This is a genomic window from Azospirillum melinis (assembly GCF_013340935.1).
GTDB classification, from domain to species: Bacteria; Pseudomonadota; Alphaproteobacteria; order Azospirillales; family Azospirillaceae; genus Azospirillum; species Azospirillum melinis.
In genome coordinates this window covers 1-47510 of record NZ_WHOS01000055.1, presented here as the reverse complement: position 1 = coordinate 47510, position 47510 = coordinate 1, and the positions used below count along the sequence as shown (strand labels likewise).

32 protein-coding genes, 1 tRNA gene and 2 pseudogenes are annotated in these 47510 nt (G+C 66.9%); 8 read left to right on the top strand and 27 right to left on the bottom strand.

Annotation, left to right across the window (positions count from 1 at the left end; all coding sequences use genetic code 11):
• The first annotated feature begins 359 nt into the window (after nucleotides 1-359).
• Nucleotides 360-854, top strand: coding sequence for a hypothetical protein (locus tag GBZ48_RS28265; protein ID WP_174474084.1), 495 nt, complete (start codon nucleotides 360-362; stop codon nucleotides 852-854).
• A 40-nt stretch (nucleotides 855-894) separates the two neighbouring features.
• Here GBZ48_RS28265 and GBZ48_RS28260 read toward each other — a convergent pair whose 3' ends face one another.
• The 4 genes from GBZ48_RS28260 to GBZ48_RS28245 all read right to left on the bottom strand — a co-directional run bounded on the left by GBZ48_RS28260 (nucleotide 895) and on the right by GBZ48_RS28245 (nucleotide 2865).
• Nucleotides 895-1329 carry a hypothetical protein gene (locus tag GBZ48_RS28260; RefSeq protein WP_174474083.1) on the bottom strand — a complete coding sequence of 145 codons (435 nt, stop codon included), beginning with the start codon at nucleotides 1327-1329 and terminating at the stop codon, nucleotides 895-897.
• Nucleotides 1330-1509 carry a hypothetical protein gene (locus tag GBZ48_RS28255; RefSeq protein WP_174474082.1) on the bottom strand — a complete coding sequence of 60 codons (180 nt, stop codon included), beginning with the start codon at nucleotides 1507-1509 and terminating at the stop codon, nucleotides 1330-1332. It abuts the gene before it with no gap.
• A 3-nt stretch (nucleotides 1510-1512) separates the two neighbouring features.
• Complete coding sequence (locus GBZ48_RS28250; protein WP_174474081.1) at nucleotides 1513-2133, bottom strand: hypothetical protein; 621 nt, start codon at nucleotides 2131-2133, stop codon at nucleotides 1513-1515.
• A 69-nt stretch (nucleotides 2134-2202) separates the two neighbouring features.
• Nucleotides 2203-2865, bottom strand: a complete 663-nt coding sequence (locus GBZ48_RS28245) for a hypothetical protein (RefSeq protein ID WP_174474080.1) — start codon at nucleotides 2863-2865, stop codon at nucleotides 2203-2205.
• A gap of 407 nt (nucleotides 2866-3272) precedes the next feature.
• On the opposite strand from GBZ48_RS28245, the gene GBZ48_RS28240 reads away from it, so the two are divergent.
• On the top strand, nucleotides 3273-7295 hold the full coding sequence (locus GBZ48_RS28240) for an AAA domain-containing protein (protein WP_174474079.1): 4023 nt from the start codon (nucleotides 3273-3275) through the stop codon (nucleotides 7293-7295).
• 109 nt (nucleotides 7296-7404) lie between these two features.
• Entirely contained in the window at nucleotides 7405-8007 is a 603-nt protein-coding gene (locus GBZ48_RS28235) for a dual specificity protein phosphatase family protein (protein WP_174474078.1), read from the top strand.
• A 275-nt stretch (nucleotides 8008-8282) separates the two neighbouring features.
• On the opposite strand, the gene pdxR (GBZ48_RS28230) is transcribed toward GBZ48_RS28235, so the two are convergent.
• A complete protein-coding gene (gene pdxR / locus GBZ48_RS28230; protein WP_343049704.1) occupies nucleotides 8283-9848 on the bottom strand; it encodes a MocR-like pyridoxine biosynthesis transcription factor PdxR in 1566 nt (521 codons plus the stop codon).
• A gap of 4 nt (nucleotides 9849-9852) precedes the next feature.
• Here pdxR (GBZ48_RS28230) and GBZ48_RS28225 point away from each other — a divergent pair, with 4 nt between their 5' ends.
• The gene (locus tag GBZ48_RS28225) at nucleotides 9853-10476 is read left to right on the top strand and encodes an FMN-binding negative transcriptional regulator (protein WP_174474077.1); all 624 of its coding nucleotides are present in this window, start codon (nucleotides 9853-9855) and stop codon (nucleotides 10474-10476) included.
• Between the two features lie 135 nt (nucleotides 10477-10611).
• On the opposite strand, the gene GBZ48_RS28220 is transcribed toward GBZ48_RS28225, so the two are convergent.
• Nucleotides 10612-11613, bottom strand: coding sequence for an MYG1 family protein (locus tag GBZ48_RS28220; RefSeq protein ID WP_174474076.1), 1002 nt, complete (start codon nucleotides 11611-11613; stop codon nucleotides 10612-10614).
• Between the two features lie 74 nt (nucleotides 11614-11687).
• On the opposite strand from GBZ48_RS28220, the pseudogene GBZ48_RS36500 reads away from it, so the two are divergent.
• Nucleotides 11688-12185, top strand: a pseudogene (locus GBZ48_RS36500) (isocitrate lyase/phosphoenolpyruvate mutase family protein).
• A gap of 1 nt (nucleotide 12186) precedes the next feature.
• Here GBZ48_RS36500 and GBZ48_RS36825 read toward each other — a convergent pair.
• Nucleotides 12187-12312, bottom strand: a complete 126-nt coding sequence (locus GBZ48_RS36825) for a hypothetical protein (RefSeq protein ID WP_281362506.1) — start codon at nucleotides 12310-12312, stop codon at nucleotides 12187-12189.
• Between the two features lie 2056 nt (nucleotides 12313-14368).
• On the opposite strand from GBZ48_RS36825, the gene GBZ48_RS28210 reads away from it, so the two are divergent.
• Complete coding sequence (locus GBZ48_RS28210; protein WP_174474075.1) at nucleotides 14369-16615, top strand: hypothetical protein; 2247 nt, start codon at nucleotides 14369-14371, stop codon at nucleotides 16613-16615.
• A 105-nt stretch (nucleotides 16616-16720) separates the two neighbouring features.
• On the opposite strand, the gene GBZ48_RS28205 is transcribed toward GBZ48_RS28210, so the two are convergent.
• The 13 genes and pseudogenes from GBZ48_RS28205 to treS all read right to left on the bottom strand — a co-directional run bounded on the left by GBZ48_RS28205 (nucleotide 16721) and on the right by treS (nucleotide 39216).
• Nucleotides 16721-19825 (bottom strand): molybdopterin dinucleotide binding domain-containing protein, encoded by a 3105-nt coding sequence (locus GBZ48_RS28205; RefSeq protein ID WP_174474074.1) that lies wholly within the window; start codon nucleotides 19823-19825, stop codon nucleotides 16721-16723.
• A gap of 45 nt (nucleotides 19826-19870) precedes the next feature.
• Entirely contained in the window at nucleotides 19871-20983 is a 1113-nt protein-coding gene (gene nrfD / locus GBZ48_RS28200) for an NrfD/PsrC family molybdoenzyme membrane anchor subunit (protein ID WP_209798473.1), read from the bottom strand.
• Nucleotides 20980-21732, bottom strand: coding sequence for a sulfate reduction electron transfer complex DsrMKJOP subunit DsrO (dsrO, locus tag GBZ48_RS28195; protein WP_174474073.1), 753 nt, complete (start codon nucleotides 21730-21732; stop codon nucleotides 20980-20982). Before dsrO ends, nrfD begins: the two co-directional genes overlap by 4 nt.
• A 171-nt stretch (nucleotides 21733-21903) precedes the next feature.
• Nucleotides 21904-22530: a response regulator transcription factor gene (locus GBZ48_RS28190; protein WP_174474072.1), complete on the bottom strand. Its 627-nt coding sequence runs from the start codon at nucleotides 22528-22530 to the stop codon at nucleotides 21904-21906.
• Nucleotides 22520-24448 (bottom strand): sensor histidine kinase, encoded by a 1929-nt coding sequence (locus GBZ48_RS28185; RefSeq protein ID WP_246307521.1) that lies wholly within the window; start codon nucleotides 24446-24448, stop codon nucleotides 22520-22522. The genes GBZ48_RS28190 and GBZ48_RS28185 overlap by 11 nt, the downstream gene beginning before the upstream one ends.
• A 901-nt stretch (nucleotides 24449-25349) precedes the next feature.
• The gene (locus tag GBZ48_RS28180) at nucleotides 25350-26756 is read right to left on the bottom strand and encodes a site-specific integrase (RefSeq protein ID WP_174474070.1); all 1407 of its coding nucleotides are present in this window, start codon (nucleotides 26754-26756) and stop codon (nucleotides 25350-25352) included.
• 27 nt (nucleotides 26757-26783) lie between these two features.
• Nucleotides 26784-26954: pseudogene (locus tag GBZ48_RS37090) on the bottom strand (DUF6538 domain-containing protein); the annotation flags it as partial.
• A 91-nt stretch (nucleotides 26955-27045) separates the two neighbouring features.
• Nucleotides 27046-27119: transfer RNA gene (locus GBZ48_RS28175), tRNA-Gln, on the bottom strand.
• Between the two features lie 156 nt (nucleotides 27120-27275).
• A complete protein-coding gene (gene malQ, locus GBZ48_RS28170; protein WP_174474069.1) occupies nucleotides 27276-29465 on the bottom strand; it encodes a 4-alpha-glucanotransferase in 2190 nt (729 codons plus the stop codon).
• Between the two features lie 121 nt (nucleotides 29466-29586).
• Nucleotides 29587-30669 carry a response regulator gene (locus tag GBZ48_RS28165; protein WP_246307520.1) on the bottom strand — a complete coding sequence of 361 codons (1083 nt, stop codon included), beginning with the start codon at nucleotides 30667-30669 and terminating at the stop codon, nucleotides 29587-29589.
• A gap of 181 nt (nucleotides 30670-30850) precedes the next feature.
• Nucleotides 30851-32989 carry a glycogen debranching protein GlgX gene (gene glgX, locus GBZ48_RS28160; RefSeq protein ID WP_174474068.1) on the bottom strand — a complete coding sequence of 713 codons (2139 nt, stop codon included), beginning with the start codon at nucleotides 32987-32989 and terminating at the stop codon, nucleotides 30851-30853.
• A gap of 405 nt (nucleotides 32990-33394) precedes the next feature.
• A complete protein-coding gene (gene glgB, locus GBZ48_RS28155) occupies nucleotides 33395-35683 on the bottom strand; it encodes a 1,4-alpha-glucan branching protein GlgB (RefSeq protein ID WP_246307519.1) in 2289 nt (762 codons plus the stop codon).
• 182 nt (nucleotides 35684-35865) lie between these two features.
• Complete coding sequence (gene treS / locus GBZ48_RS28150) at nucleotides 35866-39216, bottom strand: maltose alpha-D-glucosyltransferase (RefSeq protein WP_174474066.1); 3351 nt, start codon at nucleotides 39214-39216, stop codon at nucleotides 35866-35868.
• A 282-nt stretch (nucleotides 39217-39498) separates the two neighbouring features.
• On the opposite strand from treS, the gene GBZ48_RS28145 reads away from it, so the two are divergent.
• Nucleotides 39499-40428: a glycosyltransferase gene (locus tag GBZ48_RS28145; protein WP_174474065.1), complete on the top strand. Its 930-nt coding sequence runs from the start codon at nucleotides 39499-39501 to the stop codon at nucleotides 40426-40428.
• Here GBZ48_RS28145 and pdxR (GBZ48_RS28140) read toward each other — a convergent pair.
• The gene (gene pdxR / locus GBZ48_RS28140; protein ID WP_174474064.1) at nucleotides 40425-41942 is read right to left on the bottom strand and encodes a MocR-like pyridoxine biosynthesis transcription factor PdxR; all 1518 of its coding nucleotides are present in this window, start codon (nucleotides 41940-41942) and stop codon (nucleotides 40425-40427) included. The two genes, GBZ48_RS28145 and pdxR (GBZ48_RS28140), sit on opposite strands and share 4 nt — an antisense overlap.
• A 133-nt stretch (nucleotides 41943-42075) precedes the next feature.
• On the opposite strand from pdxR (GBZ48_RS28140), the gene GBZ48_RS28135 reads away from it, so the two are divergent.
• Complete coding sequence (locus GBZ48_RS28135; RefSeq protein WP_174474063.1) at nucleotides 42076-42750, top strand: pyridoxamine 5'-phosphate oxidase family protein; 675 nt, start codon at nucleotides 42076-42078, stop codon at nucleotides 42748-42750.
• 136 nt (nucleotides 42751-42886) lie between these two features.
• Here GBZ48_RS28135 and GBZ48_RS28130 read toward each other — a convergent pair whose 3' ends face one another.
• The 6 genes from GBZ48_RS28130 to GBZ48_RS28105 form a co-directional block, all read right to left on the bottom strand.
• Nucleotides 42887-43498, bottom strand: coding sequence for an OmpA family protein (locus GBZ48_RS28130; RefSeq protein ID WP_174474062.1), 612 nt, complete (start codon nucleotides 43496-43498; stop codon nucleotides 42887-42889).
• Between the two features lie 170 nt (nucleotides 43499-43668).
• Complete coding sequence (locus GBZ48_RS28125) at nucleotides 43669-44205, bottom strand: gamma carbonic anhydrase family protein (RefSeq protein ID WP_174474061.1); 537 nt, start codon at nucleotides 44203-44205, stop codon at nucleotides 43669-43671.
• 177 nt (nucleotides 44206-44382) lie between these two features.
• Complete coding sequence (argC, locus tag GBZ48_RS28120) at nucleotides 44383-45459, bottom strand: N-acetyl-gamma-glutamyl-phosphate reductase (RefSeq protein ID WP_174474060.1); 1077 nt, start codon at nucleotides 45457-45459, stop codon at nucleotides 44383-44385.
• A 150-nt stretch (nucleotides 45460-45609) separates the two neighbouring features.
• On the bottom strand, nucleotides 45610-46098 hold the full coding sequence (gene rpsI / locus GBZ48_RS28115; RefSeq protein ID WP_098737139.1) for a 30S ribosomal protein S9: 489 nt from the start codon (nucleotides 46096-46098) through the stop codon (nucleotides 45610-45612).
• Nucleotides 46099-46100: 2 nt separating this feature from the next.
• Entirely contained in the window at nucleotides 46101-46565 is a 465-nt protein-coding gene (gene rplM, locus GBZ48_RS28110) for a 50S ribosomal protein L13 (protein ID WP_109075170.1), read from the bottom strand.
• A gap of 182 nt (nucleotides 46566-46747) precedes the next feature.
• A complete protein-coding gene (locus GBZ48_RS28105) occupies nucleotides 46748-47245 on the bottom strand; it encodes a PaaI family thioesterase (protein WP_246307518.1) in 498 nt (165 codons plus the stop codon).
• Nucleotides 47246-47510 lie beyond the last annotated feature (265 nt).

The window sequence follows — 47510 nt, the reverse complement described above, 5'->3', positions numbered from 1 at the left end:
GGGGCGACGTGCCCCCGAACGAACCTGTCCCCGCAACCCTCCAGCCCCGTCATGCCGCGCCGTTGGCGCCACCCATCGACGCGCCTTCGGGCAGCCGTTCCAAAGCGCTGATGAATGATCCGGGCTAGACGTCGAGCGCCGTCGCGTGCTTGCGGTCCTCCATTCGGCCGTTCCTCTTTGAGGCCGAGATCTCCTCCACAACCCGATCAGGCAACGATGGTGCTGATCTCGGCCGTTCCAGAGAGGCTGCAATCTTCCCCGCCGATGGGCGATCCATCCTGGCGGGCACGTTGGGCCAAGCCCCTTGCTCCTGCGCAGCGGGCCGGGCAAGAGAGCTTGGCAACCAAGGCGGAGCGTTTATGTCCAACTTCCTCGAGACCCTTGTCGCCGAGTGGTACGAGTTCTCCGGCTACTTCGTCCGCCGGAACGTGCTCGTGGGCCGCCGCCCGAACGGTGGTCACGACTGCGAGCTCGACGTCGTCGCGTACCACCCCAGCGAGCGGAGGCTGGTCCACATCGAGCCGTCCATGGACACCGACAGTTGGGCCAAGCGGGAAGAGCGGTACGCGAAGAAGTTCGCGGGAGGGCGCCGCCACATCCCCCAGCTATTCGCCAGGATCGACCTGCCGGACGACATCGAGCAGGTGGCGCTCCTCGTCTACGGCTCGACGGCCAACCGGAAGACGCTGAGTGGTGGCCGCATCATGCCGATGGCGGAGTTCATGGCCGAGGTCCGCGCCGCGCTCGCGGGCCGGGCCATTGAGCGCGCCGCCATACCTGAGGGGTTCCCGACGCTCCGGGCGCTTCAGTTCGCGGCCCACTACTGGAACGTGGCGCCGTTGCCTGTGTCCTGAACGGCATCCATGCTCTGCTCAGAGACTTTGAAACAATACATTAGTTAACTTTCATGTTCTCTATACCGCCAAAACCCCGTATAATTTCTTGTTCCTTACCGCTCAAGCGCACGGTCAGAAGTGCCATTAACGCATCAGCTTGCTGCGCTTGTTCGAGCCAGACCGACTCCGCCGGATATGCTTTGTCAGTTGTGTAAAACGTTATTTTGCGCCAATTGCCATCTCTTTCCATTTTGAACTTAGTAATGGATTTGAATGGCATCACTCTAATATTATTACTTCGAAGAAGTACGATTTCTTGCGAACCATCATCGAGAATGACGCTTGGTCGTCTGTGATAGTTTGTTGATGGCCAAACATAGGGATCGCTGCGCCCTTTCAGGGCGGTTTTTAACTGCTTCTGCATCCCGAACATTCGAAGTAGGAAGCGAATGAACATGAAAATGAATGGAGCAGCGCATATCAGATAAAACATTCATTTTCCCATTTCTAAATGAAGCAAGGAGTGAGAAGGATCCAGAACAAGCTCAACGAAGGGGCCGAGGCTGTAGGGCTCAAGCGATTGGTCGTCGAGCAGCACCTCGGTGTCGAGGATAGGCTCCCGGCAGTCGCGAACCCGTTCGCGGATCAGGGTCAGGGGGGCGGATGTCACCATGTCTCACTCCGTCGCAGGAACGGCACCGAGGGCCTTGCCCGCCGTCAGGCGAACTCGTTCATCCGTTGGGTCCGGTCGGACCTCCACGAGTTCCGCAGGCCCGTGATAGCCATCGAGAAGCATGACCGCCCCGTCCGCGGTGCGATACCGCACATCCCGGAGGTCGAGGGTAGAGGGGTCGATCACCACGGCCACCGTGGCGTGCTTGCCCACGTTCCGGACCCAATCGCCCCGCGTCGGGAACCCCGCGAAGGCGTATGCCGCCTTTCTTCCCTTGAGACCGACCGAGTCCTTCCGACCCGACGACGGCCGGACGTGAACCCAGCCCGGCATGCGGCCCTCCTTGCTGGAGCCGCCGCGGGCCATCTCCATCGCCCGCTCGGGGGTCGTGAAATGGACGACCGGCCCCCGCAGTACCTCATCCCACTTCTCGGCGGTCATCCGTCGCGGCCAGTTTCCCGGAAGCTGGAACACGACCGGAACCACGATCAACAGGATCGCGGCAACCAGAAGGTATGGCCATGGCAGGTCAAGCTGATACCAACCCCCGAGCAGGAAAGCGGCGAAGACCAGATCCCGTGCGTACGATCCACGCAAGATGGCCTGCCATTTGGATACTCGCATCCTTGCTCACCTCGGCATCATCGAAGGTTCATTGGTTGCCATGCCCCGGCAGCTCCCGCTCGCGGTCGCCTATGCGGGGACCGGCCGCCGGGCCTGCCTCAGGGCGCCGTGGAGAAGCTCGAAGATCGCGTCGGCCTGGGCGTGCGCGTTCTCTGGCAGAAGCCTCTCGACGTGCCCGGCGAAGGCGGAGGCGTCGAACTTCGCCTTCGGCGACGAGGCCGCGTTCGCCCGGATGGCCCCGACGATCCTGTCGAGGAGCTTGCTCTCGCCGTCGTCCGACGGAACGTCGTCGAAGGCGGGGTTCACGGTGATCCAGTCCCAGTCCACGCGGGCATGCTGGCGGCCGGTCGTCACGTAGACATAGGGGATGCCTCGCCGTTGGCACTCCCCGTGCCAAGCGTTGAGGGCCGGGCGGTCGCCGTCCTTGAACACCGCCCAGATCCGGTCCGGGAGAGCGGGCGAGCGGGCGAGAGCATCGAGCGCCGGGAGCGCCGCGACCCGATGGCCGAGGTCGGCCAGCCGCGCGGCGAAGGCGCCCTGATCGATAGTGGCGAGGGACGGCATCTCGGCTCCGTCCTCCCGCATGCGGGTCGCGAGCGCGATGCCGGTGCGGCTGCCAAGGGCAGCGGCCAGCGCCTCGAAGAGGTGCGAGGAACCCACGTCGGGAAGGTCCGCCCGCAGGGAGCGCTTGAAAAAGGCGAGGTTGTCGTTCGTGAGGGCAAGCAGAGCCATCTCAGATCCTAACGCTCGGTCGATGTCCGCCGATTACGCATCGACCGCGTGGGGATCGCGGCGACTCACGAACCGTCCTCTTTAACCCGGCGGCAGGTCTGGTGGGACAACCGCGGGTATGCTAGCCGAGCGTCAGGGCTTCAGCAACCATGACAATACCCCGTTGCTCCCGTAGACCGCGTTTGGCCGCACCGAATCAATATCGGTACGGCGGTGCCGTGTGGGAAGCGACTTTTGGATCAACACCCGACGCAACCCAGAGAATGATAAACTTCCAAGTGGTGCTCACGAAATTGCAGCCCCTTCGGAAATCCGATAGAGGTAAGTGGTCGGCAATTCGTAAGTGAGTATCAGTTTTGGCTGCCTCCCATAACGCTGCTTCCGCCCAAGCCACGCTGAACTATTGGATGGATGTTGAGGCACTCACGCCATCGCTGATCGAGAAGGAGGACGGCCAGGACCGCGGCGTCAGGACCCACAGCGTTGCCGACAGGTCGGCCCCGGTCGACTGGACGATGGGGCAGCAGGATCCCCGCAAACTCCAGAAGGTTTCCAGCGTGGCGCGGGTCTGCCAGTTCAAGTCGGGCGTGGCCGCCGCGGCCATCGCAGATGCTTTAGGCGTGCAGCCGGACGAGATCCCCGATGGCAACGGTCAGGGACGTGACGCCTTCCTCGCCGCCTTCGCCGTCGGGACGGACGGCAGACCGCTCAAGGGCAGCCTGAAGGTCACGCTTTTCGCCATGCGCTTTGAGGCGTTGGACCGCGGCCCGTTGCCGGAGAGCCACTACACCCAGCGGCAGGCCGAGCTCGGCGAGGCCTTCGACGCAGCCTGGGCCTCGGAAGAAAGCGCGCCTCTCGACAACGCCGGGCTGCGCGCGGTCGGTGAGTGGGTAGCCGGGATGCTCAAGAGGACGCCGCCGCTCTCCATGGCCAGGGCGGCGGCGACCCACACCTCGGTGACCCAGCGGCTGCGCCGCGACGGGGACGATCCGGTCGGCGTCATCGACAGCTTCGTCTACCCCGACCTGCACCGCGTCTCCGAGGCCGTGCGCGGCGGGCGCTGGTCTGCCGCGCTGGCCGAGTACCTCGAGCCCCGCGACCTCGACGAGGCCGACCGGCGCGACGCCGATCGCCACGAGACCATCGCCGCCGTCACCGGCGTCGACGCCCTGCCAGTCGGCAAGTGGCCGTCGCGCGGCCGCGGCGGCCACCCGCTGGTGCTGCGCCAGCAGATGGCCGTGAACGGCGCGCTCGCCATGGCCGACGGCGGCCTGTTCAGCGTGAACGGCCCGCCGGGGACCGGCAAGAGCACTCTGCTGCGCGACGTTATCGGCGCTGTGTTCGTCGACCGCGCGGCCGCCATGTGCGGCTTCGCCAAGCCCGCCGATGCCTTCCGCAAGATGCAGCCCATCGTCGTCGGGCGCCGGGCCGCTCCGGTCTGGGAACTGGACACCAGGCTGTGCGACCACGGCATCCTGGTCTGCTCCAGCAACAACACGGCCGTCGAAAATATCACCAAGGAACTCCCCGACATCGCCTCGATAGCCGAATCTCATCGGAGCGATCCGCAGGCGCTGGCCCGCCTCGCGTTCTTCAAGGAGGTGGCGCAGGACTTGGCCCCCAAGGGCCAGGAGGTCTGGGGCCTTGCCTCGGCTGCGCTGGGCAACGCCTCCAATCGCTCCGCCTTCGTCGGCCGGTACTGGCCCTCCGACGACACCTCGCGCACCGAGACCATGAAGGACGCCCGCATCACCTGGATGTCAGAGCCCAAGCCGATGAGGAATGGCGGCAGGTGGGTGTTCGCCTACGCGATGGCCGAGGGCGAGAAGCACTCCGTGAAGGCGTTCGGCAGGACCGCCGAGGAGCTCGCCGCCCTGTGGGCCGACCGCGGCGAGAACCGGAGCATCACCGTGACGCTGGTCGGGACGCGCGTGGAGTCCGAGTTCATCCGCAAGGGCTCCGACGAGGTGGAGACCGAGCGCTTCCTCCAGGTGGCCGCGGTCAACCCGCCGCCCGAGGTTAGGGCCAACGTGCGCGACACCATCCAGGGGCCGTGCGCCCGCATGGACTGGGACCGCACGGTCGCGGCCTTCCGGGCGGCGGAGGAACAGGTCGCTCGCCTGGTAGAGGCGACCCGCGACCTGGCCGAGGCCCCCGCCGGGATCGAGCGGGCCATCCGCGACGGCGAGGCGGCCGCAGCTGACTTGGAGCGCGCCGGGGCAGCCGCGGCGGCGGCCGGGAGCGCGGCGGAGGAGTCGGGCCAGCGGCGCGAGCGGGCGGATCGGGATCGGCAGGCGGCCCTCCAACGCTCCACGCTCGCCCTGGCCGACAAGCCCGGCTTCCTCGCCCGCCTGTTCGGAACCTCGGCGGCCAAGGAGTGGAAGGCGCGGATCGCGGCGCTGCGCCTCGAGGTCGAGGCGGCGGAGCGGACCTGCCGGGAGGCCGAGGCCGAGTTCCGGCGGCTGTCCGACGAGGGCAAGGCGGCCGAGGCCACGCGGGCGCGGGCCGGGAGCAGGCGCAACGAGGCGGCGGCCGCGCTGACGGTGGCGCGCGAGCGGCTGCGCGCCGCCAAGGCACGCTTTGCCCGCGAGCCGCTGTCGCTCGCCGCCGCGTTCGGGATGGAGCGCCAGGACCGCGAGCAGGCAGCGGTGTGGGTGAGCGAGGAGCTCGACCTCGCCCGCGAGGAGCTCTTCGCGGCGGCGGTGCAGGTCCACCTCGCCTTCCTCGGCGGGGCCAGCGGCCGGGTGGTGGACAACCTGCGGCTCTTCGCCGACCTGCTGCGCGCCGACCGCGACGTGGCCGCCGCGCGCCCCCGCATTGCCCGGCACCTGTGGAACACGTTCTTCATGACCGTGCCGGTCATCTCGAGCACCTTTGCCTCGGTCGGCCGCATGTTCGCCGACGACTTCGGCCCCGGCGAGCTCGGGTGGCTGCTCATCGACGAGGCGGGCCAAGCAACGCCTCAGGCGGCCGTCGGCGCCATCTGGCGGGCCAAGCGTGCCGTCGCGGTCGGCGACCCGAAGCAGGTTGAGCCTGTCGTCACCTTGCCCACCGACGTTTCGGCGCTCCTCTACCGGCAGCACAAAGTTCCCAACATCGGCTTCGATGTGCGGGTCGGGTCGGTGCAGACCGTCTCGGACCGCCGCAATCCGCTCGGCGCCTACATCGGCGGTCCGGACGGCACCTGGGTCGGCTGCCCGCTGCGGGTCCACCGGCGCTGCCATGACCCGATGTTCTCGATCAGCAACGCGATCTCCTACGCGGGCACCATGGTGCTGGGCAAGCCGTCGCTGGACACCGGCGGGTGGCGCGGCGACATCCCCGACTTCGGCCCCGGCGGCCATCCGAGCGCTTGGTTCGACCTGCGCCTGCCCAACCCATCGGACGGCAACTGGGTGCCCGGCCAGGGCGAGTACGCGATGCGCATGCTAGAGCGCATGGTCGAGCAGTGGGCGCTCGCCGGGAGGCTCGTAGACGCGAAGGGCAAGTCCCTGCGCGGGCGCTACCTGCGCGACGGCAGCATGCCCGAGGCGTTCGTCATCACGCCGTTCCGCACGGTCGCCAACGCGATGCGCGCTATGGTCCTGGAAAGGGCCGAAGCCTTCCGGCGGCTCGACCCGTCCATCGACGACGATGCGGTGAAAGCGTGGGCAAAGAGGCATGTCGGCACCGTCCACACCTTCCAGGGCAAGGAATCGGAGACGGTCATCCTGCTGCTCGGCGGGAGCGCCTCTCGCCAGGGGGCGGTGGCGTGGGCGGGCAAGACGCCGAACATCCTGAACGTGGCCGCGACGCGGGCGAAGTCCTCGCTGTACGTGGTGGGCGACCTTGGCCTTTGGGGCGGCGGCGGGGTGTTTCGCGAGGCGGCGCAGCGCCTGGAGGTCGTCCCCGTCCCGGACTTCGTCGCCCTGGCGCCAGACCCCGAGCGCGTGGAGCGGGTCGACACCTTGGACGGCCACCTGAAACTGCTGGCCGAGGCCTTCGGCCGGGCCAGACGCCGGGTGGCGATCTCGTCGCCCTACCTGACCGAGCGGGCCATCCAGGACGGCCGGTGCGACGTCCCGGCCCTCATCCGGCAGGCGGTCGCGCGCGGCGTCCAGATCACGGTCTACGTGGACCCGGAGCAGAACATGGAGGACGGCCAGGACAGGAGCCGCCGCCTCAAGGCAACCTACATGCGCGCGGCCGACCTGCTGGCCGCCGCTGGGGCGGAGGTGGCCCCCGTGAAGCGGGTGCACGCGAAGACACTGTGCGTGGACGACACGGAGATCGTCGAGGGGTCGTTCAACTGGCTGAGCGCCGTCCGCGACGAGGCCAGCGCCTACCAGCGCCTCGAAGCGTCCTTCCGCTACACCGGACGGGATGCAGGACGCTTCGTCGGCAAGGCCGTGGAGAGGCTGGAGGCCGCGCGGATGCCGAGGGCTGCGTAGGGAGATTGGCAATCCGTACTTCTTGAGGCAACAGCAAGTTTGATAATTTGGCAGGATTGATGGCTATCGGTTCCGAACGCATGTCTTGGTGAGAGCGCTGGCGGGTAGAATGAAAATTCGTGTGCTGTCATGGGCGGCCGTCGAGCGCGGGGAGGCTGAAGGCGCCGAGGGAATCATCTCAATCAGGCCGTCGGCAGAACATGGCGCCGAGAACCTGGATCTTGCCTTGGCGCAGGCCACCGGCGGCGAGGTGGACGCCGTGCTGGTGCAGCGGTTCGACGACATTGCCATTCCGGCCTTCGGCCCCTATCGCGGCCCCGTCATCGAGCATGTCGCCGAAGCGCTAGAGTTCGGGCGCAGGATTTCTGCGCAGACCCCGGAAGGTTTGCTCGCGGTCCATTGTCAGATGGGTGTCAGCCGCTCCGCGGCCATGGCGCTCGCCCTGCTGGCCCAGGAACTCGGACCAGGCGCCGAGGAGGCGGCCGTGGCTGCCCTGCTGAGGGGAGATCCAGAAGGACGCATGCATCCGAATCCCCTGCTCGTCAGCATGGCCGACAGTTGCCTGTTCCGGTATGGGCAACTCGAGGCCGCACTTGCGTATGCCTGCCCCAGGTACGTCAAATGGCGTGACCACTGGCGGGAGGCGGCATTGGATCCGGAGCGCCATTGGGAGCAGGCAAGGCGGATACGGACGAGGCGCAGGACGGATTGAGAGCCCGCTCGATGCTCATCCCCTCATTCTACATGAATGCAGAAGTTAGCGGCTGGACGCAGAATTACCGTCGTCCTGATCCGCAGGAAAAACGGCAAGTGAGCGCTGAAATAGGCTCGGGCTCAACACTGACATGATTTGGCTGCGGCAATTCATCTGCGTTGAACGTCATATAGGCCAAGGCCAAACGGCGACAGTCCCCTCCAGCAGTTCACCAAGATTGACTTGCCTGAAGGCGTCGAGCCGGAGTGGCGGCAGAGGCGGTGGCTTAAACGTTAACGGGTCCCGGCGGCACGGACATCAGCGACCACCTGCTTCAGCAACCGCACCCCACGTCGGATGGCTTCCTCGTCGAGGCTCGCGTAACCCATGACCAGCCCGGCGACCGCGGGCTTTGGCGCGGTCGCGGCCACGGCCGGGTCGAAGAGCGGACCGATGGGATAGATTCCGAGACCGGCTGAACGTGCCTCGGCGATCAGCATCTCCTCCAATGTCCGCGGCACCATGTTCAGCCAGACCACGACGTGAAGCCCGGCAGCAGCACCGATGATCGTGACATCGTTGCCGAAGGTATCGGTCAAGGCTGCGAGGAGGGCCGCGCGGCGTTCCCCGTTCCTGCGACGGATGCGCCGCACATGCCTCTCGTAGGCCCCGCTCTCGATCAGGTCGGCGAGCGCCTCTTGTTCCGGCCCCGGCGTGTGCCGATCCATCAGTCTCTTCGCCCGCGCGAAGACGGGAGCCATGGCTTCAGGGACGACGAGGTAGCCAAGGCGCAGTTCAGGCGAGAGGATCTTCGACACCGTGCCGAGGTAGATGACCCGGCGGGCATCGTCCAGCACCTGCAAGGCCGGAATCGGCGACACGTCGAAGCGGTACTCGCCATCGTAGTCGTCCTCGATGACGTACCCGCCGCTCCGCTCGGCCCAGACCAGCAGGTCACGGCGGCGCACCGCCGACATGACAGCCCCGAGCGGGAACTGGTGAGAAGGCGTGGTGTAGGCAAGGCGCGCCGGGGGCAGCCCATCGGTCTTCAGGCCCTCCTCGTCGACCGGGATCGGGATGACGTCGGCCCCCGCCGCCTGGAATACCTGCCGGGCCAAGCCGTAGCCGGGATCCTCCATCAGGACCCCGTCGGCCGGGTCCAGCAGCAGCCGTGCACAAAGGTCAATGCCCTGCTGCGAGCCGTTGATGATGACGATCTGGTCCGGTTCGCACCGCATAGCCCGCGCCCGCCAGAGATAGCCTTGCAGGGCGACCCTGAGGCGCGGCGAACCGCACGGCTCACCATACCGCAGGCTCGGCCGCTTACGGAGCAGCGCGGCTGTGATCGCCCGCTTCCACGCCAAGCGCGGAAAGTCGGCGCCCGCAATGTCGCCGTAGCGGAAATCGACGGCCAGCGCCTCGCGATCTCCTTCGACTGGAATGGCGAAAGCCGCCACCCGCTGGCCGTATGCGGACAGGCCACCAACATGCTCAGCGTGCGACCGGTGCGGCGGCCGAGGTGGCAATGGGGAAAGCAATAGCGCGACCCTGGTAGCAGCTCCCTGGCGCGCTTCCAGGTAACCTTCGGCGATCAACTGATCGTAGGCTGCGGTCACCGTCGTTCGTGACGCGCCCCATTCGGCCGCCAAGGCACGGGTCGACGGCACGCGCGCGCCGGGAGCCAAGTCGCCGGAAGCGATCCGGTCCAGGATCGACTGGCAGATCCTGCTGGCGAGGCGGGCCGGTAATGGGTGCTCTGACATGTCGCTGAACTGGCCCAGCCAAAATGTGGAAAACTGGATGTTTATCGTGAACCAGTTTCGGCCCATGGTCCAGCCCACGCCCTGACGTGGAGACACCCCGATGTATGTCCCGCCCGCATTTCGCGAGGATGATCTGCCGACCCTGCATGCGCTGATGCGGGAGACGCCCCTCGCCAACCTCGTGACAGCCACCGACGAGGGGCTGATGGCGACGCCATTGCCGCTGTTCCTTGCGCCCGACGAGGGTCCTTGCGGCACCCTCTACGGTCATCTGGCCCGCGCCAACATGCAATGGAAGCAGCAATCCCTGGGCGAGGCCATGGTCCTGTTCACCGGGCCGGAGGCATACGTCTCACCATCCTGGTACGCATCGAAGGAAGAGCATGGGAAGGTGGTGCCGACCTGGAACTACATCGCGGTGCATGCCTACGGCCCGGCCGAGTTCTTCGACGACGCGGATCGCCTACTGGAGGTGGTCACGCGACTGACAGACCTGCACGAGGGTCGCCGCGTCGCACCATGGGCCGTCGCGGATGCACCGGTCGACTTCATCCGCGCGCAGCTGCGGGGCATCGTCGGGCTGCGGCTGCCGATCACACGCATTCAGGGCAAGCGCAAAATGAGCCAGAACCGATCCGCCGAAGACCGGGCCGGGGTGGCTGCGGGACTCACCGCCAGCGACCGGAACACCGACCGGGAGGTTGCTGCCCTGATCCCAACCTGATCCAGCCTTCCCGCCGCTTGTCGGCGCGCATGTGGAACTCATCGCCTCCGATCTTGAAGCGGCGAGTTCCACCTTCAATCGGGCAGCTTGGGCATCTGCGCCAACGGGCACACCAGCACGAAGCCGGTTGCAGCGTTACTTGGCGCCCAACCCCACCGGTTCGCGGGCAAGGCCGAGGGCAATGCGGGCCATCGCCATCGCGCCGTCGCGCGAGCGGGCGGCGGCGATGAAGCGGTTCAGGTGGCAGAACACAGCATCCGGCACACCGGACACGCGGGCGAGTTCGGCGTCACGCAGGCCTGCCCAGGCCGCGGGCAGCGGCAGCTTCTGGGCGAAGCTGCCCGGCTCGGGCGGCATGCAGCCGACCATCCAGGCGGCACCGCCCTTGTCCGGGTAAACGGCGAACAACACCGGCAGGTCTGCGTCATGCGCCGGTCCCTGCCACGGCATGCCGCGGTCGAGCTCCAGCACGCGCGGGTCGGCCGAGCGGGCATGCGCCTCCAGCACGATGTCGCGGGCGGCGATCCGGGCGCGGATCTGTTCGATGCGGCCGTCGAGGAAGGCTCCCGCGATCTCGGCGGCCCGGGCAAAGCGCTCGTCCTCGGCCAGAGCCCGGTCGATCACGTCGGCATCCCAGGGCAGGTTCAGGACCTCGACCAGGGACGGCAGAGCCATCCCGTCGGCGATCCGGGCCGCCCGGTCGAGGCCTTCGTCGCCGAAGTCAGGGACGGGGCGCTGGCCGTTGTCGGCGAGGTCGACGAGGCGGACTACCTGCTCGTCCATTTCCATCCAGACCCGCTCAACGACGTCCTCGCCGCTGCGTCCCGCCAGAATGGCGCGCACCGCGTCACGGCCGTAGGCGGCCCAAAGCAGGCCCGCCGAGGAGTAGGGCGACCCGTTGGGACGCACCGGGGCACCGCGCTGGTGGTGGTCGAAGCGCCCCCGCGCGGGGTCGAAGATGCCGCCGACGTCCCAGACGATGTCAGCGGCGTCGATGACCTGCTGGTCCCTTGTGCGCACCAGCGTGGAGGTGGCCAGCGCCTCGTGCGGCAGGGCCCGGCACAGGATGGCGTATCCCAGCACCTCGTCGCAGTGAAAAGAACCACCGTGGGTAACAAGCCGAAGGCTCTTCGTCATGGTCTTCCTCCAGATGGATTCCAGGACAGCCCTCGGAAATCCGGTTCTAACAGCCCTCTTTTAGGAGATGAACCATGGCTCGCACCATCGCAGAAAAGCGTGAGGCCTTCCGTGCGCTTCATGAGGGCTGCTTCATCCCGCCCAACCCCTGGGATGTCGGCAGTGCCAGGATGATGAAGCACATGGGCTTCAGCGCCCTCGCCTCAACGAGTTCAGGCTATTCCTGGTAGCAGGGCAGGCCCGAAAATGGTGTCGAGCGTGACGATGTCCTGGCGAATCTCGGGAGCCTCGTACTCACCACGGACCTCCCGGTGAACGCCGATTTCGAATCCGGCTTCGCCCATGATCTTGAGGAATTGGCTGCAAACGTTCGGCGCGCAGTCAACATCGGCGTCGCGGGCCTGTCGATCGAGGACATCCGCGCCGATGGCGGACCTGGCTTCTACGATACCGACACTTCCGTCGAACGCATCCGAACCGCGCGCGCCGCCCTCGATCACACCGGCGAGGATGTCATCCTGGTGGCACGCACCGAGATCCTGTTGAGCGGATCGGCGGCCCGGGGGCGGTAACTCAGCCCCCCGCCAGTTGCCGTCCCTCGGCCGCGTCCCACGCGGCAGCCCAAATCGCCGGTGCCGCCTGGAGGACCAGCAGGGCAGCAGCCGCGTCGCCGAGCGCACGCTCCAGTGCTTCAGGCACGCAGGGCGGCGTCATGCAGGCGAAGAGTGCCTCAGCCGTCTCAAGCCACCGCTGGCGGAACAGTGCGAGGTCCAAGACGCCCCTGCCCTCAGCCTGCTCCCGCAGCCGGGTGGCCGCGGCACGGAGCGTTGTGTCGATCCTGTCCGGGGTCATCCTCAGGGCGTTCGTGGAAACGGTTAGGCGACGACGGCCCCAGAGTTCCAGGTCCACCTCGTGTCCGTTCTCCGCGGGCCGCGTCCCCGCGCAGCGGAGGCGGCCATGCTCGAGTTCCGCCAGGAAGGCCGCGACGTCGGCGCAGGTTGGTCCCTTCGGCGACGCCCTCTGGGGCGCTATGGGCTTCCGCCTTGCCGCCAACGTGATGACTTCTCCCATGGCTCCATCCCCCAAGCCGTATGTCGAGGTTCACATCGTGCCCTGGGCGCCACACCGTTTCCATTGAAAATTGATGAGCAACAGCAATCTTTGCGATCATTGAATAGCCAGAGGATCGGATACCGCGAGCCGTCCACTGCCGAACGTTCACTATACCTTTCAGCACGGTTCCATTCCTCTACGGACCGGTCTGGTCGGAGGGAACCGGATTAGCCAATCCATGGCTTGTCCCACGGTAAACGCAGGGTATCATCAACACCTTCACCATCAGCAGCCCACCTCGCAGCAGCTTGCTATCGGTGCCGTCGAAGGGTGATGCCGACCGGGACCAACAACACAGAAATCTGAGCATACCTTTTTATAAATCAATGACTTACCAGAATAATGACTGCTAGAATTAAAAGATACTACAGCAGCCCTTGATCGGGCTTGCCCCCCGATGACCACGGTACACGCCACAGGGCCAACGTGTTCCCCGACCAACAGCGATATGCTGACAGTCTCGCCGACGGCCGTGCCGCGGACGGTCGAGCCGATGGAGGGTATGGGTATAGCCACTACGGCTTTTTCAGGCATAGTCATTACATATCAGCAGCTTAACACCGATATGAGTCCCAGAATATAAAAGATCCTGTAGCCCGATCCCGGGATACGCAAGCCAAGGCTGGCGAAACAATAGTCCGCCTGCCCGACCGGCCTCAGGGATGGACGCGAGACGGAGACTGCCTTGGACTTCTGGCTGGGGCACTTCCCTTCCCGGCCGATCTTGCCCAAGCGTTCTGCGACGAACCGGTCGGCGGACTCGCAAGCAGTTCAGCGCGGGAGGCAGGCACTGCCGACTAGATTATTTTCATTCTGGCGCTCATCTTTCCAGTAACAAATTGATATATCTACATTTCGGTGAAAACGGTGCCCTCATTCCCTCTGGACTGGGACAGTGGCTGAGGGCTTGGCCCTATCGGCGGCCTGAAGGCTATGCCCTGCCAAGCTGATGCACCATGTCACTCGGGCGCCCTGCCCCAAAGTCTGCCGAGTGAGCTTTTCTGTATGTATCGTTGTAAATCAATGCATTAACGGATTTATGAGTGCCATAATTAAAAAATCCTGTAGTCCGGCTTCGGCTTGCGAAGCCTCAGCCTGCTCCCCTACGCGGTGTTCGTGATACCGTCGGCCGGGTGAGCCGAAGCGGGTCTGCATGGGATGGGTACATGAGGAGGATCTCCTCCTTCCCGGACAAAGGCGGCGATGGCCTACCGGCCTGACCCGGAGCCGAGACGCCGTCGGTAAGCGGCTTCGGCGCGGAGGCAGGCACTGCCGACTAAATTTCTTTTATTCTAGGACTCATTTTTACTGTAAACTACTGATTATAATACATTCATGCCTTCATCCCGTCCGTTGGCCGATCGCTCGGCAGAACGGGTCGCCCATTATGGCTGCCCCATGGCAGGAGATCTCAGGTAGACGGACCGACAGTCTTGCGGATTGGACTCCGTCCGCCGGACAATGGGATTGTCAGCCCAGCCCAGAGTCCCCCATGGCACGTCGACACAGCATTGCCCCTCCCCGGAATAACACCAATCACCGCGGCTTGGTGGCCACCGCACGCGGACGGGCAGAGGATTGGGATCTTGGTGTTGGCGTCGTCGTCCCGCTGGACGTGGAATCCAGCCTCGGCAGGCCAATCATGGATCTCGAGGCATGGGCCGTGTACGCGACGATTGCCGCCTACTGGTCCGCCGGGCATGGGGAGATCCGGTTAAGCGCTCTTGCGCGGTCGACAGGTTTGCCGAAGAAGGCCATTGAGGGCGCCTTGCGCCGGGCCGGTGGCCGACAGTTGGCCGACGGAACGGATCTCTCGGCGAAGCGTCTGCCGAAGCGGGTGGCGTTTATCTACGGGTTGGATGACGACATCATCCGACTGCACCGCACGCTCGATACATGGCGCAGCCAGAGGCTCTACGTGCTTCTGCCAGTGGCTGTCATCCGGACAGCACCATCTGCTCCGGCGCTGAGGCTGCTCATCGCGGTGAAGGGCGTGGCCGTCCGGCGGGACGACAACGCGATGCGCTCATGGTCCAGAGCAGAGTTACGCAAGATCCTCGGCCTGCCTCCTGCGGCCGACGTGGACACCGTCCTGGCTGACGCGCTCCCGTGGGTGCGCGAACATCTTGATCCAGATCACCTTGTAGTCATTGAGCACGACGACGACTGGCTCAGGGTTGCGGCCGGACCGGCCGAGCACAAGGCTGCAAGGCTGTTGGCCGACGGATTCGATCCGCTTGCATACCAAGCTCGCTATGCCGCGAGGGATACGCTGCGCAAGCTCACCGTCTTCGATGGCCCGGCCGACGGCAAGCACATGGTCCTCCCTGGGCTGTGGGTTCACCGCGCGGCGGACTATCTGGTCAAGGTCGGCGCGCCCATCGGGGCTGAGCAGTTGAGGGACCAGTGGCTCGTCCATGCGCATGCGGCCCGCCAGCGCGTCTGCACGCCGATTGCCAATGGGGCCGACTTCTCTGCGGGGATCCGCAAGGCCTTCTCCGCCTTCGTCGGCGCGGTCGCTCGGTTGGCGGTTGAAGGGAAGGCATGGAGCCTGGGCTCGGCCGAGTTGAAACTTGCTGAGGCTGCGCGCCTCAGGCGCTGGCTGCTGCGGGACGGCTCGACCGGCCACGTTCACGCCTGGAACGCCGACGGCCGGGTAATGACGTCAGCAATGTGGTGGGGGCACTTCAAAGCCTTCTCCTCGGCACGCCTGCGTGCAGAGGAAACCGCGCTTTGGCATGTTGGCCAGCCGCTGCCGTCCGATCTCCCAATGCCTGCCGTCGGCACGGGGATGCTGGTCGAAGCCGACCTCATCGCCCCGGCTTCCCCGACGCCGCGGCGGACGAGGTTCGAGCGGGTGGACGCGGCCGACATCCGGCGAGCACTCGCCTGCATGGTGAACGAGGAATCCGGCGACATGGACCGTGCGTTCGTTCGCCTCGCGGCCGCGTATGCGCGCGACCTTGCCGACGCGCCGTCACGACTGCTCAAGGAGGCGCTTCAGCTCGGGTATCAAGCGCACCAGGGTTTGGCTCAGATGGTTCTGGAAGGCAGCAGCCGCTTCACCGCGAACGTCGACGGGCTCTGGCAGGACGCGGCCGACGCGATGGCCTGCGAAGGGCACGGTGACGATCATCAGGATGTGTTGCGCCGTGCCTCGAACGTACTGGGAGAAGCTTTGTGGCAGGCCCAGGAAGCGGTCATGGATGAGAAAGCCGAGCGAGCGATGCTCCGGGAGGAGATGTTGTCGCGGCATTCAGAACAGGTGACGCCTCCCCTGGCCACCGCAGCCGTCAAAGAGACGCCCGCCGAGAAACCCGCCCACGTCAGGGAAGCGTCCCGACCTCTGCCCCCCATCCGGCGGCCCTTCGCTGCTTCCCCGACCGGAAAGACCTCCACCCCCATCCCAGCAGTGGAAACCGTTGCCACTGAACCCAGGGCCGAAGCCGTGGGCAGCCCTGCGAAGGGCTGTCTGGCGGCCGGGGAGACGCTCACCCTACTGCGCGAGGCGCTGGCGTCGCTGCCGCGAGGGCGCGCCCACGAAGACCCCGACCGTGACTTGGCCAGCTGCTATCTGCCCGCCCTTGCTGCCGAACTCGAGGCGGATGGCCGCGTCGCCAAGAACCTGCATTTCCGCCTGCTGATCGGCGTTGACGAACTGGTGGATGGCCTACCCCGTCCCGATGGCGTCGAGCGGGTTGACTTCGAGGCTGCCGTTACGGCAGCGGCTGAGGTGCTCCAACAAATCAGGTACATCATCGACGAAAATCGCCCCAAGCTTCGCAGCATTCTTGCCTTCATCGTGGCGCGTCAGCTGACAAGGACTCTGGAGGCCTTCGCCCGCCACTTAGATCCCTGCCATGTCAGGACGGCGAACGAGGTTCAGTGAGCCGCCCGCGGCTTCCCTCGTGCTGACCTGCACCGGCGGCCTGTTGGTGAGCCATGTGCCCCAAGCCGTCTGTTCACAAAAGCACCCTGCACGGGCGATTGGAAATCATGCAGCGGCGGTGCGCTCTAGCTTGGCGGGAATTCCCTGGCGCACCGCGGTCCCAGCCACAGGGTCGACCCATACCGAAGCCCCCGTCCGCGTAGGGTCCGCAAGACCGAGGTCGTTCAGGTTGACGCCTGCGGCGATCTCCGGCACATCCGGCTGGCGGCGGCCGCCGATCACATGGGCGCGGGCACCGAATTCTTTGTGCCCGAAGCCATGCTCCACGGCGAGGACCCCCGGCATGACGCCGTGCCGGACGATGGCAGTGGCAAGCTCGGCACCGCCGGGCGTCGCGATGCGGATGCGGTCGCCGGTCTGGATGTCCAGCCGCCGGGCGTCCTCGACATTCACGCCGACCGGGTTCTCCGGATGCAGGTGGCGCAGCCGCGTCGCCCCGATCGTATAGGCGCTGACCAGCACCGACTTGGAACTGACCAGTTGGAAGGGCCAGTCCTCCGGTCTGTAGACATGGCTCACCAGCGTGCCGTCGGCGAAGACCGGCGGCATCCAGGCGGCCGTTCCCGGCCAGCGCCTGCCCGTGATGCTGCTCTTCGACGTACCGACCGCCTCGTTGTAGACCTGAAGCGCCTTGGCGAAGCGGTGGGTGGCCTTCTCCCCCTCGAATCCCTCGACCTGATTCTGGTAACGGCCGCCGCGGGCGAGGATGAAGGCCACCTTGCGCCACTCCTCCTCCTTCAGCGTCGCCTTCAGCGCTGGGAGCACCCGCCCAACGCCGGAGAAGGCGATGTCCTCGTCGCTCGCGTCCGGCACCGGCTGCTTGCCGAGCCAGGCGACGTTGGCGCCCGCCCGCAGGTGCCAGTCCTCAGCCGTCTCCAGCGGGTGCCGGGTGCCGTCCATACCTTCGATGGCATCGGGCCCGAAGCCCGGCAGATCAAGACGCTTGGCGAGAGCGATCAGGAACGGCTCAAGCTGGATCGGCTGACCGCCCGGCAGCTTGTCGGTGCGCGGGACCAGCACCGGCCAGCGGGCCGTGGTCATCTTGGTCGGCACCCCGCCCCAGGCCGAGGTCCAGCCCCAGGTCTCGTAGAGCACGGTGTCCGGCACGATGTAGTCGGCGAGCGCCGAGGTCTCATTGATAAAGGGGTCGATGGCGACGACCAGCGGTACCGTCTTCGGATCGGCCAGCTTCTGCGCAAAGCGGTGCGCGCCGGGAATTCCATAAACCGGGTTGGCGTTCCACAGCAGCAGGGCCTTCACCGGGTACGGGTAGCCGTCCACGATGCCGCTGGACATCCACTCGGTCGTCAGGCCGGGGGCGGTCGGATACCATGGTGCTTTGGCCGGATAGGCCTTGCCCGTCGCCTTCTTTGCCCGGAATTCGGATGTCTTCTCGTAGGGCACGTTGCGGCCGAGCGGGATGCCGGACGGCTTTACTCGGCCGGGGAAGCTGGAGAGCTTGTAGCGCGGACCGTCACCGCTCTCCGGGAAGCGCCCACCGCCGACGATGGTGCCGCCCTTCCAGTTCAGGTTGCCGAGCAGCGTGTTGATGGTGACGACGGCGAAGGCGTTGTAGAAGCCACTGCCCGACATCATACCGCCATGGGAATTGACGGCGGCCTTCTTACCGTGGCTGGTCAACTCGCGCGCCAGACCGGCGATCACGTCGGCAGGCACGCCGCAGGCGTCGCTGTAGGCCCGCAGGTCGAGCCGCATGGCCTCTTTGCGTAGCAGCGTGAGGCCGGTTTTCACGGCGATGTCTTCGGTCCCGGCCGTCACCGTCCCCTGATGGAACAGCGTGGCCGCCGTCATCGGAGCGTCGTGGGCGACCGGGGCGGCGGTGGCGGGATCGAGGACGACGAAGGCGTCCTTGTCGCCATACCGGTCCTTCTCGTCCAACGTCACCCAGCCAAGGTCGGACGCCCGCAGCAGGCACCCCTCGCGCGGATGGCCCTTCTGCACGACGACAAGGTGGGTAGCGTTGCACCAGCCAGCCTCGCCCGCCGCCTCCGCCGCCTTGCCGTTGGGCTGGGACAGGTATCTTTCGTCGATGCGGCCGTTCTCGAACATCCAGCGGATGATACCCATGGCAAAGGCACCGTCGGTGCCCGGCCGGATCGGGATCCAGTCGGCGCGTTCTCCCGCCGCCGCAGCACGGGCGTTGGTGAGCACCGGGTCGACGACAACGTAGCGCAGGGCGCCGTCGGTGCGCGCCTTGGAAATCAAGGTCGCCTGCCGCTTAAACGGATTGCCCGCATTCGACGGCGCGGTGCCGATGAAGACCACGAACTCGGCGTTGGCGATGTCCGGCTTGGCGTGCGGCTGCTGTTTGGTGTCGCCGAACGCCGCGCCGGATCCGGCCCGGTAGGCGCCACCGCAGTACGAGCCGTGCCCGACATAGTTGATGCTGCCGTAAGCCTGCTGGAGGAAACGCTGCACCAGGGATTCCCGGCCGTCCGGCACACCGGTGATCATGGCCACCTGATTGACTTTGGGACCCAAGTCCGGCGCTGCCGGGTCGATAGGCGTCTTGAGGTCGCGCAAGGCTGCGAGGCCATCGACCGGTCCCTCGCCGAACAGGTCACCGCCCCCGCACACCTCGCTTACCAGCTGGTCGAATGCGATCGGCTCCCACCGACCGGAGCCGCGCGGGCCGACGCGCTTCAAGGGTGTGGTGACGCGGAAAGGCGAGGTGACGTTTTCCAGCACCGCGTTGCCTCGTCCGCAGGCCGTCGAACGGCCGTTCAGTCCTTTTTCCTGGAACCGAGACAGCGCCTTGAAGCTTTCCCTGACCGGGGTGCCGTAGGGCAGGAAAGGGTCGGTCGACATCGGCGTGTAGGGGTTTCCTGCCACCCGCAGCACCTTGTTCTTCTCAGTGTCCACCCGCACCCGCACACCGCACAAGGTCGTGCAGCCGATGCAGCCGGTGTAGGCGACGATCTGACCGGAGGTCAGTACGATGTCGCCGTTGGCAGGGTCGATGCGGAACTCGGGCTTGGGCGCGTTGCCGGAGATGGCGTTCTCCGGCTTCTCTCCAGCCCAGGCGCCTTTCACGAGCTTGCGGCCGGTTTCGGAGAAGCCTGCGGCGAAGGCGGCGAGCGCGCCGCCCGCGGCGGTGGTCTTCAGGAGAAGGCGGCGGTGGATGGACATGGCGGTGTCTCCGGTAATCCGGCAGGCTGCTTATTCGGCAGCGAGTTATTCTGCGGCAATGGGATAGAGGAGGCCGGGTGCGGCACGGCGCGGAGTCGGCAAGACTGCGGTGATGGCAAGCAGCAGGAACAGCCACAGCCCGGCGGTGCCGACGATACCAAGCAGCCCGTCCGGACCGGCCGGAAGCGCATACTCGTAGAACCCGGCGCCGGTCTTCGGTACTGTCTGGCCGCCGATGAACACGGTCCAACGGAACATCCATGCTCCATGCACGGCAATCAGGCCGGTCAGCAGGCCGGTGCCCACAGGCTTGGCGACGGCGATGACGAAGGGTACCGCGGTGGCCGCAACCGCCCAGACGGCGGTGACCCGCCAAGCCTCGGAACCGGCCACGCTCGCCAGCGCATCGGCATGCGTCCGCTCCAGATCGAACAGGCCGAGCGCCAGCCACAGACCGCCGAACAGCATCACCGCACCCAAAGCTCCGGCCAGCAGCTGGTTCGCCACTCTCTCGACATCGCGGTCGCCATCTGCGGCAAGGCGGTTCAGCAGCAGCACCAGGCCTGTGGCCCCGGCGAGCGCGGTGGCGAGGAACTGGAGCGGCAGGAACGGCGTGTGCCACAGCGGGCGCGCCCGGACGACGGCAACCTCGGTGCCGGTATAGAGCGCGACCAGCGCGGCCCCGGTGAGGACGACGAGCCCCGCATACCGGATCAGCCGATCATCGCGGCCCCCGCCCAGAGCGGCAAGGCGATAGAGCGCGGCGAGGCGGCTATCTACCCTGCCCTGTTCCTGCAACTCCTCGCGGAAGCAGGCCCAGCCGTAGACCAGCAGGCCGGTGACATAGAACGGGATGATGATGGAACCCCACCACATCCAGGAGGTCGGGCGGAGCACGACGTAGAAGTGCCAGAAGCGGCCGGGCTGGTGGAGGTCGGACAGCAGCGACACTGGTGCCGCCAGCCCGCAGGTCAGCGCCACAAGCAGGGCAATGCGGCCGAGCTTGCGCCAGTCCTCGTGGGCAAAGGCGTAGCCTGGCAGACTCAGCAGCACGCCGCCGACCGACAGGCCGATCAGGAAGAAATACTGCACGGCCCAGGGGAGCCACGCGACCTCGCGGGTCACGTTGATGACTTCGACGATGCTGGTGTCCATCATGCGTTCTCCTTCCCCGCGTAGGCGTCGGCATGCGGCTGGGGGCTTGGGCGCCACAGCGTCGGCGTGCCGTCGACCTTGCCCTGGAATTTCGGATCGAGGCCGATGTAGAAGACGCGCGGCTGGGTGCCCTGCTCGGGCTTCAGCACTTTGGGGTCTCGCTCTCGGACCAGCTTCGACACGGTGCTGTCCGGGTCCTTCAGGTCACCGAAGATGCGAGCACCGCCGACGCAGGTCTCGACGCAGGCGGGCAGCAGCCCGGCCTCGACCCGGTGGACGCAGAAGGTGCACTTGTCCGCGGTCTGGGTTTCGTGATTGATGAAACGCGCGTCGTAGGGGCAGGCCTGGACGCAGTAGGCGCAGCCGACGCAGACCGTGTTGTCGACCACGACGATGCCGTCTTCGCGCTGGAAGGTGGCGCCGGTCGGGCAGACGGGGATGCAGGGCGGGTCCTCGCAGTGGTTGCACAGCCGCGGCAGCATGTAGGTGCCGCTTCTGCCCTGCTCCGTCACCTCGTAGGTTGACACGATGGTGCGGAAGCTGTTCTCCGGGACGTCGTTTTCCATGATGCAGGCCACCGTGCAGGCTTGGCAGCCGACGCATTTGCGCACATCGACCACCATGCCCCAGCGGTGAGCCGGATCGCCGCCCTCGCGTGCGGCAACCGCCTCCGCCGGAGCGGGCGACAGCGTGGCCGCCCCCACCGTGGCGGCGCCGAAGCCGAGGCAGAAGTTGCGCCGTGACTGATCCATGACTGGCCCCTTCACACCTGTTCCCTGGCACCCGCTGATTGGCGGATGCCATGGCGTGAAGGTACCCGGCGGGCTCCCGCCCCACCCACTGGGAGGTTTCCTAGACTTTCTAGGATCTTCCCCAGTGACGACGTGTCGCAGCCGCAGGGATTCGCCCTGAAGGACGAGGCGTCACTCCGCTTCGATGAGCAGCCGCGTGAGGTCGGCGACGGAGCCGACCTCCAGTTTTTCCATGACGTTGTGACGGTGGAGCTCGACCGTCTTGGGGCTGAGGTTGATCTCGGCGGCGATCACCTTGTTGAGCTTGCCCGCCACCACGAGGTCGGCGACCTGCCGCTCCCGTGGCGTCAAGCGCGCCAGAAGCGACCGGACCTCGGCTTTGCGAGCGTGCACCGCCCAAGCCCGCATCGACGTCTCCAGTGCCTCGTGGACGCGGTCGAGCAGCAGCTGATCGTTGAAAGGCTTCTCGATGAAGTCGACGGCGCCGCCACGGAACGCGCGGGCGGCCATCGGCACGTCGCCGTGACCCGTGATGACCACCACAGCCAGCAGCGATCCGGCCCGCGCGAGCGTGTCCTGCAACTCCAGGCCACTCATCCCCGGCATGCGCACGTCGGTGACGAGACAGCCGGGCCGGTCGGGGCGGACCGCGCGCAGGAACTCTTCGCCAGACCCGAAGGATTCGACGGACACCCCGAGTGCGCCGATCAGCCACGCCAGCGAGTGCCGCATCGCGCGATCGTCATCGACGACGTAAACAGTCCGGGATGCGTCCGCGGACTTCGGATCAGCGGTCATGGTTTCGCTCCTCTGTCACGACCGGCGGCTCATCGGCCGTCGAAGGGCTTGCCGTAGGACACATCGGACTCGTTGCCGGACCTGCGGCGGGCAGCACGAACCGCATCACGGTGCCGCCGCCCGGATTGTCGGTCGCCCATAGATGACCACCATGTGCCTCCACGATGGTCCGGCAGATCGACAGCCCCAATCCCATGCCGCCGGACTTGGTGGTGAAGAAAGGCTCGAACAGGCGTCCCTTCGCTTCAGCCGTCAGCCCGTGGCCGCGGTCAGCCACCCCGACTTCGACCCGGCCATCCCGGTCCCGGGCTGTGCGGATGCTCACGACGCGCACGGCCTCACCGGCGCCGCCGGGTTGGGTTTCCGCCATAGCGTCCAAGGCGTTCTTGACCAAGTTCAGGATGACCTGCTCGATCTGGATGCGGTCGACCAGCACAGGCGGCAGATCATCGGCAAGGCTCAGAGAGATGGCGGCATTGCCATTGCTTGCCTGCCCCTGGCACAAGGCGACGGCGGCATGGACACAGTCGTTGACATCCATCGGCTCCAGCTGGGGCGCGCGCTTCCGCACGAAGTCCCGGATGCGCGCGATGATCCGCCCGGCCCGGTCCGCCTGGTCCGCGATGGCCCGCGTGATTTCTACCAGTTGCATCGGATCGCTGGTCCCCGCTTCCAGCCGCCGGGTGCAGCCGCGGGCGTAATTGGCGATGGCCCCGAGCGGCTGGTTGAGCTCATGTGCAAGGTTACTGGCCATCTCGCCCAGGATGGACAGGCGGGCGACGTGGTCCATGTCCTTCTGCCGGTCACGGGCGTTCTCCTCCGCCCTGCGGCGCTCAGCCATCTCATGCAGCAGACTGCGGTTGGCTGCATGCAGTTCCGCCGTACGCACCTTGATCAGGTGCTCAACACGAAGCGAATGGATCGCCCACCACAGCAGCGCCAGGGCGCCGAGGGCGAGCCACTCCCAGTGCTCGCGGGCGATGTCGAGCAGGGAAATCTCGCGTAGGTATCGGTACGGTCCGATGCGCAGCGCGCGGAACAGAGTGTGGACGGGCTGGTAGTCGAGCGGCACCGTCCAGCCGACATACCCCCCAGCTTCCGCCGCCGGGTCGTTCTCGGGCATCTGGAACAGGGCGACGACCACCGCTTTCGCCAGTACCTCCGGCGTTGAGGCAAGCCGGGCCAGGGGCCAGTCTGGATAGAGGTCCGTGGAAACGGCGCAGTCAAAGCCGGGGGGAGTCCTGGGCGCCAGAACCCTGAATTGCCCGGGATCGATCCGCCCCTCGGCCGCCAGTTCCTCCAGCAGACAGGCCCGCAGCACGCCGACGTCGCTTTCACCATCGCGCACCGCGAAGGCGATGCGATCCAGCGGGAAGCCGGAGAAACCGAGGTTCTTCAGGTCGCGGTAGGGATCGATCCCGGCCTTGATCATCTCCCCCCAGGCGACCTGGAAGCCGCCGAAGGCGTCGGGATCGCTGGCCAGGACCGTCCGCCCCTTGAGATCGCCGAGGTCCCGGATGTCGGTTCGGTCGGAGCGGACAATCAGCGTCGAGCCGACCGACGCCCCCGACGCCCCGGCGCGGGAGGAATGAAGAGTAGCGATGCGGGCGATGCCATAGCGCCCCTCGAGCTCAACATAGTTGCCGGTGTTGGTCAGGACGAAGTCCACGGTGCGGTTCTGCACGGCGGTATCCATTCCAGACAGGTCCAGCGGCACCATCTCTGCGCCGCGACCGGGAAACCGCCCGGCCAGATAACGGATGGTGGGCTCCCAGACAGCATTCGCGTGGTCGCCGCCGCGGTAGGCCAGCACACCAACCCGGATTGGTGGTTCGGGCGCCGATTTCGCTCCCTCAGCCGAAGAAACGGCCAAGCAGGCCGCCATTGCAAGCGAACCGACAACGGGGCGGAGGAACATGGAGAGCGGAGAACCCTTCCGGCTGCCGAGCCTGTCACCCACCTTAGCCATCAACGAAGCCAACCCCAAATCACTGTTCGGCAGCTTACTGGCGCTCCTGGGAGCGCAACGGTCGCCGGATAGATAGCGCAGGTCGGCGACGGCAACCCTGACGCAGGTCAAGAAGCCGCTACGCCACCCGATTTCCCAGAATCCATGGCGCGAGGGCCGTCGGCGCGGCCGCTTCAGGACGTCATGAACTCACCGATGACCCGGCCGGGGTAACGTCGTCCCCCCGTTACTCCTAGATCCAGAATCACGTTACACCCGTCCATGAATCACTTTTTCCGAGTTTCCGGATCGGCACCCGGCGTCCAGGAAATCGGCTACAGCGGCCGAGGAAAAGTGATTCACTGGGCCGGTTCCGGTGATCCTCGGGCGGAATCGCGGCGTTACGCTCGACCCTGGGGATCTCCGGAGTCGAAGTGAACCATGCCCTCGCCCAGGCAACCAACCAAACCGGGACGGCCGCGGCCACGCTGTCCACGAATTTCGCCATAGAATGTGGACGCCCAGGTCAACGGAATCAGCCGCTCAAAGAGCCCGGCAGGCACGTGCCCGAGATCGACCGTCCACGGAGCCGCCTGGGGAACTCCCGCAAGCCCTGGATAGCCGCCGTATGAGATCCTGACGCCAAAACAAAGGGTTAGCGGCCGAATGGATCAACTTTCCGGAGCCGTGCAACACTTTTCCGAAGCCGTGCAACAGGTTCTGCCTGCCGTGAAACAGATCATCAAGAAGCTCCTGCCGTCGCGGGAGCACCGTATGGTGCCGGTAAAGGCCCGGCACCGTACGGTATTTTGCCGGTAATCCGCGGCACCGGTACGGTGCAATTATCCTCTCCCAGCCGTCGCTGCTCCGCTCATCTCGTCGATGGCAGCAGGTGCCCGAGGTCGACACCCAGCCTGAGCATGTTCATCGTCTCCAGCTTGTTCTTCAGCGTGACGTGCTTCAGGTACCGGCTGCCCTCGCCCAGGAGGTCCGAGGTGCTGTGGCCCATGATCGCCTTCACGAAGACCGGGCTGGCGCCCGCGTTGAGCACCAGCGTCTCGAAGGTGCCGCGCAGGCTGTGGAAGTCGACGCCAGGCTTGTAGATCCCGATTTCGCGGCGGTACTCGGTGAAGCGCCGCGTGTAGTAAGCGCCCAGCCGCCGATCCGGCCCCTGGCCGCTCAGGTCCGGCCAAAGCCGCTTGCTGTTCGTGCGGCGCCGCTCAGCGACCAGCTTCATGAAGCCCAGGGCGACGAGCGCGCCGGGGATCGGCACCTCGCGCACCGAGTTCGCGTTCTTGGTCCGCCGTTCGTCCTCGGCATGGACCAGGAAGAAGTCGATGCCGTCCCGCTGCTTGACATCGGCGGTGTGCAGCTGCGCGATCTCCTCGAGCCGCATCCCGGTCAACAGGCCGATCAGCGGCAACCAGTAGGCGGCGCTCCACCTGTCCACGTCAGGGCCGACCCAGATCCTCGACGTGAACAGCCGCTTCAGGTCGGCGTCCTCCCACATCGAGCGCTGCTCGGACGCGGGTTTGCTGCTGGGAAAATCGAAACCAGCGAAGGGATTGGAGGCGAACTCATGATGCCCGTGCTGCCGGAGCCAGTCCCAGTAGCCGTGCAGCGCGCTCATGTGACGCTTGATCGTCTTCATCGTCAGCAGGGGCTGTCCTTTTCCCCTCACCGCCAATCGCTCGGCCGCCTCGATGTTCCGGCGCATCGTGCCTTTGAACAGGGGCGACCGGCCGTGCATCCGGGGCAGCTTCCGCAGGGCTTCCATGAAGGCCGAGGCATCGCGTCGGCTGTAGGCGTCAACCGGCCGATCACCGTGGAACTCGATCCACAGACGGAAGGTGGCGCGGGTTTGCAGCGCGGTCTGCTGGGCGCTCCAGGCACCGGTGTCCAGCATGTGCTCGACATGGGGCTCGGCCAGCGCGCCGAAGAGCGGAGCGGCCAAGGTGGCGCTCGAGGGCGGCTTTCCGTCGGCAGGCGGCGCAGCGGGCGACGCGGCCGGAGGAGGATTGGCGGGCGCCGACGGGTTCTCGACCGCGACGGCCACCGATTGCCGCGCGGCCTCCGCCGATGGCTTGGGAGGATCGAGGACGCCGACATGGACGGCGGCTGTCATTTCCATCGCCGCCCCGCCAAGTTCGCACGGTACCGGAGAGAGGCCCGGCGGCGGGGTCGGGTCCAACGACCGCCGCAGCATCGGGTTCATGTGAACCCACGCAGCGGGGCCGACCAAGTCCCGCATCAGCTGCCTGGCGGCATCGACCGCCAACCCGGGCTCCCGGTCAAGGGCAGCGAAGAGGCGTTCGCTTTCAACGTAAAGTAGACGGGACCTGATCGCGGCATCGCGCGGGCTCGATGTTTCGAGCGACCTATAAATCTCCGCCTTGCCGCCCAACACAGGCTGGTGGCGAAGAGGAATTCGACGGCGAAAATGGTAAGTACCGGCCCGCCGACAGATGTGCTGCATGACCGCTCCACTCGAAAGTGTGGCAGCGATTTGGGCTATGTTGCCCACATCGCCAGAGTCATCAGCAATTACTTGAGGAAATCCGGGAAAATGGTTGGGGGACTAGGATTCGAACCTAGGCTGGCGGAGTCAGAGTCCGCTGTCCTACCGCTAGACGATCCCCCAGACCGTCACCGGGGCGGCTCGTTCGCCGTGCCCCGTGGTGTGGGCGGGTTTATAGCGACCATGTGCCGGGCTGTGAAGAGCTTTTTTCGCTCCGGATGCATTTTTTTCCAACCGCCGCCGCCGGCCCGGTTTTCCCCAGGCCGGCGGCGGTTGTCGTCATCGCGGAACGATGCCGGTCATCGGGGCGACGATGTGGCGAAGGTCTTCGTCAACCTCCAACTCCTCCAGCTTGCGGGGAAGACGGCGGCGCCAGTTTGGGTGCTGGTCCACCGTGCCGGGAAGGTTGGGCTGCTCGTCATCGGCCAGCGCATCTTCGATCTGAACCATCACGATGCGAGATGGCGTGCGCGACAGATAGGCGTGGACAGCGGCGGACAGCTCGACGCGGAACGGCTGCTCGCCGTCCTCCGTGGGATAGCTGTCCGGGCGCAACCCCTCCCGCGACAGGGCCTGCAACAGGCGCCAGCGGTCGACGCCGCGGTCCCAGCGGTCCTTGTCGCGACTGGCATCGTCGGGATAAAGGCCCAGCCGTTTGCGCCAGTCGAGGTCGCGACCGGTCCAGAAGCCCTTGAAGGGGGCCAGATCATGAGTGCTGACCGTCGCCATCGAACCGGCCGGATACTCAGCGGGGGACTTGAAGCCGCCGTCGGCGGTGCGCTCGAAATAGAGCACGCGGTAGCTGAGAATGCCGGCCTGCTCCAAGGCCGGGCGGAAACCGTCCGGCACGGTGCCCAAATCCTCGCCGATCACGACGCACCGGTTGCGCCGGCTCTCCAGCGCCACGATGCGCAGCAGGTCGTGGAAGGGATAGGCCACATAGGCGCCGGGACTGCCGTCCTCCGGAATCCAGAACAGGTGCTGCAATGCCATCACATGGTCGATGCGCAGCGCGGCGGCATGGCGCATGTTGGCGCGCAGCAGCTCGATGAAGGGGCGATAGGCGGACTCGCGCAGGCCCAGCGGCGACAAAGGCGCCAAGCCCCAGTTCTGGCCGTTCATGTTGAACTGGTCGGGCGGGGCTCCGACATTGGCGCCCTGCACCAGCATCGCCGGATCGGCCCAGGCGGAGCCGCCGCCGGGGTGGGCGGCAACGGCAAGGTCGCGGTAGAAGCCCATGGCGAGGCCGGCGGACCGCCCGCGTGCCGCAGCCTCGCCCAGCTGGCGGTCGGCCTCGAACTGTGCCCAGGCGAAGAAATCGACGCGGTCGGCATGCGTTGCGGCGAAATCCGCCACCTCGGCGCTCTGCGGGTCCTGGAAGGCGGCCGGCCAGCTCCGCCACATCCACTGTGCGGAATCCTGGCGGAAGAAATGCTCATGCAGGGCATCGAACAGGGCTTGGCGGTCCAGCGCCGCCCCCATGTCCTGCCGGAAGGCGGCATAGGCGACCTTGCGCGGGTGGTCGTCGGGGAGGCTGCGGAAGCGGGCGTGCAGAGCCTCCAGCAGCGGCAGCTTCAGCGCGGCGACGGCGGGGTAGTCGACCAGCTCCGCCTGCCGGGCCGACGCCAGCGCCGTCTGGAAGGCGGGATCCGCGATCCGGGTCTGCAGATCGTCGGCACCGGCGAATTCGGGAACGGCGGCCGGGTCGATGTAAAGGATGTTGAGGAACTGGCGGCTGGACGGCGAATAGGGGCCGATGTGGTTGGGGTCCGCCGGGAACAGGGCATGCAGTGGGCTCAGCCCGACCAGCCCGGCGCCCAGCCGCCCGGCGACTTCGGCGAAGCCGGCGAGGTCGGCGAAATCGCCCATGCCCCAGTCATGCTCCGACCGCAGCGAATAGACCTGCAAGCCGATGCCCCAACTGCGGCCGGCCGGCACCATCTCCTCCACCGTCACGCAGCGCTCGGGCGCCACGATCAGGGTGGTGGAGCCCGACGGCCCCGTCCCGCCGGCGATTTCCACATGCAGGTCCAGCCGGTGATAGCCGATGGGCAGGGACACCGGCAGCAGGGCGCCCAGCGCACGGCGCTCATAGGCCGTACCGTCCAGGGCGGTGCGGTCGGTGACGGGCAGGTCGCGGACCGCGACACGGCCGCCCTGGGCGGTTCCCCCCTCCGGCGTCAGCTCCCACACCAGCGCGGCCTCGTCCAGCCCGGCCGGCAGGGCGACCTCCAGACCGATCCCCTGCCCTTCCCCGCTGATCAGGACCGGCGGCAGCGGACGGCTCCAGGATCGGCGTTCGACCGTACGCAGGCTGTCGGCGACCTCCTCATCCGTGGCGGCCTGCAACCCCATGGCGGCGATCAGCGCCCGCTTGGTGGCGGCGGACGTCTCCCGCCGGTTGCCCCAGATGTCGTGATAGTGGGGTTCAAGTCCAAGCAGATCGGCCAGCCGGTCGAGATCACTCATGCAGGGTCCCCGCGGGTTGTACGAAAGGAAGGGTGGGGCTTAGGGATTGGGGCGGCAACGGCCGGCGTCAATGCCGCACGGCGGCCTATGCCATCGGCGCTCCCCAATCAGCCGGCTCCAATCAGCCGGCGGACAGGGCCGTGCCGGCGGCAGCCGGCAACGGGGTGGACATTGCGACGGGCTCGTTTGCGCCCTCGTCGGCCGCGGCGGTGGAGGCCGTCAGCGCCGCCGCAGCGGCGGCCTTGGCCTGGGCGATCTGCTCCAGCCGGCTGCGGTAGCCGGCAACGGCCGACGACACTTCGTGCGTCATCGCCTCCAGCGCGCGGTCGGGATCGACGGCCTGCATCAGGGCGCGGGACAGCGCCTGCAACTGGTCGCGGTCGTCGGCGGCAACCGGACCGGTTTCGGCGGCGGCGCGCACCTTGTCGGCCAGTGTCTTGATCGCACGGGCGACCGCCTCGACGGGGGCATGGTCGCCATCGTCGCCCAGCCGGCGCAGCAAATCGTCCAGGAAGCCGCCGATGCGGCCGACATGGTCGATGGACATGCGGTCCGGAGCCTGACGCGCCAGGCCGACAAGGGCGAATTCCACCAGGAAGGCGACCTGGATGCTGGCGCGCAGCCGCTTCTGGGTGGTGACGGTGGCGACCGCCTCGTTCAGCAGCATGCGGGCGCCGGACTGCGTCCATTGGCCGGTCGCCTTCAACCTCAAAGTGTTGGGTGCGTCCAGAACCGGGACCTGCGCCCCTTCGCGCGGCGATTTGCGGCGGTCGGGCCCGATGTAGTCGGCGGTGACGACGAAGCCCTTGCGCGCCTCGATCAGGCTGACGATGCGGTCGCGCACCTGCTTCGGCGACACCGGCTTCATCAGCAGATCGTCGCCGCCGACATTGGTGACGCGGGTCAGCAGCGCCGGGGTCGGCGCCCAGGTGGTGACGATGACGCAGGCGAACGGGTTGGGCACCGTCGGTTCGTTGCGCAGGGCCCGGATGAAATGGAAGGCCTCGGAATCCTCGCCGTCGGCATCGACCAGCACCAGATCGGGCATGACGGATCCCAGCAGGCCGGCGGCGGCCTTCACCGAATCGAACAGTTCCACCCGCCGGAAGCCCAGCCGGATCAGCACGTCGCGGAACACGCGCGCGGTGTTGAGCTGGCTGTCGATGATCGCGGCGTCGACCTGCGAGAAATCGTAATCCGGCATCGTCCTACCCGAAGCTCCGCTGCGGCTGTGACGGAAACGCGCCGCACAGCGTAACACACGTTGTCTCCGCCCGTCGCGGTAGCATCTCCGCCCGGGAGAGGGACAGTGGGCAAAGGATCGCAGGGCACCGCATGGCCTGTCTCCTGCCCATGTCTTCCGCCCATCTCTCCTGTCCGACCCGTCACATCCCCGCCTGCTCCACCAGGGTGAAGACAAGGACCGTGCGCCCGTCGACCAGCGCCGACCGACCGGCCAGATGGATGCGCTCGTCCCCCGCCCCGTCGTCGATGCGGGTGTCGAGCACGCAGCGCCAGCCCCGGCCACCCGGCACGTCGGGCAGGGTCACGGCCAGGGTGTCGGCATGGGCGTTCAGCACGATCAGCAGGACGCCGTCGGACAGCGGCTGACCGTCCGGGCCGACATGGGTGCCGGCGCGGCCGTTCAGCAGCAGGACGATGCAGCGCGCCTGGGTGTTGCGCCAATGCTCGGCGGTCTTCTCGACCCCCTGGGCATTGTACCAGACGATGTCCTTCAGCCCGTTTTCCGCCACCTCCCGCCCATGCAGGAAGAGCGGCCGGCGCAGCACCGGATGGATGCGGCGCAACGCGATCAGCCGGCGGACGAAGGACACCAGCGCCCCGTCGCGCTTGCTCCAGTCCAGCCAGGTGATGTCGTTGTCCTGGCAATAGGCGTTGTTGTTGCCGTCCTGGCTGTGGTCCAGCTCGTCGCCGGCCAGCATCATCGGCGTGCCCTGCGACAGCATCAGCGTCGCCAGCATGTTGCGCTTCTGCCGGGCCCGCAGCCCGGTCACCGCGGGATCGTCGGTCGGCCCCTCCACCCCATGGTTCCACGAGCAGTTGGAGGAATGGCCGTCGCGGTTCTCCTCGCCGTTCGCCCAGTTGTGCTTGTCGTTGTAGGAGACGAGGTCGTGCAGGGTGAAGCCGTCATGGGCGGTGATGAAGTTCACGCTGGCCCAGGGGCGGCGCCCGCGCTTCTCGAACAGGTCGGCGGAGCCGGCGATGCGCCCGGCCAGTTCCGGCAGCATGCCGTCGTCGCCGCGCCAGTAGCGCCGCACGGTGTCGCGGTAGCGGTCGTTCCACTCCGCCCAGCCCGGCGGGAAGTTGCCGACCTGATAGCCGCCGGGACCGACGTCCCACGGCTCGGCGATCAGCTTGACGTCGGCCAGCACCGGGTCCTGGCGAACCGCGTCGAGGAATCCCGAACCCGGATCGTAGCCGTAGGGCTCCCGCGCCAGCACGGTGGCAAGATCGAAGCGGAAGCCGTCGACATGCATCTCCGTCACCCAGTAGCGGAGGCTGTCCATCACCATCTGGATCACGCGCGGGTGGCTGAAATCCAGCGTGTTGCCGGTGCCGGTGTCGTTGATGTAGTAGCGCGGGCTGTCCGGCATCAGCCGGTAATAGCTGAGATTGTCGATGCCCTTGAAGGACAGGGTCGGCCCCAGATGGTTGCCTTCGGCGGTGTGGTTGTAGACGACGTCGAGGATGACCTCGATCCCCGCCTCGTGCAGGCGGGCGACCATCGTCTTGAACTCCGACAGGACGCCGGTGTTCATGTAGCGCGGCTCCGGCGCGAAGAAGCCGATGGTGTTGTAGCCCCAGTAGTTGGTCAGGCCGCGGGTGACGAGATGCTGTTCGTCGGCGACGGCCTGGACCGGCAGGAACTCCACCGAGGTGATGCCCAGCGCCCGCAGATAGTCGACGACGTTCTGGGTCGACATGCCGGCGAAGGTGCCGCGCAGATGGGCGGGCACATCCGGATGGCGCATGGTGAAGCCGCGCAGATGGGTCTCGTAGAGAACCGTATCGGTCCAGGGCACCCGGCGGTGGCGGTCATGGCCCCAGGTGAAGGCGCCGTCAACCACCCGGCATTTCGGCATGCCGCGGGCATTGTCGCGGCGGTCGAAGGACAGATCCTCCTTGGTCGAGCCGACCCGGTAGCCGTAATGGGCGTCCGACCATTTGAAGCCGCCGAACAGCGCCCGGGCATAGGGGTCGATCAGCAGCTTGTTCGGGTTGAAGCGGTGCCCCTCCTCCGGCTCGTACGGCCCATGGACGCGGTAGCCGTAGAGCAGGCCGGGCCGGGCGTCGGGCAGGAAGCCGTGCCAGACCTCGTCGGTGTGTTCCGGCAGGGTGACCCGCTCCACCTCGCGCTGGCCGGTCTTGTCGAACAGGCAAAGCTCCACCCGCTCGGCATGGGCGGAGAAGATCGCGAAATTGACGCCAAACCCGTCCCAAGTGGCGCCGAGCGGATTGGGCTTGCCGGGCCAGACCGGGGTGCGGGCGGGGGTGGAGGGCATCAGCGGGCGGCCTGTGTGGTGGAGGTCGTGGAGGCGATCGTCAGGGCCAGCGATGCGGCGGGGCGCCGGTCGGGAGGCCGGCGGATGGAACGTTTGGAACAGGATGAAACAGTTTTCGGGAGGTGTTCCACTGTTCCGTTCGCTTGCCGCACAGCCATGTCCGTGCGCGCACTCCTTCGGCAGCCCAGCGCCTTGTGGTTCGCCCGCCGGGTTCGCATCGCCTCATCAATGGCGGGAAGAGGGGTCCTGTCGACCGTCAGCCAGCGCACGCCTCACCGGTTCCCTGAAAAGACGCAAGGGATCCAATAAGAAAGCCTCCCCCCGGTGTCGTCAAGGGAGGTTGGCAACAATGGCAGGGGTTGCCGCGTGCGCCGCCCTCTCCCGTCCTGGGAGAAGGCGCTTCCCCTACTCCGCCTTCCTCTCCAAAATCAGCGTCGACAGCGGCGGGATGGTCAGGTCCAGCGAGTGGGTGCGGCCGTGCCAGGGGATTTCCTCGGCATAGACGCCGCCTCCGGGGTTGCCGACGCCGCTGCCGCCGTATTTCGCATCGTCGGTGTTCATCCGCTCGACATAGCGGCCGGGAAGCGGCACGCCGACGCGGTAGCCCTGGCGCGGCACCGGGGTGAAGTTGCACACCGCGATGACGATGTGCCCGGACTCGTCGGCCTTGCGCAGGAAGGTGAAGACCGAGTTCTCGTTGTCGTTCGATTCGATCCACTCGAAACCGGACGGGTCGCAGTCGGTCTTGTGCAGCGGCTCCAGCTCCCGGTAGAGGCCGTTCAGGTCGCGCACGAGGTCGCGCATGCCGCGGTGCATCGGCTGGTCCAGCAGGTGCCAGTCCAGGCTCCGCGCCTCGCTCCACTCCTGCCACTGGGCGAACTCGCCGCCCATGAACAGCAGCTTCTTGCCGGGATGGGCGAACATGAAGCCGTAATAGGCGCGCAGGTTGGCGAATTTCTGCCAGTCGTCGCCCGGCATCTTGTTGATCAGCGAGCCCTTGCCATGGACCACCTCGTCATGGCTGAGCGGCAGCACGAAGTTTTCGGAGAACTGGTAGATCAGCCCGAAGGTCATCTGGTGGTGATGGTAGCGGCGGTGGATCGGGTCGCTCTGCATGTAGTGCAGCGTGTCGTGCATCCACCCCATGTTCCATTTATAGCCGAAGCCGAGACCGCCGAGATATGTGGGCTTCGACACCATCGGCCAGGAGGTGGATTCCTCCGCCACCGTCATGGCGCCCGGCTGCTGGCCGTAGACCAGCTCGTTCATCCGCTTGAGGAAGGCGATGGATTCGAGGTTCTCGCGCCCGCCGAACTTGTTGGGGACCCACTCCCCCTCCTTGCGGCTGTAGTCGAGATAGAGCATGGAGGCGACGGCATCGACGCGCAGCCCGTCCAGCTTGTACTGGTCGAGCCAGAACAGCGCGTTGCCCAGCAGGAAGTTCTGCACCTCCGTCCGGCCGAAATTGTAGATCAGGGTGTTCCAGTCCTGGTGGAAGCCCTGGCGCGGGTCGGCATGCTCATAGAGGTGCGTGCCGTCGAAATTGCCCAGCCCGTGCGGGTCGGTCGGGAAATGGCCCGGCACCCAGTCGAGCAGCACGCCCAGCCCGGCGCGGTGGCAGGCATTGACGAAGTCCTTGAAATCCTCCGGCGAGCCGTGGCGGGCGGTCGGCGCATAGAGGCCGATGGGCTGGTAGCCCCATGAACCGTCGAACGGATGCTCGGTGATCGGCAGAAGCTCGATGTGGGTGAAGCCCATATCCTTGGCGTAGGGGATCAGCCGCTCCGCCAGTTCCTGATAGGTCAGGAAGCGGTTGTCCTCCTCCGGCACCCGCGCCCAGGAGCCGAGATGGACCTCGTAGATCGAGATCGGCGCGGTGCGGTCGGAGGCGGCGAGCTTGCGGCTCTGCCAGTCCTGATCGCGCCAGTCGTAGGACGACAGGCCGTGGACGACCGAGGCGGTCGCCGGGCGCATCTCCGCCTGGAAGGCGTAGGGATCGGCCTTGGCCGGCATCAGGTTGCCGCCTGCGCCCCGGATCTCGAACTTGTAGCGCTGGCCGGCATGGGCGTGGGGGACGAAGATCTCCCAGACGCCGACCTCGACGCGCCGGCGCATCGGCATCCGGCGGCCGTCCCAGTTGTTGAAATCGCCGACGACGCTGACGCTGCGGGCGCTCGGCGCCCAGACGGCGAAGGCCACGCCGGCCACGCCATCGACCTCGCGCGGGTGGGCGCCCAGCTTCTCGTAATTGCGCAGATGGGTGCCTTCGGCCAGCAGATGGACGTCCAGCTCGCCCAGCATGTTGCCGAAGCGATAGGCGTCCTCGAACTCCTGGGTCGCCAGCGGGTATTGGGCGCGCAGGCGGTAGCGGAAACGCTCCGTCCGGTCGGGCATCACGGCGAGATAGAAGCCGTCCGGGTGGATGCGCTCGGCCTCGCCGGCCGGTTCGCTGGTGGCGCTGTCGATCACCCACAGCTTTTCCGCGCCGGGCACGAAGGCGCGGACCTCCACCGGACGGCCGGGCGCCTCCTGCTGCATGCCCAGCACGGCGAAGGGATCGCCATGGTCGGCCCGCGCGATGGCATCAGCCGCCGCGCGCAGGGCCTCGGCCCGCCGGTCGGCAACACGCTGCTCAGGGGTCGGGCTTTCGGAGACGCCGGTCTGCGCCTGGTCCTTGCGGGTGTCCGTCGTCATGTCGCTCGCCATTGGCCAAGTGCCCTTCTTCGTGGAGGCTCTGTCGTCTCGTGGACCATACCTGTCCCATTGCCGTCATCCCCGCGAGGGCGGGGACGGCGGCCGACGCCGGAACGCCTTCTCCGGACGTGAACATACCCGCGGCGGTTTCGTCACACCATGCCCGCCGCGGATTTGTCCGGTTATTCCTTCGCGCCCGCTTCGTTGGCATCGTCGAGAAGGCCCAGCACGCCCTTTACCGGGATGCCGATCCAGTTCGGGCGGTTCGCCGCCTCGTAGCCGATCTCGTAGAAGGCCTTCTCCAGCAGGAACAGGGTCAGCAGGCCGCGCGCGGTATTCTCCGCCTCCGGCCAGGCCGGGCAGCCCTCGATGGCTGTGCGGTAGCCGTCGAGGAAGGACTCGACGCTGCGGCGTTCCCAGTCGCGGGCGGCGGCCAGCGCCGGGCTGTCGCCGCTGTTGGCGCCCTCGCCGGCGCTGTCCAGGCGGAACAGCGCCGCCCAGGCCGCATAGTTGAAGGAGCGCAGCATGCCGGCCACGTCGCGCAACGGGCTGGACTTGGCGCGGCGCTCCTCCAGCGTCTTGGCCGGCTCCCCTTCGAAGTCGAGGATGTACCAGTCGTTCTGCGCCCGCACGACCTGCCCCAGGTGATAGTCGCCGTGGATGCGGGTCTTGACGCCGCCGGCCGGCATCGACGCCAGCGCCGAAATCCGCTCCATCGCCTCGGCCCGGCGGGCCAGCAGCTGTTCGGCGTCGGTCCGCACCTCGGCCGACAGACGGTCGAGCGTCCCCGGCAGGGCGGCGAAGGCGGCCTCGGCCTGGATGCGGACGGCATCGGCCCAAAGCGAAAGATCGCCGGAGGTGATCGGCTCCGGCTCGAAGGCCGGCTTGCCGGTGCTCTGTGCCAGCGCCCGGTGCAGTTCGGCGGTGCGCTGCCCCAGCGTGGTCATCATCACCAGATGCATGCCGAAGGGCTCGCCCGATTCGGCGGCGTCCTCGGTGGTGCCGGCGACGCCCAGGCGGATGTCCTCCAGTTGGCGCTCCAACTGCTCCACCGTGCTGGCCCAGCCGTCGCCCTGGTTGCGGACGAAGGCCTGCGCCACCGCCAGCGCGGTCGGCGTGCCGTTGGCCGCCACCTGTTCCACCGTGCCCAGCAGGGCCGGGGTGTTGGCGAAGCCGACCTCGGTCAGGAAGCGGCCCATCTCGACCTCGGGATGCTCGCCCTCCACCAGACGGCGCAGCACCTTCAGCACGATCTGGCTGTCGACCAGGACGGAGGTGTTGCTCTGCTCGACACCCAGGCGCCGCACCTCGGGCTCCGGCGACAGCTCGATGGCGGTCAGCGCCTCGGTCGCGGTGAAGCGGATACTGTCCTCACCGGCGGTCGCCTTCAGCGTGTCGCCGCGCCGCAGCGCCTCGATCAGCGCCAGGGCGAAGCCGTCGGCCTGCACGGCATCGTAGATGGCGCCGGTCCGCGGCCCACGCCGCACCTTTGCCAGCGTGTAGGGCAGCAGCGGCCAGCCGGTGCCGCCGGCGCCATCCTCCCAGCTCATCGCCATCGGCAGGAAATAGCTCTGGTCGGCGGCGTCGCCGTCCAGCCCCACCCCACTGAGGCCGACCTGCGTCCGGACCAGCATGAAGCCCTCGCCCGGACCCGGAAGCTGGGCGGCGAGCGTGACGTGCGAGCGGGTGATGCGGCGGTCCTTGGCGGAGAACCAGCGCTGCTGCGGCAGGAAGCCCTGGAGGACATCGCGGCCCAGCTCGTCCGCCGCCTTGCCGGTGGTCAGGCTGTGCCAGCCATCGCGGACGACGACCGTCAGCAGGTCGGGCACCGGCTCCGGCGGCGTCTCGTGCCAAGTCGGCAGCTCCGCCTCGGCGGTCAGCGCGAACCAGTAGAAGCCGTAGGCCGGCAGGGTCAGCAGATAGGGCAGATCGCCGATGGGCGGGAAGACGGTGCGGCCCAGCAGTTCGACCGGGATGCGGCCCTTCCAGTTCTTCAGGTCGAGTTCCACCGCCTGGGCCGAGCGCGACAGGTTGGCGACGCACAGCGCAATCTCCGACCCGTTTTCCGTCTCCAGGCAGCGGACATAGGCCAGGACCTTGCGGTTGCCGGGATAGAGCAGCGAGAAGCTGCCGCGGCCGAAGCTCTGGCGCTGCTTGCGCACCGCAACCAGCCGCTTCATCCAGTTCAGCAGCGAGGAGGGATTGCGCGCCTGCGCCTCGACATTGACGGCCATGAAGCCGTAGATCGGGTCGAGCACCGCCGGCAGGTAGAGCCGCGCCGGATCGGCGCGCGAGAAGCCGCCGTTGCGGTCGATGGACCATTGCATCGGCGTGCGCACACCGTCGCGGTCGCCGAGATAGATGTTGTCGCCCATGCCGATCTCGTCGCCGTAATAGAGCACCGGCGTGCCGGGCATCGACATCAGCAGGCTGTTGAGCAGCTCGATCTTCCGGCGGTCGTTCTCCAGCAGCGGGGCGAGGCGGCGGCGGATGCCGAGGTTGATCCGCATGCGCCGGTCGGCGGCGTAGAAGTTCCAGAGATAGTCGCGCTCGGTGTCGGTGACCATCTCCAGCGTCAGTTCATCGTGGTTGCGCAGGAAGATGGCCCACTGGCAGTCGGCCGGGATGTCGGGCGTCTGGCGCATGATGTCGGCGATGGGATGCCGGTCCTCCATCGCCACCGCCATGTAGATGCGCGGCATCAGCGGGAAGTGGAAGGACATGTGGCATTCGTCGCCGCCCTTCTCCGGATCGCCGAAATAGGGCAGCACGTCCTCCGGCCACTGGTTGGCCTCGGCCAGCAGCATGCGGTCGGGGTATTCGGCGTCGAGTGCCGCGCGGATCGCCTTCAGGACGTCGTGCGTCTCGGGCAGGTTCTCGTTGTTGGTGCCCTCGCGCTCCTTCAGGTAGGGAATGGCGTCGAGCCGCAGCCCGTCCACCCCCATGTCCAGCCAGAAGCGCATCACCTTCAGCACCTCCTCCAGGACCTCGGGATTGTCGAAGTTCAGGTCGGGCTGGTGCGAATAGAAGCGGTGCCAGTAATAGGCGTTGGCAACCGGATCCCAGGTCCAGTTGGATTTTTCCGTGTCGCAGAAGATGATCCGCGTGCCCTGGTACTTCTGGTCGCTGTCGGACCAGACATAATAGTCGCGGTGGTTGGAGCCCGGAGGCGCCTCCCGCGCGCGCTGGAACCAGGGGTGCTGGTCGGAGGTGTGGTTGATCACCAGCTCGGTGATGACCCGCAGACCGCGCTTGCGGCACTCCTCCATGAAGCGCCGGAAGTCATCCAGGTTCCCGTAGGTCGGGTTGACCGAGGTGTAGTCGGCGATGTCATAGCCGTCGTCGCGCAGCGGCGATGGATAGAAGGGCAGAAGCCACACGGCCGTCACCCCCAGCTCCTGGATATAGTCCAGCTTCTGGGTCAAGCCGGCGAAATCGCCGATGCCATCATTATCGGCGTCGAAGAACGCCTTGATGTGCAGCTGATAAATGACGGCGTCCTTGTACCAGAGCCGGTCCTGCCGATCGATCATGAGTCCAGCACTTTCGAGAAGCGATTGACGGAACACGTGTCGCGGGAACACGGGACGGAAACAAGCCAGAGGGTCGAAGGTTTCACCCGAGCGGCCGTCCGGCAACCCCTGACTTCCGGATAGGCGGGACGGCGGGAACCCTGGCGTACAACATTCAGCGAGGGTGCCGGAGTTCCGTTCGGATGCGCGGCAATCCGGAGTGGACACGGATTGACGCCGAAGGATTATGTGGGCAGCTTGGCCGCACATACCGCTTTAGGCGTATGCCGTGCGAGGTAAGCCATGCTTGGTTCCTTCATCGTCGTGACCGGTGGCGACTCCCGCTACTGCCCGCTGATCCACGAGCTGATCACCTCGTTGCGGGCATTGAAGCCGGCGGCGGAGTGCCCCATCGGCGTGGTCGATGCCGGACTCACCCCCGAACAGATCACGGGCCTGAAGGCGCAGGGTGCCGCGGTGGTGACGCCGCCCTGGCCGGTCAGCATCCCGGCGCACAGGCTGCGCAACCGCATCCACCTGAAGGCCAACCTCGCCAAGCTGCACCTGCCGACCTACTTCCCCGGCTACGACACGGTGATCTGGATCGACGCCGACGCCTGGGTGCAGGATTGGGAGGCGGTGGAGATGCTGCGGCGGGGGGCGGCGTTGAACCGTTTCGCCATCGTCGCCCAGTTCGGCCGCTTTTCGGAAACGGAGCTGCGGCTGGACTGGCTGTTCGGCCGCTTCGCCCGGGTGCGGTCGATCCTCTACAAGAATTCCAGTCGCGCCGGCCTGGACACGGCGGAATGCCGGGCGCTGGCGACCCGCCCGACGCTGAATGCCGGCGCCTATGCGCTGAAGGCCGACGCCCCGCATTGGGAAGCGTTCCAACGCTGGCAGAAGCGGGTGCTGCGCAAGGGCCGGCTGTTCACCTCCGACCAGCTGGCAATGGCCGGCGCCATCTATCTGGACGGGCTGCCGGTGGAGCTTCTGCCGGAATGGTGCAACTACATCGGCCCCTGGCGCTTCAACCCGGACCGGCGGGAGCTGGTGGAGTATTTCCTGCCCAACCGCCGGCTGGGCATCGTCCATATGGCCGGCGAGGACGCCATGCGCGCCGATCCGGCGGTGCTGCGCCCGGTGCTGGACATGCAGGACCGCCCCCACCAGCTGAGCCTGCGCTACCCGGCCTGGGAAGTGTCGGCGGTGGAGCAGGTGGCGGAGGCGGTTTAGCCCTTCGGCCTGTCGGCCGCCAGCCGCGCCAGATCGCGCACCGCGCGGTCGAGCGCCGCCGGATCATGAGCGGCGAAACCGAGCAGGAAGCCGTTGCCGGCGCCCGCGTCAGCGGTATTGGCGGCGGCCCGGTTATCGGTGCGGTAATAGCTGGACAGACACGGCGTGGTCAGGCCGATGCGGGCGGCGCGCTCGGCCAGGGCATGGTCGGGACAACCCGGTGGCAGGCGGAGCAGGACATGCATGCCGGCCTCGCCCGCCTCGGCCGTGGCGAAGCCGGCGAAGGCATCCTCGACCGACGACAGGATGGCGGCGCGCTTGACGGCATAGAGCGAGCGCATGGCCCGCAGGTGCGAGGCGAAATGGCCATCGGCCAGGAAGCGGTGCAGGGCCGCCTGCGGCACCACGCTGGTCCCGCCGTCGAAATGGCGCCGCGCGGCGCGCACCGGCTCCACCAGATCGGGCGGCACCACGACATAGCCGAGCCGCAGCGCCGGGAACATCACCTTGCTGAAGCTGCCGACATAGATGACACGGCCCGCACCGTCCAGCCCCTGGAGCGCGGCCAGCGGCGGGCCGGCATAGCGGAACTCGCTGTCGTAATCGTCCTCGACGATCCAGGCGTCGCGCGCTGCGGCCCAATCCAGCAGGCGCAGGCGGCGGGCGAGGCTCATCGTCACGCCCAGGGGGAACTGGTGGGACGGAGTGACCAGCGCCAGCCGGGCATCGGCCCCGCGGGCCATGCCGGCGGCGACGTCGATGCCCTCCCCGTCCACCGGCACCGGCACCAGCCGCGCCCCGGCGCCCAGCAGGGCTGCGCGGTTGCCGGGCCAGCCCGGCTCCTCCACCCAGGCCTCGTCATCGGGGTCGAGCAGCAACTGCGCCATCAGCGCCAATCCCTGCTGTGCGCCGGAGACGATGACGACCTGCTCCGGCTCGCAACGCACAGCGCGGACCGCCCGCAGATAGGCGGCGATCTCCGCCCGCAAGGGGCCGTAGCCCAGCGGGTCCGGCTCCGTCGCCAGCACCCGCCCGCCATGGCGCCAGCAGCGGCCGATCAATTGCGCCCACAGGGCGAAGGGAAAGGCTCCCAGGTCCGGCGTGCCGAGCGCAAAGGGCCGCCCCACCCGGTCGCGGGCGATGGACGGCGCCTCCGCCAGAGCCCGGCCGCGGGCGGACAGCCCGACACCCCGGCGCGCCTCGTCACGGCCTGAGATACCGCCGGGTGCCGCATCGGGCAGGGAGGCGGCGACAAAGGTGCCGGCGCCGACCCGTCCGGTGACATACCCCTCCGCCAGCAGCGTGTCATAGGCGGTGACCACCGTGTTGCGCGACAGCGCCCATTCGGTGGCGAGCGCCCGGCTGGGTGGCAGGCGCTCCCCCGGACGCAGGCGGCCGTCCAGCACCGCCTGACGCAGGGCGCGGTAGAGCTGGCGGTGGAGCGGCTCCGCGCCGTCCCGGTCGAGCGCCACCGGCCCCAGGCTGGACAGAACCGGACGTGCCGAACGTGCCATGGCGATCCTCGCGAAGGTCAAGCAAAGCGGTCTCTGGAATTGGTCCCTGTGAAATCGACATTCCGGACCTTTCGAGGGGGCCATTTTGCCGGCCATTCTGGATCACCGCAACAGTCCGGCCTCGAGCACGACAATGACCAGCCTTTCGACCGATTCCGCCGCCTCCGTTTCCTCCGCCGCTCTGGCACAGACGCCGCGCACCCGTCCGGTGCGGCTGGGCGACCGCGGCAGCCATGACGTCGCCCAGATCCACGCCATCATCGACGAGGCGCCGATCTGCCACGTCGGCTTCGTCGACGATGCCATCAAGGGCCATGGGGCCCCCTCTCCCATGGTGATCCCGACGGTCCCCTGGCGGGTGGGCGATGAGCTGATGATCCATGGCGCCTCGTCCAGCCGGATGATCCGCCGGCTGCAGGAGGGGGGTGAGGCCTGCATCACGCTGTCGCTGATCGATGGCTGGGTGCTGGCACGCTCGGCCTTCCATCACTCCGTCAACTACCGCTCGGTCATACTGTTCGGCCGGCCGCGGTTGGTGTCGGAAGAGACGGAGAAGCGCACCGCCCTCGATGCGCTGATGGAGAAGATCGAACCCGGCCGCAGCGCCAAGGTGCGGGCGCCCAACGTGCAGGAACTGAAGGCCACGTCGGTTCTGGCCTTCCCGATTGCCGAGGCGTCGGCCAAGCGGCGCTCCGGCCCGCCCGCCGACGATCCGGAGGATATGGCCCACCCGGTGTGGGCAGGCGTGGTGCCCCTGCGGCTGACCGCCGGCGAGCCGGAACAGGACCCGGCCCAGACCGCGGGGTGAGGCGCGGACGACGCTGACAGTTGGAGAAGAAAAAGGCCGCGACCGGGAAGCCCGGCGCGGCCTTTTTCTTTGCGGTTTCTCCCGCAGGCGGGAAGGCCGTTCCGAAACCCCCGGAGCGGCCCCCTGCCAACCGTCCTTAGGACGACGGAGCGTTCAGCAGGCGCGGCAGGATCTGCGCACGACGGTTGGACGGCTCGCGGACGTTCGGACCGGTCTGGACCAGCAGCTGGCTCTCGCCCTTGCCTTCGGTCGTGATGTTGGCAGCCTGGATGCCCTTGGCGACCAGGGCCTTCTTGACCGCGTCGGCGCGACGGACCGACAGCTTCTGGTTGTAGGCCGGCGAACCCGAGGTGTCGGTGTGGCCGACGACGTGGATCTTGGCGCCACCGTTCTTCAGGATGGCCGACACCGCGTCACCGATCACGCGATCGGCGGCCGGGGTGATGTTCGACTTATCCCAGTCGAAGAACACCAGATATTCGCTCTGGACCGCGGCAACGGCGGCCGGAGCCGGAGCGGCAGCGGCCGGCGGGCACGGATAGCTGCCCTGATGGATGACATAGCCGCCGTCAGCGGTGCGGGCGGCGACGCCTTCCGCAACCTGACCGGTCCAGCCGATGACCGGGTTGCACCACTGGGTGCCCTTGCCGACCAGGCTCGCGTCCTGGGCATTGGCGGCCGCCGACAGACCGAAAGCGACGATGGCGGCCGGGATGGCAGCCAGACCCGCGCGAACAATAGTCTTCATTGTCTTCACTCCCTTCCAGAACCCTTCCCCATCAGAGTGCCTGCGGGGGATGAACGTATCAATCGAAGCATCAGCCCACGTGCAAGCGCGGCAGCGACCTTCCCAACATGTGGTGTGCGGCGATGTTCCGACACCTCAGCCGTTCGGCCGAACCGTACCTGTACCTTGACCTATGCTCCACTTCCATAGCAGCTTTTCCGGTATGATTCTGCCAAATCCGTATAACGGTGGCTTAGCACAGGAAAAACCGCGAGATCCTTTTCCGTAAGCTCGCGAACCGGTCTAGCAGGGCTGCCGGCCCACAAAAATCCGGACGTAACCCGCTTTCCGGGCGTCACCAGAGCACCGGCCGCGACCATCGCCCGCGACTCGACATAGGCCCCATCCAGGATGCAGGCCTTCATGCCGATGAAGCAGCCGTCTTCCAGCGTGCAGGCGTGCAGCAACGCCATGTGGCCGACGGTGATGTCGTCGCCGATGTAGGTGCCCTGCCCTTCGGAGGCCACGTGGATCACGGTGCCGTCCTGAATGTTGGTGCGAGCGCCGATTCGGATCTCGTTGACGTCTCCACGCACGGTGCAGCCGTACCAGATGCTGCTGTTCGCCCCGATCACGACATCGCCGATCACCGCCGCCGTTTCCGCGATGAACGCAGTCGGGTCGACGGTGGGCAGGATGCCGTTGTAGGCGCGGACAAGGCCAGTCATCAGGTCGTACCGAAGTCGTGCATGACGGGCCGGATTGAAGCACCGTAAGGCTTAAGGCACCACCTGATTTCGCATTGACAGGCCAAAGCAAATCCCGATTGGTGCCTCTGTGCAACAGTGCGGACAGGGGGCCACAACGCTGTCACAGCCCCCTGCCTATCCTTTCGCGGTAGCCGATTACGGGAAAAGCGGCGCCTGATCGATCCCGGTCGTCTCGCCCAGCCCCATCATGACATTCATGTTCTGGATCGCCTGCCCCGACGCGCCCTTCACCAGATTGTCGATGACCGACACGATGATGGCACTGCGCGGGGCGCGGTCGGCGACCACGCCGATCAGATTGTGGTTGGAGGCACGGACATGGCGCGTCGCCGGCACCACGCCGGCCGGGGTCACGCCGACGAAGGGCTCGTCGGCATAGCGGGCGGCCAGCGTCGCCCGCAGGTCGTCGGCAGTGACGCCGTCGGCCATGCGGACATAGATGGTCGCCATCATGCCGCGGTTCATCGGCACCAGATGCGGGGTGAAGGAGACGGTGACCGGACGGCCGGCGGCCAGCCGCAACTCCTGCTCGATCTCCGGCATGTGGCGGTGATTGCCGACGCCATAGGCGTTGAAGCCTTCCGACACTTCGGTGAAGAGGTTGGCCTGCTTGGCGTCGCGGCCGGCGCCCGACACGCCGGACTTGGCGTCGATGATGATCCCGCCCGGCTCGATCTGGTTCTCCAGCAGCAGCGGCAGCAGCGGCAGCAGCGAACAGGTCGGGTAGCAGCCCGGGTTCGCCACCACCCGCGCCTTGCGCACGCCCTGGCGGTTGAACTCGGTCAGGCCGTAGGCGACCTCCTTCTGCAGATCGACGGCGCGGTGCTCATGCCCGTACCAGGTGGCGTATTCGGCCGGGTCGGTCAGGCGGAAATCGGCGGACAGATCGACCACCTTCAGCCCGCTCGGCAGGCCGGCGACCACCTCCTGCGTCGTGCCGTGCGGCAGGGCGCAGAAGATGAAGTCGAGGTTGTCCCACTTCAGCTCTTCGATCTTCACCAGATCGGGCAGGCCATAGCCGCCCAGATGCGGGAACACCTCCGCCATCGGCTTTCCGGCCTGTCGTTCGGCGGTCAGCGCGGCGATCTCCACATTCGGGTGGCGCAGCAGCATGCGCACCAGTTCGGCGCCGGTGTAACCGGAAGCGCCCAGGATGCCGACGCGGATTTTCGAACCGCCGGGAGTGCTGCCCGGAATGCTGATCGAGGCCATGGAGGCAATGTCCTTCGCTGAAGACGATCTGAAGACGGGTGAAACCTGTATCCGGAATAAGCGAAAGCGCGATGACAGCGCAAAAAGAAAGGGGCGCCCCTTTCGGGGCGCCCCTCGCTTGTACCGTAAAGCAGCAGGCCCGTGTAGGGATTAGCGCTTCGAGAACTGGAAGCTGCGGCGGGCCTTGGCGCGGCCGTACTTCTTACGCTCGACCGTACGGGCGTCGCGGGTCAGGAAGCCGGCGGCCTTCAACGGCGGGCGCAGGGCCGGCTCGAAGTAGGTCAGCGCCTTGGAGATGCCGTGACGGACGGCACCGGCCTGGCCCGACAGACCGCCGCCGGCGACGGTGGCGACGACGTCGAACTGCTCCGAACGCTCGGTCACGCCGAACGGCTGGGCGATCATCATGCGCAGCACCGGACGGGCGAAGTAGACCGACTGGTCGCGGCCGTTCACGGTGACCTTGCCGGAGCCCGGCTTGATCCACACGCGGGCGACGGCGTCCTTGCGCTTGCCGGTGGCATAGGCGCGGCCCTGGGCGTCCAGCTTCGGAGCGGCGAGCTCCTCGGAGACGGTCGCGGTGGCGGCGGCGCCCGTCAGTTCCTTAAGGCCGGAGAGGGTGGTGGTGACCTGGGCCATGCTTACGCGCTCCGCTTATTCTTCGGGTTCAGGGCGCCGATGTCGAGGGCGACCGGCTGCTGCGCATCGTGCGGATGCGTGGCACCCTTATAGACCTTGAGGTGGGTCATCTGCTGGCGGCCGAGCGGACCGCGCGGAACCATGCGCTCCACGGCCTTCTCGATCACACGCTCCGGATACTTGCCGTCCAAGATCTGGCCCTTGGAACGGCCCTTGATCCCGCCCGGATAACCGGTGTGCCAGTAGAAGATGTCGGCGTCGCGCTTGTTGCCGGTCAGCTTCACCTTCTCCGCATTGATGACGACGATGTTATCGCCGCAATCCATGTGGGGGGTGTAGGTCGGCTTGTTCTTGCCACGCAGGATGTTCGCCAGGATGCTGGCGAGCCGCCCGAGAACGAGGCCGTCGGCGTCGACGACGTACCACTTCTTCTCGATCTCGGTCGGCTTCAGATTGAAGGTCTTCATCGCCACACTCGTTTCTTCGAATACGGATCGGCTGGCCGCCGATACCGGGGCGCCGAAGCGGACGGCTTTCTACGGGCCGGAGCATGCCTCTGTCAACGGAAAAATTTCCGTTTTGAATCAACGACTTGCGGGCAAGGTATTTAGATACCGTGTGCGCAAACCCATTGATTTTCAATGACTTTTTATGAGGCCTCGTTGGCACGGTAATGGGATACCGCAACGGTGACGGGGTCATGCGGCGGGATCGAATAGGTTCCCGTGACATGGGCGACCGGCTCCGGATCGCCTTCGGAGAACAGCAGGATCTCGCCATAGGCCAGCCGCTTGCCCAGCTTCAGGACGCGCGCTTCGGCGAAGATGGCGACGGGAGGCGGGCGGCGCAGGAAGTTGATGGTCATGCTGGTGGTCACCGCCAGCTCGACCCGGCCGATCAGGCTCAGCACCGCGCCATAGAGCGCCACGTCGGCCAGCCCGAACATCGCCGGGCCGGTGACGGTGCCGCCGGGACGGACGAAATCGTCCTTGTAGGGCAGGCGCAGGCGAATCGTGCCAGCGCCCAGGCTTTCGACGACGATGCCGAAGTTCCCGACCAGGGGAACCCCCTCGCGGATCAAATCCTCCAGTTCCTCCCTGGTCATGGCGGGAACGGGAGCGGCGGCGGAACGGTCGGCGGCGGACATGGGGCCTCTGTCGGTGAACTTGGCTGGATCACCAAACTGTGCGCCATCCCGTCCATTCGGACAAGTATGGTGCTACTCGGCCGGCTTCGTCTCCGCCGGGGCCGAGGACGAAGCGGGGGGAGAGGCAGGGGCCGCCGCTGTGGGTTCCGCCCCCGCCGTGGGAGGAGGGGAGGCAGGGCTGGCGGGGGGGGGTGGGGTGGGGGACGTGCGGCGGGCCCGCCACGCGCCCGAGGGCAGGACGGCCCGGACCGGGGCGGGACGCACA

What these genes read in the sequence shown, in the direction of transcription:
- GBZ48_RS28135 (WP_174474063.1), top strand. Translation starts at nt 42,076, where the DNA reads ATGACCAGCCTTTCGACCGATTCCGCCGCCTCCGTTTCCTCCGCCGCT.
- GBZ48_RS28245 (WP_174474080.1), bottom strand. Translation starts at nt 2,865, where the DNA reads ATGGCTCTGCTTGCCCTCACGAACGACAACCTCGCCTTTTTCAAGCGC.
- glgB (WP_246307519.1), bottom strand. Translation starts at nt 35,683, where the DNA reads ATGACGACGGACACCCGCAAGGACCAGGCGCAGACCGGCGTCTCCGAA.
- GBZ48_RS28265 (WP_174474084.1), top strand. Translation starts at nt 360, where the DNA reads ATGTCCAACTTCCTCGAGACCCTTGTCGCCGAGTGGTACGAGTTCTCC.
- GBZ48_RS28210 (WP_174474075.1), top strand. Translation starts at nt 14,369, where the DNA reads ATGGATCTCGAGGCATGGGCCGTGTACGCGACGATTGCCGCCTACTGG.
- dsrO (WP_174474073.1), bottom strand. Translation starts at nt 21,732, where the DNA reads ATGGATCAGTCACGGCGCAACTTCTGCCTCGGCTTCGGCGCCGCCACG.
- GBZ48_RS28165 (WP_246307520.1), bottom strand. Translation starts at nt 30,669, where the DNA reads ATGCCGGATTACGATTTCTCGCAGGTCGACGCCGCGATCATCGACAGC.
- treS (WP_174474066.1), bottom strand. Translation starts at nt 39,216, where the DNA reads ATGATCGATCGGCAGGACCGGCTCTGGTACAAGGACGCCGTCATTTAT.
- GBZ48_RS28125 (WP_174474061.1), bottom strand. Translation starts at nt 44,205, where the DNA reads ATGACTGGCCTTGTCCGCGCCTACAACGGCATCCTGCCCACCGTCGAC.
- GBZ48_RS28185 (WP_246307521.1), bottom strand. Translation starts at nt 24,448, where the DNA reads ATGTTCCTCCGCCCCGTTGTCGGTTCGCTTGCAATGGCGGCCTGCTTG.
- GBZ48_RS28235 (WP_174474078.1), top strand. Translation starts at nt 7,405, where the DNA reads ATGAAAATTCGTGTGCTGTCATGGGCGGCCGTCGAGCGCGGGGAGGCT.
- malQ (WP_174474069.1), bottom strand. Translation starts at nt 29,465, where the DNA reads ATGAGTGATCTCGACCGGCTGGCCGATCTGCTTGGACTTGAACCCCAC.
- GBZ48_RS28255 (WP_174474082.1), bottom strand. Translation starts at nt 1,509, where the DNA reads ATGGTGACATCCGCCCCCCTGACCCTGATCCGCGAACGGGTTCGCGAC.
- GBZ48_RS28145 (WP_174474065.1), top strand. Translation starts at nt 39,499, where the DNA reads ATGCTTGGTTCCTTCATCGTCGTGACCGGTGGCGACTCCCGCTACTGC.
- GBZ48_RS28240 (WP_174474079.1), top strand. Translation starts at nt 3,273, where the DNA reads ATGGATGTTGAGGCACTCACGCCATCGCTGATCGAGAAGGAGGACGGC.
- GBZ48_RS28225 (WP_174474077.1), top strand. Translation starts at nt 9,853, where the DNA reads ATGTATGTCCCGCCCGCATTTCGCGAGGATGATCTGCCGACCCTGCAT.
- GBZ48_RS28190 (WP_174474072.1), bottom strand. Translation starts at nt 22,530, where the DNA reads ATGACCGCTGATCCGAAGTCCGCGGACGCATCCCGGACTGTTTACGTC.
- glgX (WP_174474068.1), bottom strand. Translation starts at nt 32,989, where the DNA reads ATGCCCTCCACCCCCGCCCGCACCCCGGTCTGGCCCGGCAAGCCCAAT.
- nrfD (WP_209798473.1), bottom strand. Translation starts at nt 20,983, where the DNA reads ATGATGGACACCAGCATCGTCGAAGTCATCAACGTGACCCGCGAGGTC.
- GBZ48_RS28250 (WP_174474081.1), bottom strand. Translation starts at nt 2,133, where the DNA reads ATGCGAGTATCCAAATGGCAGGCCATCTTGCGTGGATCGTACGCACGG.
- GBZ48_RS28220 (WP_174474076.1), bottom strand. Translation starts at nt 11,613, where the DNA reads ATGACGAAGAGCCTTCGGCTTGTTACCCACGGTGGTTCTTTTCACTGC.
- GBZ48_RS28260 (WP_174474083.1), bottom strand. Translation starts at nt 1,329, where the DNA reads ATGTTTTATCTGATATGCGCTGCTCCATTCATTTTCATGTTCATTCGC.
- GBZ48_RS28105 (WP_246307518.1), bottom strand. Translation starts at nt 47,245, where the DNA reads ATGTCCGCCGCCGACCGTTCCGCCGCCGCTCCCGTTCCCGCCATGACC.
- argC (WP_174474060.1), bottom strand. Translation starts at nt 45,459, where the DNA reads ATGGCCTCGATCAGCATTCCGGGCAGCACTCCCGGCGGTTCGAAAATC.
- rpsI (WP_098737139.1), bottom strand. Translation starts at nt 46,098, where the DNA reads ATGGCCCAGGTCACCACCACCCTCTCCGGCCTTAAGGAACTGACGGGC.
- GBZ48_RS28205 (WP_174474074.1), bottom strand. Translation starts at nt 19,825, where the DNA reads ATGTCCATCCACCGCCGCCTTCTCCTGAAGACCACCGCCGCGGGCGGC.
- GBZ48_RS28130 (WP_174474062.1), bottom strand. Translation starts at nt 43,498, where the DNA reads ATGAAGACTATTGTTCGCGCGGGTCTGGCTGCCATCCCGGCCGCCATC.
- pdxR (WP_174474064.1), bottom strand. Translation starts at nt 41,942, where the DNA reads ATGGCACGTTCGGCACGTCCGGTTCTGTCCAGCCTGGGGCCGGTGGCG.
- rplM (WP_109075170.1), bottom strand. Translation starts at nt 46,565, where the DNA reads ATGAAGACCTTCAATCTGAAGCCGACCGAGATCGAGAAGAAGTGGTAC.